This window comes from Asticcacaulis sp., assembly GCF_035497195.1.
Classification (GTDB): domain Bacteria; phylum Pseudomonadota; class Alphaproteobacteria; order Caulobacterales; family Caulobacteraceae; genus Asticcacaulis.
Window position 1 is genome coordinate 400,109 of record NZ_DATJDZ010000019.1, and the last position, 57,671, is coordinate 457,779.

Sequence of the window (57,671 nt, forward strand, 5' to 3'; positions counted from 1 at the left end):
ACAGGGGCTGGACGCCAAGCTGGGCACCATTACCTTCAACCGCGAAACCCTGCCGATGCCAACTGCGAAATAGGCTGTCCCGTTCGAGCCTGACTTGTGCCGCACCGATCACGGTGCGGCGCTTTTTTACAGACCAAGGCTGCGACGAAGATCATAAAGGGTATGCCCAGGATAATCAGTTGCAGGATAATTTGCCCCTGTGCCTTTAAGCTGTCGCGGTGCAATTCCCGCCGCTCGCTAACCGCCAGGTAGATCTATGTCATGCGAAGGGCTGTGAAAAAGGAGGGTGACGGAGGGGCGACGATTTTGCGGATACCGGTATTCTGTGGCCGCCTGAAATATGACTGGCGTTACATCGGTCCTGCGAAGATGGCGTCCAGCCAGCTAAGATTTCCAGCGGCGGGCAAAATAAATACAGCTCCAGATTAACAGAGCAAGGCCTATAGCCGAGGTTCCATAAGCCGAAGCCATCAGGAATTGCGCCCAGGGCAGGGTCAGGCCGCTGAAGTTCTTGAAGAGCAGCAGGGCGGTCGAGCCGAGATAACCGCTGGCGTCGGCGACGTAGATCAAAAATCCGGCTGTGCCCACCAACCCGGTCGCCGCAAAGAAACGATCGAACAACAGGCCGTTGAAGGGCGTATAGGCCAGATAAAGCCCGCCGCCGAGCAGCACCATCCAGGTGATCGGACCAAGCAGATGAGCTTGAAAGGCAAAGGTAGACGCGCCAGCCAGAACGAGGCCGATGCCGACGAGCGCCAGATTGGCCAGAAAAGCCAGGCGGTTGTCTTTGAACAGGGTCAGCAAGGCCATAGCGCTGAGCACCACGATGCCGATCGGCAGTTCCGAGACGGTGAATATCTCGGCATTGTCCCGGAAGCCCAGATCGGTCCAGATTTCGGCGGCGAAATTGTCGCGGAAATCGCGCAGGGCCGTCAGGCCGATATAGATGACGACGAGGGCTATCAGGCCGGGAGCGTATGCCGCGAAGGTGGCTTTGCGGGCGGCCTTGTTCATCGGGACACGCGCCACACGGGCGGCCTCGTCTTCGGGTGACGGCGGCGGTAGCTGGGATAACCCAAGCACGCAGATCAGCAGCAGCGGGGCGAAGATCAGGCCGGTTACGGCCGGCATCCAGAATTCATTGGCATAGTGCTCAAGCATGACCCATTTGCCGACCGACTTGACCACGCCGGACGAGACAATGAAGCTGGCGCACAGGATGGAGCCAAGGATTTCCGAGACGCGGCGGCCTTCGAGAAAACCAAACACCAGTCCCCAGATCAGGCCGAGCGACAGGCCGTTTAAGAACAGGCAGGCGATATTCCATGGCGCCGGAATGGCGGCGAAGGCGACCAGCGTGGCCTCGGCAAAAGCGATGAGCAGGAGTATGGCGATGGCGCGATAGCGGCCGGGCAGTTCGGAGATCACCTTTACGCCGATGACCTTGGAGAGCGCGTAACCGAAGACCTGCGAAATGACGAGGGCGATCTTGTAATCGACCACAAAGCCGGCCACGCCAGTGAAGCTGGCCACCGCGAACGGCTTGCGATAGGCGTACATGGCGAAATAGGCGCCGAACGCCACCAGCCCGCCATAGAGGGCGAAAACGACAGGCGGGGCCTTGGCGAGCCAGGCGGTGAAGCCGGTCAATTTTACCGGTATGGGCAGCGGGGCGTCGATCGTGCTCATGGGGCAGCCTTAAATCCGGATATCGGCAGGAATAATGCCGGGATAGATGCCTTTAGCGATGCGGGCTTCGAGTTCGGGCAGCAGGGCGGGGATATCGGCCACGCTGTTCACCACGAAATCGGCGCCGGCGTCGCGCAAGGCCTGGGCGGCAACCGCTACACGGGTTTTGCGATCCTCTGATGACAGGGCGGAGAACGCGGCGAGATCAAGCCCGGTGCCATTGCCACTTGCCGCCACGCCGATAGTCCAGACTCCGGCTTCGCGGCCTTCGGCAATGCCGACCGTGGCGTCATCGACCTTGACGCAGGCGCGCGCCGGCCAGACGCCCAACTCGACCATTGCCTTCCAGGTCATCAGCGGCGAGGGGCGGCCCTCGGCGGTTTCCCCGGCGCAAACAACGAGATCCGGCGCATAGCCCTGCGCCGCTGCATTGGGCAGGATTCCCGCCATCATCTCGCGGCTATAGCCAGTGCCGGAGCCGATACGGATACCTTTGGTACGCAGGTGGTTCGCCAGGTCAGCCGCGCCGGGGATCAGCACGGCGCATTCGGTGGCGGCGCGTTCCATCAGCGGGCCGATGGCGTCGAACAGGTGGTCGATATCGGCCGGACCGGCATCCGCGCCCTTGATCATGCGCCATTGGCTGCGCATGGGTTCGCGGCCAATGATGGCGGTAATGTGGGCGCGTTTGGCCATGCCCATATCGGCGCGGGCCTCCGCGGTGCTGAGGTCGATACCCTCCAGCGCGAAGACCGATTGCAGGGCACGCACGGGCGCCAGGCTACCGAAATCGACCATGGTGCCGGCCCAGTCGAATATGAAAGCTTTAATGGGAGAAGACGTCATGTATGGCCTCAGAAACTTTGGAAGGTGCGTTCGGCGATGCCGAAGGCGGTGGAAGCGCCGGCGCCGCAGGTGACGACGACCAGGCGAACATCGGGCACCGGGCGATCGATCAGGAAAAGCTGGTCGGGTGAGGTGGCGTAGGCGCCGCTCCAGCGTTCGATGACCGGCGGCGGCGCGCCCAGGACGGCGCGGTACTCATCGAGGATCAGTTGATCGACGGCTTCGGAGGTGAAGGGTTCCGGCGCGTCGTGGTAATGATGGCTGTCGCCGACGACGAGCGAGCCGTCAGCGCTCTGCACCACGATCAGGTGGACGCCATTGGCGAGGTGTTCGGCGTGTTCGGTCTGCAAGCGGGTCTTGAGGGCTTCGGCCTCGGGCAGGTCGGCATAACCGAGATAGCGTATGAGACTGAGATCGGACATCACCGCGCCGGGCAGGCGGAAGCCGGGATCGGTCAGGCGCAGCATCTGCAACTGGCAGCGTGAGACATTGTGGGCCTTGATGCGGTCGGCGAACAGGCCGCTCAGATCATCACCCGGACAGACGATAATGCGTTCGGCGCGGATGTCTCCCATAGACGTTTCCAGCCGACCGCTGTCCACGCCGGTGACCGATACGCCGTAAAACAGGTCGGCGCGCTCGGCGAGCCAGCCACTGAGCTTAGGAATGGCGGTGCGTGACTCGACCCGAATATCATACGGTGAATGCAGCACGGCGCGCTGGCCCTTCGCCAGAAAGGGCGCATCCGCTGGCCGCAGCAGACGGCAATCCTCGCCCATCTCGGTATAGAGAAAAGCCCGCAGCACATCTTCGGACTCGGCGTAGCGGGCGCTGATATAAAGGCCACGCTGCTCGATGGCGATACCGGCCTGTTCGGCGACCTCCAGCCAGATATTGCGCGTTCGCATAGCCAGGGCGTGAAAGTCGCCGCGTTGCTGACCGGTGACGGTTATGAAGCCGAAATTGCGGATCGAGGCGCCCGTGGCGCGGGCGTGACGCTCGAACAGCGCCACGGTCTGGCCGGCTTTTACGGCGCTCCAGGCGTGCGCCAGCCCGACAATGCCGCCGCCGACAATGGCTACATCATAGGATTTCGTCATCAGACAACCATCGCGCCGATGCCGGGATCGGTGCGGCTGGCGCGGCCGGTTTCGATATGTCCGGCGAAGCGACGCAGCCAGTGCTCATTGCCGGTGATCTTCAGCGTCAGGTCGTACCAGTGGTCGCTGGCGGCGAGATCGAGGCGGACCGTTTCCACGCCATTGGCCGGCAGGGAAAGGGTGCGGCCGGACTGGCTATAGCGCGGATCGCTGGCAAGGCTGACCTCTACCGCCGCACCGCTGGTATTTTGCAGGGCCAGGGTCAGTTCGCCATTTTGAGCGTTTTCGCTGGCGACGACCAGCACCGGATCGGCCAGCAGCTTGTCATCATCGCGCAGGCGGCCGGCGAAATGGCGATAGAAGCCATTCGGGCCATGCACGGCCAAGTCATAAACCTCACGCCCGCGGTGGTTCCAGTGTGCGGCCTGACAGGACTGCCCGGCATCCAGCGTATAGCGCCACGGACCGGTGACATTATAGGGGGCGTAATCGTGGGTGGTGAAGACCGCCGCCTTGGTGCCGGTATTGGTCAGGTCGATCAGGATGTCCTTGCCGGTCTGGCGTACATTGGCATTGAGGGCGTACGGCAGGGGACGCGCAGGGCGCTGTTCGGCCGGCTGGCCGCCGGGGCTTTGGATATTCGGGATTTTCAGCGACGGCTGGGCGGCGGCATGGGCCAGGCGGGCCTTGTAGTCATCGGTCGACGGCAGGTTTAGTTTGGTCAGGTCGGCGTTCGGTGTCCTGAAATCGAAGGCCGAGGTCAGGTCGCCGCTGATCGCGCGGCGCCAGTCGCTGATGTTCGGCTCCATGACACCGAAACGCTTTTCCATGAACTTGATCGTCGAGACGTGATCGAAGACTTCAGAGCAGACATAGCCGCCGCGGCTCCACGGCGAGATCACCATGGCCGGGACGCGGATGCCGAGGCCCAGCGGTTGCAGCCCTTTGTTGGGATTGCCGGGCTCGTTGCCATAGTCCATGAACTCGCCGGCGACACTGACGCCACTGTAGCCTTGCGTCTCATCGGCGGGCGGTGAGGGCGGCAGCATGTGGTCATAAAGACCGCCGGCTTCGTCATAGTTGATGATGAAGACCGTCTTGGCGAACACCTCCGGATGTTCAGTCAGGGCCTCGATCAGCTTGGCGCAGACATTTTCACCATCAGCCGGCGTCCAGCTCGGATGCTCTGAAAGCGCCGCGGCGGTGACGATCCACGAGACCTGCGGCAGCTTGCCGGCAGCGATATCGGCGCGGAAGGCCTCGACCAGTTGCTGGCCATCGGAGCGGGTGCGGTCCGGCGCCGGCTTGGTCTCGGACACCCATGAACGGCCGCGCTTGTACAGGCTGGAATTCTTGTCGCAAGGCCGGAAAGGCTTGAAGACCGACAGGATATTGTCGCCGAAATTGTCGTATTCCTGATAGACCTTCCAGTTGATGCCCGCCTTTTCCAGGCGTTCGGCATAGGTGGTCCATTCATAGGCCTTGATCGGGCGATCCTCGGCCATGTCGGCGCTGGGCGTTTCGTCTTCGCCGTAATTGGACATCACCGGCTCACCGCCGACATGGCCAGCGCCATTGCAGCCGGTCCACAGGTGCAGGCGGTTGGGATAGGTCTGGGTCAGGGTTGAGCAGTGGTAGGCGTCGCAGATGGTGAAGTTGGCCGCCAGGGCATGATAAAACGGCAGGTCCGACGCCTTGTAGTGCGTCATGCGGTTTTGCAGTTGTTTCGACACGCCCCACTGATCGTAATGGCCGCCATTGACGATGATTGTGGCGGCGTCATGACCCTGGTCGGCGCCATCGACGACATAGGCATTGGCGGTCTTGGAATCGGCCCAATAGGGCATGACAAAGCCATCCGGATGCTGGTCGCTCGGCTGGCGCCACACGCTGTGGCCGTTACGCAGACGAAGCGGACGCGGATCGCCCTGGCCGCGCACGCCCGGGAAGGTGCCGAAATAATGGTCGAAGGCGCGGTTTTCCTGCATGAAGATGACGATGTGCTCGACGTCGCGGATCGTGCCGGTCTTGTTGTTGGCGGGGGTGGCCATCGCCTTTTGCAGGGTGGCGAGGGTAGCGAGGCTGAGACCCGCTCCGGCCATTTGCAAGAGTTGGCGGCGATTAGCAGCGATATCGGGAGATTTGATCATGAGGCGGCCCCTGCGAAATACGATACGCTGGTATAGACCAGATGAATTTGGCCGTGCTTGAATTTTTCATGACAATTTCGTCGCGTAAGTTTCACAAAATGGCCGCGAAAATCATTTGTGACAGGGAGGGCTATTTGGTATAGACCAGATAATTATCCTTAAGAATCGAGATGTTGATGACTGCACCTGCCGACCGTATCCGTTCGACCGATGTTGATGCCGCCGCAAATTTTGCCGACCAGATAATGGAAATCTACGCCAGCCGGGGCGATGATCATTACGGCGAAGATGTCAGTCAGTGTGAGCATGCGGAGCAGTGCGCCCACCATGCCCGCGCAGACAACGCCAGCGATGAACTGATTATTGCCGCGCTCCTGCATGATATCGGGCATCTGCTGCACAAGTTCGGCGAGGATGCGGCCGATCGCGGCATCGACACCAAACATGAGCGGATCGGCTCCGGCTTCCTGGCGCGCGCTTTGCCGCCAGGCGTCACTGAACCGATCGCCCTGCATGTCCGCGCCAAGCGCTACCTCGCCACCACCCACCCGGACTATCTCGATTCCTTAAGCGCCGCCTCGATGCAGAGCTTCATTTTGCAGGGCGGGGTGATGAGCAGGGAGGAGGTTGAAGCCTTCCTGGCCGAGCCGCACCATGCCGGGGCCATGAAGCTGCGCGCCTATGATGAACTGGGCAAGGTCGTCGGTCTGGAGATCGCCGGTTTCGCCAGTTATTTGCCGCTGATCCGCGAACTGGCGACGGTACGGTAGAAAAAACGCGCGAACTGATCTAAGGGCGATTCATTGTCTTCTTGCGAAAGCTGCGCCCCATGACCTCCAAACGCTCGCTCGCCCGGCCCGACTGGTGGATGGACATGGCTGAGCCTGGGGCGGACATCGGCGATCTGCGTCACTATCTCGGCGTGCGTGACAGCATCGCGGCCCGTATCCACAGTGGTGATCTGGCGCAAGGGGCCTGCCTGCCATCCGAACGGCAACTGCAAACCGGCACCGGCGCGGCGCGCGGCACGGTGCGTTCAGCCCTGTTCCAATTGGAGGCCGAGGGACTGATTTACCGCAAGGAGCGCAGTGGCTGGTACGTGTCGCCACCGCCGGTCGTTTACGATCCGACGCGCTGGGAAGGCTTTATGTCCTATGTGTCGGCGCAGGGGCGCGTGCCTAAGACCGAATTGCTGGGCACGCGCGAAGTTGTAGCGACGCCGGAACTGGCGGAGGTTTTCAGTGTGGCTGTCGGTGCGACCTTGTTTGAGCTGCGCCGCCGCCGCTATATCGATGACCGCGCCGTGCTGGTCGAAACCATCCATGTCGATCCGCGCCTGGCGCCGTCATTGCTGGGGCATGATCTCGATGGTTCCCTGACCCAGGTTTTGCGCAGCCAGTACGATATCTCCGTGGCCCGCAACCGGATCGATATGCAGCCCTGCGCCCTGACGCAGGACGAGGCCGCCGCCCTGCGGATCAAGTCGGGCCTGCCGGGGTTGCTGGTCAGGCGCATCAGCTACGATGCGCAGGGCAGGGTTGTTGAATACGACCTCGAATACTGGCGACACGACGCGCTCAAGGTCAGCGTCGATATTCGCGTCACGAAATAAGCCGCAATCTGGAATGTATTGAAGTTTCGCATCTGTGACTGCGCGGAATCCTGCGTCTTGCGTGACACTATTGTGACGGTTGGGGTTGTATATTCAAACAGATTTTTGTGACACTATTATTAAATATATCACGTTTAAAATTATATTTATCAATCTAACAAAACTGGTTTACACCAGATTTATTTTGCGACATTAAGCAACGGCTTCTTATTAATATATCATGGCTTGGGCGTAACTTGTCCATTACGAATTCTGTCTTGTGTCAGAAGGTGCGCATCTGTGCGCGTCATCGGTCGCGGGGGGCAGGGGCGGGATGAGGCTCCGAAGGCCGGTAAAAGAAGCGTTGCAATTCGGGCTTATGCACACGTTTGGAGAAACACCATGTCGTCCACCTATAAATTATCGCTGATGGGGGCCAGTTTCGGCGCTCTGTTATGCGCCCTGGCGCCAGCCGCCGCTTCCGCCCAGGATCAGGCGCCGGCTCAGTCCGCCGACGTTGACGCAGCACCGACTGAGGTCGTCGTCACCGGCCAGCGCCTGTCCAGCGCCAGTTCGATCAACCAGCAAAAGCGCGCCACGGCCGTTACCAATGTCATCTCGTCGGATGACATGGGCAAACTGCCCGACGCCAACGCCGCCGATGCCCTGGCCCGCGTGCCGGGGGTCAATGTCGTCGTCAACCAGGAAACCGGCGAGGGCGAATATGTCGCCATCCGCGGCTTCGGCGGCACCTTCAACGCCTATTCGATCAACGGTGTGCGCGTGGCCCTGACCGACACCGACAGCCGCCGCATGTCGATGACCGTCCTGCCGCCTAACGGTTTGAAGTCGATCTCGGTGTCGAAGACCCTGACGCCGGACATGGACGGCGACGCCATCGGCGGCGCGGTCAACTTCGTCACGCCCAACGCCTTCGACTTCAGGAAGGATATTGTTCGCGTTTTCGCCAGCTACGGCGTCAATGACCGTGCCCAGGCGCAAGGCGAAAAGGCCGGCAACGCTCAGGTGCAGATCGACGCCGCTCACCGTTTCGATGGTGGCAAGTGGGGCGTCTTCGGATCTTTTAATTACGGCAAGAGCAACTATCACAACGAAGAAACCGAGAATGACGGCGAGTGGGAACCTTACCACTGGCGCAAGGATTCCGAAGAGGTGATCGACGGCAAGTCCCTTTACCTGCCAGGTATCGATCTCGATTACCGTAGTGGGTCGCAGGAGCGCTTCGGCGGCAATTTCTCGGTCGATTACCATGGCGACGACACGCAACTCTATGTGCGTGGCCAGTATTCCAAGCTGAAGCGCGTCGGCACCAACGACTATACCGACGAAAAGAGCAGCAAAACGGCGCGGCTTGCCCAGGTCAATATCGATGACACCAGCCTGGCCTCACCGGAAAGCATGATCACCGGTACGGGCAGCAAGGGGAATATCTACGGCTATACCACTTCTCAGATCGTCGATGCGGACGAAGACGGCTTTATCACCGATGCCGACGCCACCGAAAACTCCTACTGGTCGCTGGCTGGCCGGTCGGGTGTCTGGGCGCCCAAGGCATTCCAGTTCGCGCGCAGTTTCAACACCCAGGATCAGGAATCGAACCTGATGACCCTGAATGCCGGCGGTATTACCCATAAGGGGCCGCTGACCCTCGAATATGACCTGAGCTATTCCTATGGCGAAAAGGGTGATCCTGGCAGCTACGGCATTGGGTTCAATTGCGACGGCGGTGACGACGACATGCCGGCCGTCTGTGGCGATATTTTCAAGCGCACGGGCATCCTGTGGTCGTCTGCCGATCCGCGCTTCCCGCTGGCTCAATTCCCGGCCTTCGCGGCCGATGTCGATCACCGCGACGACCTGCTGGCCTTCAACGGCGCCGGCTACAGCAAAGACAAGCAGTCCGACGCCCGCACCGCCCTGCGTCTTGACGCTACCTATGATTTCGGCGGTCTTTTCGATCACATCAAGGCCGGCTTCAAGTATTCGAAGTCCGAGCGTAAATACGACAGCACACAAATCTGGGATGGCGACCTGTCCAACACGCCTTACAGCGGCGATACCCTGGCTACATCGGGTCTTGTCGATCGCCAGGTTGAGGGCATCGATCACGGCACCTATTATTACGGTTCGGTCCTGAACCGCACCCGCGTCATCAACGCCATCCAGGCCGCGATGAAAGATCATCCGGTTACCTATTCGGAAGCCGACCAGAACCAGGATGACAAGAACGGCTCTGAAACCATTACGGCGGCCTATGCGCTCGTTGATATGCGTTTCAATGACCTCCAGGTCGTCACAGGCGCGCGTATCGAGCACACGGCGGTTGAAAACACCGACTGGGCGGAAGATACAGACAATGGCGACAATTCTGGCTTCCAGACCAGCACGAAGGAATATACCAACATCCTGCCGTCGATCACGGCGGTGTGGCGCAAGGGCAGCAATCTCGTTTATCGCGGCGCCTTGTGGACCAGCTTTTCGCGTCCCGAATACGGTAACCTGACCCGCGGCCAGTCGATCGGCCGCGATCCGATCACCCACGAAATCCTGTCGATCAGCCGCGGCAATCCGGACCTGAAACCGGCCCAGTCGCTTAACCTCGACCTGTCGGCGGAATATTATCCTGACGCATCGAGCATGGTGTCGGCGACCTATTTCCAGAAGGTGATCCATGACTTCATCTTCACCAATGGTTCTTCGGTCGATGCGGATACCACCAGCGGCATCATCGAAATCAGCCAGCCGAAGAACGGCCAGAAGGCGACCATTTCGGGCGTCGAACTGAACCTGATCAAGTCGTTCGAGGGGCTGGCGGCGCCCTTCGATGGCTTCGGCGTCGAACTCAACGTCACCATCCAGAACTCGGAAGCCGAAACGGGCCTGGATTATCGTAAGGGTCATCCGATCCCGTTCGTGCAATCGCCGGACCTGAACTACAACGCGGCCCTGACCTACCAGAAGTACGGCTTTGAAGCGAAGCTGGCCTACCAGTACCAGGGCGCCTATATTGAAGACCTGCGCGACAACGCCATCGACAAGTGGGTGCAGCCGAACAAGTCGCTCGACCTGCACACGCGCTATAATTTCAGTCATAACCTGGCGCTTGATTTCGATGCCCAGAATATTCTGGATGGCCACCGCTACTACACCACCAAGGGCAAGAGTCCTTCCTATCAGAAGGACTATATGGAGCCAGGCCGCAATTTTGTGGTGCGGGTAGCGTACAGCTACTAACCCATTTTACCTCGTGTGAAACTAGCGCTCCGGAAACCATCCGGAGCGCTTTTTTTGGGTTGGCCTGTCGCAGAGGCCCAAATTCTCACATCTCTGAGAGATTTTTCAATCGTTCGGATGACTCTGGCAAATCGAGTCCCGTAACAATGAAGCAGATTACCAGTGCGCATCAGTGGCTTGTCAGTGTATTGAACCTGCCCGCCGAACGGGTTGAGCCGCCTGCCTTCGCGCTGTGCGTGTTCCACTGGTTTCGAGCGAGTGGTCCACCTGACGCCATAGAGTCCGGTGTTGGATATGCCCGTGAATTAGCGAACCGGCTCCCGACAATTTAAGCTGGATACGGGGCGGACGTCGGCGATGATCTGATTTAAGGAAAAGGTCACCGACGTGCGCCTTGATATTACCCGTTCAGCTTATCTTTCAGGGCCTTGGCAGGCTGAAAGGTCACTTTCCTGGAAGCGGCGACCTGGATGGTGGCGCCGGTGGAGGGATTGCGTGCTTCACGCGCCGGCACGTCTTTGGTTTTGAATTTGCCGAAGCCGGGGAAGTTCACTTCGTCGCCCGCGGCGGCGGCGTCCGCGATGGCCTTCAAAACGTCTTCGACGATGGCCTTGGCGGCGACCTTGGTCAGGCCTTGTGCGAGGGCAAGCTTTTCAACGAGATCAGTGGTGTTCATGGGAATGTCCTTTCGTTTGCGCGCCACATGGCGCGATCGCAGGGACTTTTACGCGAGTCGGCGTTTAAGCCAACTCTCCGTATTCAGGTGCATGACGGCCAACCCTATTCTGAGACGATGGACGGCGATGCGAATGCGAGATCAAGCCGTGGCTTGATCTCAGGAATACGCAGATTGCTTTTGCCGATGGTCCAAATCTCAACGGCATCGCCGCCACGCCCGACGGTAAGGCGCTGATCGTTATCCAGATGAACAAGGGGCTGCTATTTAACCGCAGATGAAGTCAGCCGCTGAAAGGTGACGACCAGAACGTCACGATGGCCGGGTTGGGCCGGGGAGAGGCGATGGATGGGCGTCACGCCATGCAGCACCCGATGATCATCGAGAAAGACTGCATCGAGCGGATCGGTCAGGGTGAAGGCGCCCAGGGGCTGGCGGCCCGGACCGCAGATGGCCGTGACGCCTTCGCCGACATTGAGCCGGTCGATCAGGATAACCGCCACCCAGTCAACGCCGTCGCGGTGCATACCCTCCGGCGTTGGCTGGCCGGTTTCGCCCGGCGCCGGTTCGATACGGAACTGATGGATTTCGACGCGCCAGTCGGCTGTCAGGTCGGCGCCATCCAGGAAGAGGTCGCGGCAGAGATCAAGCAGGGCCGTGAAGGCGGGGTTTGCGGCGGTTTCCGGCGTCACCGGATCGAACCAGCGCTGCACGCCGCCATTCAGCAGATTGTAGTCGCGGCTCTGGTAGTGCGGTTGGTGGGCCTCACGCGTGAAGACGCCTCTGGACAGTGAGAAGACGGCATGTCGGCGTTTACGGTAGCGGCCGCCATCGGCCATGAAGCGGTCAGGGCCGAGATCATTCCACGCGGCGGCAAGGGCTGGCCAGCCGCCCGCGAAGGTTTTGGGAAGATGGGCTTTCATCACGGCGCGCGGCGCAAAGATATGGCCGTCCGCATCAAGCCGGCGGCGCAGGTCGGGAAGGGCGTGGTCCGTCATGTCGCAATCCTTTGGTGCCGTCTCTCTGAACCGCTTTAATCGGAAAAGCAATGTGATCAGGTGTCGCGGGCCTTCGGTTCCCATCTTCGGGTGGTTTGTGCTAGGACGGCGCGCATATTCACGAGGCGCGTATCATGTCTGTCCGGAAAATTTTGTTTGGTGTGCTGACCGTTGCGGCCATCGCCATGTTCCTGGCGCTGGGTATCTGGCAGGTACAACGACTGGTGTGGAAAACCGACCTGATCGCCCGGGTCAATGCGCGGGTCGCCGCGCCGCCGATGGCTGCGCCGGGCGTCACGGAGTGGGGGCGGGTCAACACGGCGGCCGATGAGTACCGGCACGTCACATTGCGCGGGCGGTTCCTCAATGACGCCGAAGCGCAGGTCTATACGCTTTCGGATTATGGCGCGGGTTATTGGGTGATGACACCGCTCCGGCGCGACGACGGCACGGTTGTCTATGTCAATCGCGGTTTCGTGCCGATGGATAAACGTGCGCCGGCAACGCGACCAGAAGCGCAGCCGCAAGAGCAGGTGACCGTCACCGGTCTATTGCGTATGCCTGAGGTCAAGGGCTGGCTGTTATCGCAGGCCAATGATCCGGCGCGTGACGCCTGGTATCGCCGGGATATCGCGGCGATGGCGCAAAGCCGGCATATCGGTACGGTCGCGCCTTATTTTGTCGATGCCGACGCCACGCCAAATTTCGGCGGCTGGCCGAAGGGTGGACTGACGGTGGTGAAGTTCCCCAACAGCCACCTGGCCTATGCCCTGACCTGGTTCTCGATGGCGGCGATGCTGGCAGGCGTGTCGGTCTGGCTGGTGTGGTTCCGCAAGCCCGAAGACAACGACCGGACATGAAAATGGCCGCCGGATGATCCGGCGGCCATTTGATAAGCTTGTTTGAATGGCTTAGATGCGAACCTTGACCGGTTCGGCGTGGGGCAGGCCGTTGACCCAGCGCATGATCGCATCATCCATATGGCCAAGCACGGCGAGGTGCAGGCGCTTGAAGGGATGGCCGGCCAGGGTCAGGAAAATCTGGAACATGCCGTATTGCGGAGCCGGTGTCAGGGCGTCGATGATGTCCGACTTGCGGATCACGGCATCCATGACCAGACCGTTATATTCCAGACGGTCTTCATAAAGGGACAGCTTGCAGCGCCATACCATAGGCGCACCGAAAAGGGCGGCCGCGATCGGAATTAGGCTCAGCAGGATGCCGCCGAACTGGGCGACTACGCCGTGCATATGCGTATAGGATTGCATCGCACCGGTAACGCCGATGGCGATCAGGGCGAGGGCGCCCGCAATAACGAGGGATTTGAAAACCGGTCCAAACTGGTAGACACGCGGATAGGCTTTACTCACGTCCATACTTTATTCCTTCACGTCAATTAATTTTAACGCCTGCGTCAATTTAACTCACGCTATCGGAAAAGTGGGAGATTGCAACGCTTTTTTCAATTTTTTGAATGGTGAAATGATATCGATTTTCAGCGCGGCATTATTAGCGGTAACGGCGATTTGACTTTTTTGTCGGTTATAACGGCGTTAGATAGCGATGTTTTTTAACGCATCTGCGAAAAAATAAATGCGGCGGTGCGACAATGTGCCCCTTGCGACCACAGTGAAATTCCTGTTTACGCCTCACCAAAGCTTCGCGGACAATACGCGAAGAGTGTGCCAACTCCTTTGTGTGGTTTGAGTTTACTCCTGTGAATCCTTTGGATCATCATTCGACGCGCCCATTTCAGGCCGTGTTTTCCAAGCGGAGCGTATCCTTGTCTTCTTTATTGCGGCGCACAATTAAGCGCGCCATCATCGCGGGCGGCCTTGTCGCCGGCGCGGCCCTGTTGTCCGGCTGTCAAATGGTCGTGATGGACCCCAAGGGGCCTATCGGGATGCAGGAAAAAGACCTGATCATCCTGGCTGTTCTGCTGATGCTGATCCCTGTCGTGCCGGTCATCTTCATGACCTTCTGGTTCGCCTGGCGGTATCGCGCCTCCAATACCAAGTCGACCTATGCGCCTGATTTCGAACATTCCAATCGTATCGAAGCCGTTGTCTGGGCGATCCCGACCCTGATCATCATCGCGCTCGGCGCCGTGACGTGGATTTCGACCCACGAACTCGATCCGCGCGCCCCGCTGGCGCCGCACGAGAGCATGCCGCACGTCAAGCCGATCGAGGTCGAGGTCGTGTCGCTCGACTGGAAATGGCTGTTCATCTATCCCGAATACAATATCGCCACGGTCAACGAGATGGCCCTGCCGGTCGGCACACCCGTCCATTTCAAGCTGACCTCGGCCACGGTGATGAACTCCTTCTTCATCCCGCAACTCGGTTCGCAGATCTACACCATGACCGGCATGGAAACGCAGCTCTCCCTGCGCGCCGATCATGCGGGCACCTATGACGGTATCTCGGCCAATTACAGCGGCCACGGGTTCGCCGGCATGAAGTTCCAGGCCCTGGCGCTCGATGACGCCGGTTTCAAGGCCTGGGTGGCGAAGGCGCAGAGTTCGCAGGCCGCGCTCGATGGCGCCGCCTATGCCGAGCTGGAAAAGCCGGGCATGGAGTTCAAGCCGACCTATTACGCCACGGTCGCGCCGGACCTCTTCCACAAGGTGCTCAACAATTGCGTCAATGGTGGTCTGTGCACTGACGATTCGCACAACATGGCGATGATGAAGAATCTGGCCCCCGGCGCGGCGCAATGCAAGCCAGGCGAAGAACCCAAACTGAAAGCCGCGAAGCCGGCGGTCGCGGAAGCGGCCATTACTTTTAAACCTGTCGCGCACAAGAGCTAGTATCATATGTTAACGCACGCAGAACCCGTCGCTCACGCGGCCGCCACGGCCGACGCCTCGCCGCTTGTCAACTTCCTGTTCGGCAAGCTGCGCCTCGATTCGATTCCGTGGCACGAACCGATCATCATGGTGGCGGGGGCCGGCATGGTCGGCGCCGCCGTCCTGGTGCTCGGCCTGATCACCTATTTCAAGCAGTGGAAATACCTCTGGACCGAATGGCTCACCAGTGTGGACCATAAGAAAATCGGCGCGATGTACATCATTCTGGCGCTCATCATGCTGCTGCGCGGTTTCGCCGACGCCCTGATGATGCGCACCCAGCAGGCCCTGGCCTCCAATGGTGGCGCGGGTTACCTGCCGCCCGACCACTTCGATCAGATATTCTCGGCGCACGGCGTCATCATGATCTTCTTCATGGCCATGCCCTTCGTCATCGGCCTGATGAACGTGGTCATGCCGTTGCAGATCGGCGCGCGCGACGTCGCTTTCCCGTACCTCAACAGCATGAGCTTTTGGCTGACCGCCGCGGGCGCTATTCTCGTCAACATATCGCTGGTGGTTGGTGAGTTTGCCCACACCGGCTGGCTGGCCTATCCGCCACTGTCGGAACTGGCCTATTCGCCCGGCGTCGGTCAGGATTACTATATCTGGGCCTTGCAGATTTCCGGCCTGGGGACGCTGCTGTCGGGCGTCAACCTGATCACCACCATCTTCAAGATGCGCGCGCCGGGCATGACCCTGATGCGGATGCCGATCTTCACCTGGACGACGCTCGTCGCCAACATGCTGATCGTCGCTGCCTTCCCGATCCTGACCGTCACCCTGGCCATGCTGGGCGCCGACCGTTACCTGGGGATGCACTTCTTCACCAATGAAGCCGGCGGCAATCCGATGATGTACGTCAACCTCATCTGGGCCTGGGGGCACCCCGAAGTCTATATTCTCGTCCTGCCGGCCTTCGGTGTCTTCTCGGAAGTCGTCGCCACCTTCTCGCGCAAGCGTTTGTTCGGTTATGACGGCATGGTCTACGCCACCTTCGCCATCGGCATCCTGTCGTTCCTCGTCTGGTTGCACCACTTCTTCACGATGGGCGCGGGTGCGAATGTCAACGCCTTCTTCGGCATCACCACCATGATCATCTCCATCCCGACAGGCGTGAAGATCTTCAACTGGCTATTCACGATGTACCGCGGACGGGTGCGCCTGGAACTGCCGATGCTGTGGACGCTCGGCTTCATCATCACCTTCGTCATCGGCGGCATGACCGGCGTTCTGCTGGCCGTGCCGGGGGCTGACTTCGTGCTGCACAACTCGGTCTTCCTGATCGCCCACTTCCATAATGTCATCATCGGCGGCGTGGTCTTCGGCTGTATCGCCGGCATGAACTACTGGTTCCCCAAGGCGTTCGGCTTCAAGCTGCACGTCGGCATCGGCAAGGTGTCGTTCTGGTGCTGGATCATCGGCTTCTGGGTCGCCTTCCTGCCGCTTTATGCGCTGGGCCTGATGGGCATGACGCGCCGTCTCGATTTCGTCAACAATCCGGTGTGGCACGCCTACCTGATCGTGGCCCTGTGCGGTGCGCTGCTGATCTTCGTCGGCATCATCGCCCAGGTCGTCCAGATCGTTTACTCCATCTGGAAGCGCGACGCGTTGCGTGACCTGACGGGGGATCCGTGGGATGGCCGCACCCTGGAATGGGCCACGTCTTCGCCGCCGCCCTTCTATAACTTCGCCGTCCTGCCGAAGATCGGCAACCATGACGCCTTCTGGGACGCCAAGCAGACCGGCACCGCCTATGTACAGCCGAAACGCTATGAGCCGATCCATATGCCGCACAACACCTATACCGGCTTCCTGATCGGTATCGTCAGTGTCGGCCTGGGCTTCGGCCTGGTGTGGCATATCTGGTGGATGGCGGGCGGCGCGCTGCTGGTCATGATTGGCCTCGGCATCGCCCACACCTTCAACGAAAACCGCGACTATTATGTGCCGGCCGAAGAGGTCAAGGCCATCGAAGACGCACACTTCGCCAATCTCAAGAAGGCGGGCCAATAAAATGAGCAAGACCATGAACCCGGTCGCCGGTTACGAGAACCAGATCGACTCCGCCTACGACCACAATCCGAACGACGCCCACCACGCCGGCGATCATCATGACGAAGGCCCGAAAGTCACGCTTGGCTTCTGGATCTACCTGATGAGCGACTGCATCCTGTTCGCGTCGATTTTCGCCGGTTATGCCGTCCTGAAAGACGCGACTGCCGGTGGCCCCAACGGCCGCGAACTGTTCGACCTGCCATACGTGGCGATCGAAACGGCCCTGCTGCTGATTTCCTCTCTGACCTATGGCCTGGCCATGATCAGCATGGAGGCCAACAAACTGAAGCCGGTCATCGGCTGGCTTGCCGTCACTGCCCTGTGCGGCCTCGGCTTCATGGGCATGGAAATCCATGAGTTCATCAAGCTGATCGAAGAGGGCGCCGGCCCGGACCGCTCGGCCTTCCTGTCGGCCTTCTTCACCCTGGTCGGCACCCACGGCCTGCACGTCACCTCCGGCCTGATCTGGATGGGCGCCATGTTCGTTCACCTGTTCAAGCGTGGCCTGACCCCCGCCAACCGCATCCGTTTGATGACCTTAAGCCTATTCTGGCACTTCCTCGACATCATCTGGATCGGTGTCTTCACGATCGTATACCTGATGGGAGCCGCCTGATGAGCACGCCCAATACTGCCAAGCCGAAAAAGGCGAAAACACCGCACGCCAGGCCGGTCGATACCGACCAGACCCAGGCCGAAGCGGCGCACCATGACAATCACCACGACGGCGCCGGTCACGGCACGGTCAAGTCCTATGTCACCGGCTTCATCCTGTCGGTCATTCTGACGGCGATTCCATTCGGCCTGACCATGGCGCACATGCTGCCGGCTTCAAGCCTGATCCCGGTTGTCGTCGCCATCGGCGTGGTCCAGATCCTGGTGCACCTCTATTTCTTCCTGCACATGAATGCGTCTTCCAGCCAGGTGTGGAATAACGCCGCCTTCATCTTCACCGTGCTGATCGTCGGCATCCTCGTGATCGGGTCGTTGTGGGTCATGTACCACCTCAACGCCAATATGATGCCGGGCATGATGCCGGTCGAATAAGCGGATCGTATTTGCCGTTTTTTAAGCTCGCCAGTTTCCCTGCTGGCGGGCTTTTTCGATTTTGTTAGGATTTGCCGGTCAGGCTGAAGAATATCGATTCTTTAATCTCTCGCCTGTTCCTGTTTCCGTAAGAGGAAGACGCCAGACGTGACGCGCAAACCGGTCCCAGAACAGATGCCCGCCGGCGAATACGCTTTCGCGCCGCATGAGCGCCCGACTTTGCCAGGATCGCCCTATGCGCCAAACCACCCGGTCAGCCGCAAGCTGGGCTATGTGGGGGTGGCGATCATCATGGCCCTGGCGGCCAGCCTCAGCAATGCCATTGTCAGCGTCAACAGCCAGCCGTTGGCAGGCAGCCTGGGCGTGACCACAACCGAAGTGACCTGGTTGCTGGCGGTTTATGTCGCCTTCAACGCTTCAGCCAATCTGCTGCTGATCAAGGCACGGATGCGGTTCGGCATTCCGCCGGTCATGCGGGCGCTGTTGTGGCCCTATATGCTGCTGGTTTTTGCTGAACTGCTGTGGCCGAGTTTCTCGCTGGCGATTGTGGCGCGCGCCGCCGGCGGCTTCCTGGCGGCGGGAATGTCGTCGCTCGTCATCTATAATCTGATGCAGGTCTTCCCCGCCAAATACCGGCCGCTGGCGATCGTGTTCGCCGTCGGCCTGCCGCAACTGGCGATCCCGATCGCTCGCCTGCTGCCGGTGGAGCCTCTGATGGTCAACGGCCAGCAGACCATCCACCTGATCGAACTGGGCCTGGCTTTGGCGGCTTCGGCGGGCGCCAATCTGGTACGTCTGCCGCCGACCGACAAGATCCCGGCCTTCGATCCGCTCGATGCCCTGACGGTGGCGCTGTTCCTGCCGGCCATGCTGCTGCTGTCGGTCGTTCTGGTCATGGGACGGAGCCTGTGGTGGACGGACACGCCGTGGCTCGGTTGGGCGCTGGCCGTGTCGGTCGGGCTGTTTTACCTCGTCGGGCTGGTTGAGCATCTGCGCGCCAATCCGCTGCTGCACCTGCGCTGGATCGGCAGCAGGGATATCCTGCGCTTTTGCGCCGTGGCTATGCTGGTGCGGCTGGCGCTCAGCGAACAGACCTACGGTACGCTCGGTTTGCTGACCGTGGGCGGGCTGAACAATGATCAACTTCACGGCCTGTTCATCGTCATCCTGTTCGCCATGATCGGCGGCACGGTCATGAGCGCCGTTCTGTTGAAAGCGCCGCGTATCCCCTACATGATTATCGTCGCCGCCCTGATTATCGCGCTGGGCGCCGGGCTGGACAGTTTCGCCTCCAGCCTGACGCGGCCGCCGCAGCTTTATCTGTCGCAGGCGTTGCTGGCCTTTGGTTCGACCTTCTTCATCGGGCCTGCGCTTTTGTTTGGCTTCGGCAAGGTGCTGGAGCAGGGCAAGGGCTTTATCGTCAGTTTCAGCGTCATGTTCGGCCTGTCGCAGAATATCGGCGGCCTGGCCGGTTCGGCGCTTCTCAGCACCTATCAGGTTATTCAGGCGCGGGCGCATACGCAGTCGATATATAGCCATTTGCTGGCAGGCGATCCGGCCGTGGCGGCGCGGGCACAAGGCGGCGTCACGTCTCTGGCGCAGATCGTTTCGCGCGAGGCCAATGTCGCGGCTTTCAATGATGTGGCGCGGCTGGTCATGGTTATCGCCATCCTGACGGCGCTTTATATTGGCTATCTTATTGTCCTCAAACGGCTGGCCGATCGCAAACTGGCCCTGGCCGATCCTTCCTCATCCACTGCAAAGGCGGCCGCATGACCGACGCTGTAAACCCCGCTCAAACCCCGGCATCGGATGAGGCGCCGCGCCACTGGCACCCGCCATCACGGCCGAATATCGTCGTGGTGTTCTTCGCCGTGCTGGCAGTGGTCGCCGTGCTGCTGATCCTGTGGGCGTGGAATCTGCCGCCCTTTACCGGTGGCGATGAGGTGACGCAGAACGCCTATGTGCGCGGCCGCACCACGGTGATCGCGCCGCAGGTCAGCGGCTATGTGACCGCGGTGGCGGTCAAGGACTATGAAACGGTTCAGGCGGGGCAGGTGCTGGCGCGCATCGACGATCGTATCTACCAGCAGCGCGTGGCGGCGGCCCGGGCCAATGTTGCGGCGGCCGAGGCCAGCCTGGCCAATTCGGAACAGGCGCGGGCCTCGCGCACGGCGGCTTCGGAAGGGCAGGCGGCGGCACTTGGCAGCGCGCAGGCGCAGCTTTTGCGGGCGCAGGCCGATATGAGGCGCGTCGATGAACTGGTGGGTGATGGTTCGGTATCCTTGAGGGAGCGGGATTCGACATTGGCGGCTTTGCGGGCCGCCGAGGCGCAGGTTAACCAGGCCAAGGCCGCCGGTGAAATTTCGCAGCAGGATATCCGCACCGTCGAGGTCGGGCGCGGTGGCCTGGAAGCCCAGGTCGAGGCGGCGCGGGCGCAACTGAAACTGGCGGAGATCGATCTGTCCAATACGGTTATCCGCGCGCCGGAAGCCGGGCAACTGGGGGAAATCGGTGTGCGGCAAGGGCAGTACGTCACCAACGGCACGCAACTGCTGTCGCTGGTGCCGCCGGACCGTTGGGTCATCGCCAATTACAAGGAAGCTCAGACAGCACACATGGTAGTGGGGCAACCGGTTGTCATGAAGGTGGACGCCCTCGGCGGTGCTGAGATCCACGGGCATGTTGAGCGCCTGTCGCCGGCGGCGGGATCGGAGTTTTCGGTCATCCGCACCGATAATGGCACCGGCAATTTCGTCAAGATACCCCAGCGGATTGGCGTCCGCATCCGCATCGATCCGAACCAGAAACTCGCTGATCGCCTGCGACCGGGCATGTCGGTCGAAACCCATGTCGCCAGCCACGTCAAAGTAATGGCCAAGGTGAAGGCGCAATGAGGCGGGCATTCCTCCTGACCACGGTTTGTCTGCTGGCGGGTTGCGCCGGGCCGCGCCCGGATGTGCCGGTGAGCGCCACGGTGACGCCGCCTGCCGGGTGGCGGGAACCGGTGACGGCTATGGCATCTGTCAACATTGACTGGTGGCGCCATTTCAATGATCCGGTGCTGACGCAATTGGTCGAAACCGCGTTGGCCAACAATACCGATATCACTATCGCCGCCGCACGTGTCGAAGAGGCGCGCTACGGTTATCAGGGGGCTGAGGGCGCGCTGTTGCCATCGCTCAATGCCACGGCAGGTGGCGCATATTCGCGCTCGATTTCGCAGGTTTCAGGCCGGCCGGTAACGCAAACGGCGGGGGAGGCGGATTTGCCGCTCAGCTATGAGGTCGACCTGTTCGGCCGCCTGCGCAACACATCGCAAGCCGCCCGCGCCACGCTTTTGGCTTCGCAATATGCCCGTGACGCCACGCGCCTCAGCGTCGCCGGGGCGGTGGCCAGTGGCTATATAACCCTGCGGGCGCTCGATGCGCGGCTGGTGCTGCTGAATGACACGCTGACCACCCGCGCGCAGGCGCTTTCCACCGCCCGTCACCGCGCCGAGACCGGCTATAGCCCCAAGCTCGAATTGCAACAGGCGCAGGCGGAATATAACGCCGCGCAACAGTTGATTCCGGCCGTTGAACTGGCCATCCGCCGTCAGGAAGATGCGCTCAGTCTGCTGCTCGGCGAGACTCCGCGCACAATCGAACGCGGTGTGGCCTTAAGCGCTTTGGCCGTGCCGGTTGTGCCCGCATCCTTGCCGTCGGATTTGCTGCGCAATCGTCCGGATATCGCGGCGGCGGAAGCGCAGATCGTCGCCGCCGACCGCTCGCTTGATGCCGCGCGCGCCGCCTTCATGCCGGCGATCCGCCTGACGGCTTCCGGCGGCTATGCGACGTCGGACCTGCTGCCGCATGGCTATGATGTGTTTTCGCTCGGTGGCAATATCGTGGCGCCGCTGTTCCAGGGCGGACGCTTGCAGGCGCAGGCCGGTGCGGCGGCGTCACGACGCGATCAGGCGGCCTTCGCTTACAGGAAGGCGGCGCTCAATGCTTTCCGCGAGGTCGAGGATTCGCTGGAGGCGGTCGATAAGATCAATGCGCAACAGTTGATTTTGACCGACCAGACGGCGGCGCTGGCCGAGGCTTACCGGCTGGCGGGCAATCGTTATCGGGCAGGCTATTCGCCCTATCTCGAACAGATCGACGCCCAACGGGCATTGCTCGGTGCGCAACTGAACCTGATCCAGGCGCAGGCCGATCACCTCAACGCCGAGGTCAGCCTGTTTCAGGTGCTTGGCGGCGGGTTTACAGGAATTGACGGAAAATAAAGTAGAGCGCGCCAGCCAGAACCACGGTGGCCGGCAGGGTCAGGACCCAGGCCAGCGCAATGCCCCGGATGGTCGACCATTGCAGGCCGGAGCGGTTGGCCGTCATGGTGCCGGCCACGCCGCCGGAAAGGATATGCGTGGTCGAAACCGGCAGGCCGAAGCGCTCGGCGGCGAAGATGGTGACAGCGGCGACCAGCCCGGCGGCCGCGCCCTGGCCATAGGTCATCTTTGAATTGCCGATCTTTTCGCCGACGGTGACGACAATGCGCCGCCAGCCGACCATCGTGCCGAGGCCGAGCGCCAGCGCCGTCGCCACCTTGACCCAATCGGGGATATAGCGGGTCATGCTGTTCAGGGTGTCTTGCAGGCCCTTCAAGGCTCTGGTCTCACTTTCCGGCCGGGCAGTTTTCGTGCCGTTGAGCAGGCTGACAGCGCCATTGACGAGGTACATATCTTTGCGCAATTGCGGCATGTCGGCGGCGGGGACATTGCGCAGGGCGCCGTGGGCCTGGATCTCGCTTTCGATATGGCCGGTCATCACGGCCAGGGCGCCATAAAGGGCGGGGGTATCGATCTTCCGGGCGCGGACAGCGGTATTGACGGCGCTGCGGGCGATATCGATCGTAGGGGCAGCTCTATCGGCACGGGCGGCGAAGGCCTGTTCGCCGGCGTCGAAGCTGGCGATATAGGCCGGTTGGGCGGTATCGGGCAGGGCGCGATTGAGCGCGTAGGTGGCCGGGGCGACGCCGATCAGGATAATCATGATCAGGCCCATGCCCTTCTGGCCGTCATTGCCGCCGTGGGCGAAGGAGACGCCGGTACAGGCGGCGATCAGGGTGGCGCGAATCCAGAATGGCGGCGGGGCCTTATCCTTGGGCGCTTCGTAAAGCTTCGGGTTGCGGATCAGGGTTTTCATCGCCAGCAGCAACAGGGCGGCGGCGATGAAGCCGACCAGGGGCGAGAAGATAAGCGCCTTGCCGACCTTGGTCGCCTGCGTCCAGTCGATGCCCGATGTCGCATTGACTGCCGCCGACATAAGCTGGTTGGCGATGCCGACCCCCATGATCGAGCCGATCAGGGCGTGGGACGACGAGTTGGGGATGCCGAGCATCCAGGTGCCGAGGTTCCAGATGATGGCGGAAATCAGCAGGGCGAAGATCATGGCGTAGCCGGCGCCGGTGCCGACCTGGAGAATCAGTTCGACCGGCAGCAGCAGAACGATGCCGTAAGCGACCGCGCCGGTGGAGGCCATGACGCCGAGGAAGTTGAACAGGCCGGACCAGATGACGGCGAACAGGGGCGGCATGGAGTGGGTGTAGATGACGGTCGCCACGGCGTTGGCCGTGTCGTGGAAGCCGTTGACGAACTCGAAACCGAAGGCGATCAAAAGCGCCAGGCCGAGGAACAGGAACGCGCCAATGGCGAGCGGTTCGCCCATAGCGGCGGCGTCGCTGTGGACGCTCCAGCCGACAAAAAGGAGGCCGAGACAGATCGGAATGAGGAACAGAAGGTTCGCGGACAGGCGAAAGGCTTTGGGAGGAACGGGCGGTGGAGTCACGGCTTCTGTCTGCGTAGACTCAAATGACGCGTCGAACATGACGGCTCCTGCCGTTACCGGAAACTATGGCGTCTCTTTGGCAGGTGAGTGGTCGGGAGTCGATTCGTTTTTGTGACAGTTTCGTGACGATCTGGTGGCGGTAGAGCATTGAAAACAAAGCCTTCCCGCTGATTTTGAATCGCATGTTTGGCTATCGCCCGTAATTCAATGACTTTTTCGCAGGCGTATACACCGAACACGGACAAAACAGGCCGGGACAATGCCCGGCCTGTGGAAGTGAACAAATTCATCGTTACCGCATAATGGCTCAGGCGTAGGCGTAAACCCGCTCCGGTTTGAGCCGCAGTTCGTCACCGACGGCGAAGCCTTGCGCCTCGCTGCCGTGTGGGTGTTGCGTCTCGAACAGGCTGCCATCGGTCCCCTTGAGTTCAAGGCGCAGATTGCTGCCGGCGGGCAGGACGGCGGTGACCGTGACCGGAATACCGGCGCCATCGCGTGACAACTGCGCTTCGTAGGGGCGAAAACGGACGACGTATTCGCCGTCGTTTGCCGCTCCGGCCACTGGTGCGCTGAAGCCGTCGAAATGAGCGACGCCATCCTTGATGCGGCCACTGGCTTTGTTGGCTGAGCCGAGGAAATCGAACACAAAGGCCGAGGACGGGTTGCTGTGGATTTCAAGCGGCGTACCGATCTGTTCGACCTTGCCGGCCTTGAGCACGACAACGCGGTCGGCGAGATCGAGCGCTTCTTCCTGATCGTGCGTCACGAAGATGGTGGTGACGCCGGTTTCATGGTGGATGCGCTTGAGCCAGCGGCGCAGGTCCTTGCGCACCAGGGCGTCGAGCGCGCCGAACGGTTCATCGAGCAGCAACAGGCGCGGGTTGATGGCCAATGCCCGCGCCAGCGCAACACGTTGGCGCTGGCCGCCGGAAAGCTGGCTGGGGTAGCGCTTGCCGAGGTCTTCCATCTGGATCAGCTTGAGCAGGCGCTCAACGGTTGATTTGATTTCGGCTTTCGGCGGGCGTTCCTTACCCGGACGGACATCGAGACCAAAGGCGATGTTCTGCGCCACGGTCATGTGACGGAACAGGGCATAGGACTGGAAGACCATGCCGACGCGGCGATCACGCGGATTGAGCTTGAGGTAGTTCTCGCCCTCGAAGCTGATCTCGCCGCCATTGGGCGTATCCAGGCCGGCCAGCAGGCGCAGAAGCGTCGTCTTGCCGGAGCCGGACGGACCGAGCAGGGCGATGAACTCCCCGGATTTCGCCTCGAAGGTGACGTCCTTGAGGGCGGGGAAGTTGGTAAAAGTCTTGTTTACGGCGTTGATTTTGAGAGACATCTGGTCTGTTCCTTAATGTCTGCGAGAGGCGGCGAGCTCACCCGCGAAGCGCCATTCCAGAAGGGTTTTGAGCACGAGCGTGACGATGGCTAGGCCAGCCAGGATCGAGGCGGCGGCGAAGGCGCCAATCGTGTCGTACTGGTTATAGGTGATCTCGATATAGAGCGGCAGGGTGTCGGTCAGGCCGCGAATGTGGCCGGAAACGACCGACACGGCGCCGAATTCGCCCATCGCCCGCGCCGTACACAGCAGCACGCCGTAAAGCAGCGCCCATTTGATATTGGGCAGGGTGACGCGGAAGAAGATATCCCAGCCGCGCGCGCCAAGCGTGCGGGCGGCGACCTCTTCGTCGGTGCCCTGGTCTTCCATCAGCGGGATCAGTTCTCGGGCGATGAAGGGCAGGGTGACGAGTACAGTGGCCAGCACCAGCCCGGGCAGGGCGAAGACGATCTTGATGTCGTGATCGCGCAGCAGGAAGCCGAACCAGCCCTGCGCGCCGAACAGCAGAATCCACACCAGGCCGGAAATGACGGGCGAGATGGAAAACGGCAGGTCGAGGATGCTGAGCAGCAAGCTCTTGCCTTTAAATTCGAAGCGCGTGATGCACCAGGCGGCGCAGATGCCGAAAATGGCGTTGAGCGGCACGGCGATGGCGGCGACCAGCAGGGTCAGCAGAATCGCGGCCTTGGCGTCTTCGGTATGGAGGGCGGCGAGATAGGGCGGCAGGCCTTGCGAGAAGGCGGTGACCAGCACATTAACCAACGGGAGCAGGACGATGAAGCCCAGCCACAGCAGGCTGAAAAGCAGAAGAAGGACAGCCCCGGTCGTTTTGGGGGCGCGGGCGGCTTTGGCGGTCATTTGGCGCTCCCGACATTGGCGAAGAACCTTTGCGCGACATTGAGAAACAGGAGGATAACCAGCGACATGGCCAGCATGATCACGCCGACGGCGGCAGCGCCGGCATAGTCATATTCCTGAAGCTTGATGACGATCAGCAGCGGGGCGATTTCGGAGATATAGGGCATGTTGCCGGCGATGAAGATGACCGAGCCATATTCACCGACGCCGCGCGCCAGGGCCAGCGAAAAACCGGTGACGAGCGCCGGCATCAACGCGGGCAGGATGACGCGCAGGGTGGTTTGCAGGGCGGTGGCGCCCAGGGTTTCTGCGGCTTCTTCGATCTCGGCCTCGAACTCGGCCAGCACCGGCTGGACGCTGCGCACCACGAACGGCAGGCCAATAAAGGTCAGGGCCAGGAAAATGCCGATCGGCGTGTAGGCGATCTTGAAGCCGAGTGGTTCGATCAGGCTGCCGACCCAGCCATTGGCGGCGTAAAGGCTCGACAGGGCGATGCCGGCCACGGCGGTCGGCAGGGCGAAGGGCAGGTCGATCAGGGCATCGAGCAGCTTGCGGCCGGGGAAGCTGTAACGGGTCAGTGCCCAGGCGACGGCAAGGCCAGCTACAACGTTGACCACGGCGGCGGCCAGGGCGGTTAAGAAGCTCAAGGCGAGGGCGTGAAGAACGCGCTCGTCGGTGAGCACGAACAGGAAGCCTGACAGGCCATGTTCCCACGGACGCGCAATCAGCGCCGCCAACGGAATGATGACGATGACGCTGAGGAAGAAGATGGTGATGCCAAGGGTGACCTTGAAACCGGGCAGCACATGAGTGGTGCCGGTCGCCGGGTGCGGCGCCTTGAAGTGATCCGGAATGGCCGGTTCGGGTACGGCGGTGTCGGGTTGTCCCGTCATGGAAGTTACCTGTCAGGTTGGAGGTGGGCCTGGCAATCAAGTATTGATTAGGAAGGGCTGAACACTCGGAAATAGACGCTGCCGGTAACAAACCGCGGCAGCGTCTCACTATCCTTGATCACTGTGAAATTACGTCTTGGTGATCGCTATTTCCGGGTGATCTGGTCGAAGACGCCGCCGTAATCGAACTGTTCCTTCTGAACCTTCTTCCAGCCACCGAAATCATTGATGGTGACCAGCGGTATTTTCGGGAACTGGCTGCTGTATTTGGCCAGGATCGCCGGATTGCTAGGGCGATAATAGTTCTTGGCGATGATATCCTGCGCTTCGTCGCTGTACAGGTAGTTCAGGTATTCCTTGGCAGCCGCCAGATTGCCCTTCTTGGCGGCATTCTTATCGACGACGGCGACCGGCGGTTCGGCCAGGATCGAGATCGATGGATAGACGATTTCGTACTTGCCCTTGCCGAGTTGGTTCAGGGCCAGCCAGGCTTCGTTTTCCCACGCGATCAGCACGTCGCCAACACCGCGTTCCACGAAGGTCACGGTCGAGCCGCGGGCGCCGGTATCGAGCACCGGCACGCGACGGAACAGGTTTGTCAGGAATTCCTTGGCCAAGGCGTCGGTGCCCCAGCGCTTTTTGGCGTAGGCGTAGGCGGCCAGATAGTTCCAACGCGCGCCGCCGGAGGTCTTTGGGTTCGGCGTGATGACCGAGACATCGAGACGGATCAGATCGTCCCAATCCTTGATCTTCTTCGGATTACCCTTGCGGACCAGGAAGACGATGGTCGAGGCGTAGGGCGTCGAGTTTTTCGGGAATCGGCCCTGCCAGTTGGCGGGAAGAAGCCCGGCTTTTTGCGAAATTGAGTCGATATCGGCGGCGAGCGCGAGGGTCACGACATCGGCGGGAACGCCGTCGATGACGGAGCGCGCCTGCCCTCCGGAACCGCCGTGGCTTTGGCGGATGGTAATGTCTTCACCGGTCGTGGCCTTCCAGTGCTTTGCGAAAGCGGTGTTATAGGCGGCGTAAAGCTCGCGGGTCGGGTCGTAGGAGACGTTGAGCAGTTCGCGCGTCTTGGCGCTGGCGGGGGCGGCCAGGGTGAGCGCGCCGGAAGCCAGAAGGCTGGCGCCGCCGAGCAGGCCGGTCAGAAAGGTTCTGCGTTGGGGGGTCTTGAAAGACATGTCTGCATTCCTTCTATGGGCGCTGACCGAACTTCAGTCCGGTCAGCCTGCCTCGAATTTAATAAAAAAGCGATCAGTAGCGGAACTGGATGCGGCCGGAGGCGAACGCTTCCTTGCGGCGGTCAGCGCCAGCAGCGGCGCCGCCGTCGAACTCGGTCGAGTCGTAGTCGGCAACCAGCTTCAGGTTTTCGCTCCAGTACCAGCCAAGGCCGAGGCCGGTTGAGGTGGCTTTCTGGGCAGCGGAGGCCGCCGAGGCGAAGCCGCTGGTGAAGGCGTTCTTGTCGATTTCGGTGTAACCGTAGCGGGCGGTCAGTTCGAAAGCGCCCAAGGTGCCGTTCTTCGGATTGAAAGGTTTGGCCGGCTTGACGCCGCCCTTGTAGCTGACGCTCTCGCCGGTCAGCACCCACGAGGCCGAGACGTCGAGCGCCTTGTTCTCGAGTTCCGCCGCGGCGGTGGCCGAGGCGACGTTCTGCTTGACGGTTACGTAATCGGCCAGGATGCCGATGTTATTCAGATAGAACCAGGCCTGCGGGTTGGAACGGGTTTCCTTGCCATTCGAATAGACGCCGGCGCCATATTTAAAGAAGGTCTGCTGGCCGGGCGTCTTGTAGCTGCCGAGCTGGGTATCCGTGGCATTGCCGAGGTGCTTGCCATCAGAACCGGCATAGCCGATGCCGAAGCCCTGCAGGAAGACGACGCTGGAATTGAGGAAGGGCTGGGCGAAGACGCGATAGACAACATCCTTTTGGTTGTCGAGGTCGTTGTTCAGGTTGACGCCATCGGTGGCGCCGTTGAATAGGCCGACCTGGTATTCGACGACGCTGTCAAACAGGGTGCCGAAGACCTGATAGCCGACATCGCGGTTAGGCACGAGGTTGGTCGAGTGGCCGCGCTCGGTCCAGATGACATCGGCGTCGGATTGCAGGCGTTCGAGGCCGAGCGGCGACTTGAACTTGCCGCCGCGGAACTGCACGGCGTCGGAGACCTTGTATTCGATATAGGCGTCAACGATGGACGCGGCGGCCGATGAGGAACCGCCCAGTTCCGGGGTGAAACGGAAAGAGGCATTGCCGGCCTTGCCGGAGAAGGTCGGACGGATCAGACGGCCGACAACTTCGTCACGCAGCGTGCCGCCGTCGTTGCTGAAGCTATGGACGTCAACATTGACCTGGGCATTGATGCCGAAGGCATACTTGCCGTCGGCCGAGGTGAAGGACAGGCCCTTCTTGTCGAGCGTGGCGACCGGTGTTTTAGCGGCCGTGGCAGTGGTGATTTCCTGATCCAGTTCGCGCTGGCGCTTCAGGGTGTCGAGTTCCTGTTCGAGGCGGGCGATGCGCTCTTCATAGGTGAGGGCGGTGTCGCCGGTGGCGGCTGGTGCGGCGTCCTGGGCGAAGGCTGGTGTAAAGGTGAGGGCCGCGGCAATGGCGCCGAGGCTGACGGTCAGGTGAGAGATTCGCATTGGATGACTCCGTGTGGGGTGCATCACTTCCGGTGGTCCGGTCAGCGAGATTTATGTTTTTAATTGGGAGGTTAAGCGGGTGACTTCAGGAAAGGCTTTCGTTGAGCGCCTTCCCCTTAGCGTCAAAACGCAGTTTTTCGCTGCGTTCGATCTGCACGACCCGTGAGTCGTGGATCACGATTTCCAGCGAGCCGAAGCGGATTTGCTGGAGGCTGGCGAGTATCTGGCGCTCAATCTCTGTGAGATTGGACGCGTTAAATGGCACGTTTGATTCTGGGCGCAGGGATGCGCTGGACGGTACACTCATGGTGGTCCTCGTCAGAAAAAAGAATTTATGGAAGGGCTTAAGAGGGTGTCTTAGAGCGAAGGATTAGCGACTAGATCCTGCAAACATCGTTTGTCGAGCACGCCGGACATGGCGTTTCGGACGTCGAGCATCAGGTGTCGCAACTGGCAGGCGGCCTCATCACGACAGTCCTCGCATTTTTGGTAGGCGGTCAGGCTGGCGCAGCGTATAGGCGCCAGCGGGCCGTCGATAATGCGGATAATGTCCCCCAAAAAGATCTCACTGGCCTTCTTGGCCAGGAAGTAACCCCCGAAGATGCCACGCTTTGAATCGACGATGCCGTTCTGGCGCAGTTCCTGAAGTATGTTGTCGAGGAACTTCTGCGGAATATCCGCTGCCTCGGCGATCTGTTTGCTGGGCAACATGGGTTTGTCCATTTGTGCCATGTGAATAAGCGCCTTTAGTGCGTATTTGGCTTTCATGGATAGCATGCGTTGCCTCTCCTGTAGCGCCGTTTAAATCTACACTTAATGAGTATGATTTAAATAAAAGCGCGTCAATGGTATTTAAAGCGTATTATTCTAATGTAGATTGATTAGCCGGGCTAAACTCAAAAGGCCAGATGAAATTACAGGCATCCGCCTAGAAGCGCAGGAACAGGTTCTTTAGCCATAGCGGGCCGCTGCGCGCGACCTGCTGCCAGTCGGCGTCGTCGCCTGTCTCTTCTTCGGGTGTGTAACCCCAGGGATTGAACAGCTTGACGCGGGTTGTCTTGAAGGCGGCCACGTTGCGCGTGACCAGCACCAGGCCGTGAAGCTGCGCGGTGGCGACGACCAGGGCGTCACGTTCGCTTTTCGATTCGGCATGGCTCAGCGCGGCGCGCTTCTTTACCACACCGGCATCGACGGGCAGGATGCGGCCGTCGAAGGCCTTCATCACCTGATCGTCGAGCCAGGATCGCAAGGGGGCGGCCTGAACACGGTCCTTGCGCTCGGCTTTCGCCACGCTGTTCTCCAGTTCGAGCAGGCTGATCGCCGACATATAGAGATTTTGCCGCGCCACGCCGGACGCCCAGCGAACGACGCCGGCATCGCAGCGGCCGGTCTTGGCCTTGCGCAGTTCGCTGATAACGGGGGTGTCGAGGAGATACATGATCAGTTCTCGTCTTCCAGAGTCTCGGTGCGGTCCCAGGTAAGGCCATTATCAGTCTGAGCAGGTTCTGCCCCTGTGTCGCTCATTTCCGGCATCGCCAACAGGTCGATGATGCTCTCGGTCTGGCCGCTGATCTGACGGAAGGCCTCAAAGCTCATGAGGACATGCGACGGCCGGCCGCGATCAGTTATAAAGACCGGTTCCTGCCGCGCCAGGCGCTTGGCCTTGCCGACATCCTGATTGAAATCGCGGCTGCTGATCGTTGTCATGCGGCTTCCCCGTAACGGCTTTACAGCACATTAGGATAAGCCGGCAGATGCGGCAACATGAATCCACATTGCTACAGGTGGCTTGATTAATATGTAGTTACATTGCTACAGTGTGGCGAATGGGTGACACGAAATTTTTCAATGAATTAAAAGGCTTGTGAGTTTCAATTTCTGTTTGACGGAGGAAGAATATCTGCGAACCCTAGCGATGGGCGGCACAAGCACCGCTGCAAAATTATTCCAGGGAAACCCAATGATCCTCGATCTTCTGTCCACGGACATTTGGCAAAGCGTCGTCCACGAAGTGACAAACATCCTGTCGCCGCATGGCGCGGCCGGCGCTGATGGCGCTACCCGTGCCTACGCGCCCAGCGACTTTTCCATCCACTTCTTCCTGCAACTGGCCGTCATCATCGTAACCTGCCGGATCGTTGGCTGGCTTGGCCAAAAGGTGGGGCAGCCCCAGGTCGTGGGCGAGATGATTGCCGGCGTTATTCTGGGGCCATCGCTGCTCGGCCTGTTTTTCCCCGAAATCCAGGGCGCTATCTTCCCCAAGGAAATGAAGAACGTGCTCTATACCGGCGCGCAGTTCGGCGTTGGTCTCTACATGTTCATGGTCGGCACCGGCTTCCGCGCCGATCACTTCAAGAGCAAGGGTAAGAGCGCCATGTTCGTGTCGCTGGCGGGGATCACCGCGCCGGCGCTGCTGGCCATCCTGATCACGCCGTGGCTGATGACGGTGCCCGGTCTGTTCGCTGAGGGTATATCACGGGGCAACGCCACCCTGTTCATGGCGGCTTGTATCGCCCTGACAGCCTTCCCGATGCTCGCCCGTATCATCCATGAACGCGGCCTGAGCAACTCGGCCCTCGGCACGCTCACCCTGACGGCGGGCGCTTTCGACGACGCGGTGTCGTGGTGCGTGCTCGCCATCGTGCTGGCCACGTTCGGGGCCGGCGCCGGTGTCGCGGTTCTGGCCATTGCCGGTGGTCTTGCCTTCACCGTCTTCATGATCTTCGTCGGCCGCAAACTGCTGGCGCCGCTTGGCCGCTTGGTCGAGGAAAAAGGAGAAATGTCCTACACGGTCCTGGCTGTCGTCATGATCTGTTTCTTCCTCTCGGCATTTATCATGGACGCCGTAGGCATCCACGCCATCTTCGGCGGCTTCATCCTGGGCACCGCCATGCCGCGCGGCAAACTGGTCGAAGAACTGAAGAAGAAGGTAGAGCCGTTCGCCGTCATCGTGCTCCTGCCGATGTTCTTCACCTATTCGGGCCTCAATACCCGCATGGATATGGTCAGTTCGGCCTCCATGCTGATGGTGGCCGGCGTGGTTCTCGTCGCCTCGGTGCTCGCCAAGTTCGGCGCCTGTTGGGGGGCGGCGCGCCTGAGTGGTGAAGACAACCGCACGGCGCTCGGCATCGGCGCCCTGATGAACTCACGCGGGCTGATGGAACTGATCATCATCAACATCGGTTTGCAGAAGGGCATTATCGGCCTGCCGCTGTTTGCCATGCTGGTCATGATGGCGATCATCACCACGGTCATGGCGTCACCGATCTTTGAATGGGTCTACGGGAGGAAGGCGCGCGAAAGCGGTGAACTCGGCGCGGTCGGCCTGGACAAGGCGACCAGCTAAAAATCCCCTTTTGAGTGCTCGTCCTTGACCTCAGGCCCACTGAAGTCCCTGTTCCAGACCCGGAACAGGGACTTTTTTGGTTAACGCCGTTCTTGCCTCACAAGGCGAGGCGTGACTATAGTCCCGGCGGTTTTTTGGGGGCAGGTGATGCAGAAGGCGTTCACGACAGTTTTGTTGGCGGTGGGGGTGTGCCTTCTGGCGGGGCCGGCCTTAAGCGGCGTCACCCTGATGCCCGAAACACCGGCGGCGATCGAATATGACCCGAAGACCGGCTTCCCTGATCACAACGGCGATTTCTCCGCCATGGTGATCGTCATCCCGCAACAGCAACTGGCCGAATTCGACAAGACGGACGGTGGTGCCCGCCAGATCAGCCGGGTCAATCGCGCCGAGCCGGGTGCGCAACTGGCGATTAAACTGGTCTTCACCGGCCTCAGCGCCGACAGCAACGGCAATGGCGAGGCGACCTACGACCTGAAGGTATTGACGCCCGACGGTCAGGTCTATGCCGCCAGCGATTACCGTCATCTGGCGGCGGTACGCGGGCCGGTGGGTGATGGCCGCCGTGTTTTCGACAATCGCACCAAGGTGGTGCTGATGTCGTTCGATCCGCAGGACAAGCCGGGCGTCTATACCATCAAGGCGGTGGCGCGCGATGAAGTGTCCGAACGCGAAGTGCCGCTGGTGACGACGATTGAACTGCTGCCGGCGACCGCAGCGAAAGTCGAAACGCCGCCGGTCGCGGTAGTCCCGCCTGCGTCTGCGCCGGTGAAGGCCAAAAAGACGCACCGGAAAAAGAGGGCGCGGCGATGATCCTGTTTGTCGCCCAGACCTTCCTGCCCGAAGCCGGGGCTGCCCCGGCCCTGATGACCGGGCTGGTCCATGCCCTGACCCTGCGCGGATATCCCGCCGAAGTCTATTGCCGCGAAAGCCATCTGGCGGCGGTGAAGGCGTTCGACGCCTCGCGCCGCTATGCTGTTCATCGTTTTGGCGGTCCCAAATTCTGGCGTCGCCTGCGAATGACCGGCGCTATACGTCAGCGGATCGCGCAGGGTGGGGTGACGACTCTTGTCACCGATAGCTGGAAAAGCCTCGAAAGCCTGCCGCCGAAAGCCTTGAAAAATGTGCGCGTCGTCTGTCTGGCGCATGGCAACGAATATACCGGCATGGCGGCGCATAAAGGGCGGGTCAGGTCGGTGCTGGCCAGGGCCAATGTGGTCGTGGCCAATTCAAACTTCACCGCCGGTCTTGTGCGTCCGTTTGCCGGACAGGGGCCGGTGGAAGTGGTTTTACCCGGCGTAACACCCCCGCAGGGTGCGCTTCCAGGGCAGACAGCGAGGGCGCCGGAAGACAGGCTGCTCTGTATCGCCCGGCTGGAGCCGCGCAAGGGGATCGACCAGGTGATTGGCGCCCTGGCGGCGTTGAAACCGCAATATCCCCGATTGACGCTGGATATCGTTGGGCACGGCGAGGACGGGGCGCGTTTGGCCGAACTTGCCACGGCGCTCGGCGTCTCCGGGCGGGTGAATTTTCACAGCTACGTCTCGGATACGGCGCGGGCGGAGCTATTCCGGCAGGCGCGGGCATTTGTGCTGCCGAACCGGGCCGATAGTTCGGGCGTCGATGGGTTCACGCCCGCCTTTCTCGAAGCCGCCGCCTTTGGTGTGCCGGGTGTGGCGGGGCAGGCCGGCGGGGCTCCTGATGCCGTATTGGCGGACAAAACCGGCCTGATTGTCAATGGCGAGGACATTGACAGCTTGACCGATGCCCTGCGACGTCTGCTAAATGACGAGGCCTTGCGCCGCCGTCTGGGTGAAGCCGCGCAGAAACGGTTCTGGGCGGAGTTCGCCTGGAGCCTGGCGGTAACCCGGTATGAGTTCATCCTCGGCCTGACAGGAGACAAAACATGAGCGATACCCTTCCCAATGCCGTCAGCCTGATCATTCCGGCGCGCGAAAAAGACCTTGGCGGTTTCCAGGTGCGGCGCGTGCTGCCCTTCGCCAAACACCGCATGGTCGGGCCGTGGATTTTCTTCGATCATATGGGACCGGCCGATTTCGCGCCGGGCATCGGCATAAATGTCCGGCCGCATCCGCATATCAACCTGGCGACGGTCACCTACCTGTTCAGCGGGGCGATCCTCCACCGCGATTCCCTGGGGACGCGCTCGGTCATCGTGCCGGGCGATATCAACCTGATGGTGGCGGGGAAGGGTATCACCCATTCCGAACGCGAGGAAGAAGCGGTGCAGGCCAAAACGCGCCACCTCGACGGCTTGCAACTGTGGCTGGCCCTGCCGGAAGCCGATGAGGAAATCGACCCGGCCTTTTTCCACTATGATGCTGATGAAATCCCCGGCCTTAATGAGGATGGCGTATCGATCCGCGTGATGATGGGCGAGGCGTTCGGGCTGGTATCGCCGGTGAAAACCTATGCCAAGACCTTCTATGCCGAGTTCCGGCTGGCGGCGGGCAAGGCGATCGATGCGCCGATGACCGCCGAGGACCGCGCCGTCTATGCCTGCGCCGGCGCGCTGGAGATCGACGGTCAGCGGCTGGAACAATATGAAATGGCCATCCTGACCACGGGCGCCGAGGCGAAGATCACGGCGCTGGATGAGGCGCATTTCGTCATCATCGGTGGTGAACCGCTGACAGAGCGTCATATCTACTGGAATTTCGTGTCGTCTCGGCCGGAGCGCATCGAGCAGGCCAAGGCCGACTGGCAGGCGCAGGCCTTCCCGAAAGTGCCAGGCGACGAGTTGGAATTCATTCCGCTGCCGGAATAAAATTGCGGCGATGTCTTTACAAGTGAAACAACTTAGGTTTGGTTGATCGCCCTCCGGGGTGCTCCAGTATAAGTGGCGTTTTATGAAAAAATACGGTTTGAGTTTGGTCAGCGCCATTGCGCTGGCGTCCGCGGTTTTGGTTCCTGCCGCGTTTTCCCAAGAAATGGCGCCCGCCGCGGCGCCGGTCGCGCCGCCGCAAAACATCGCCTATCCCGGCACGCTCAAGGTCACGGTGGATGCCACCGACCTCGAGCACCGCATCTTCCAGGTTACAGAATCGATCCCGGTGACGGGCGAGGGCGATCTGGTGCTGATGTTGCCGAAATGGCTGCCGGGACACCATTCGCCCGGCACGGAAATCAGCCGCATCGCCGATATCGAATTCACCGCCAATGGTGAACGCCTGCACTGGCTGCGCGATTCGCTCGATATGAACGCCTTCCATCTGGTGGTGCCGAAGGGCGCGACAACGGTTGAAGCGGCGTTCAAGTATCTGGCGCCGGTGACCGCGGCGGCGGGACGCATCACCATGACGGCCGACATGATCGACCTGCAATGGAACTTCGCGTCTCTGTATCCGGCCGGCTACTACGCCAACAAGATTCCGGTTCAGGCGACGCTGAAAAAGCCGGCGGGCTGGGGCTATGCCACCGGTCTTGAAACCGAGAGCAAGACGGAAGACACGGTCGTCTTCAAGACCACCGATTACGACACCCTGATCGACTCGCCGGTCTTTTCCGGCCGCTATTTCAAGACCTGGGACATCACGCCTAAAGGCAGCGATGCGCCGGTGCGGCTAAACGTCATGGCGGACAACGCGGATAATCTCGAAGCGCCGGATGATGTCATTACCATCCACAAGACCCTGATTGAACAAGCCTATAAGCTTTATGGCGCACATCATTATAATCATTACGATTTTCTGGTGGCGGCCTCCGATACGATCGGCGGCATCGGCCTGGAACATCATCGGTCGTCGGAAAACAGCGTTGACGAAAAGTACCTGACCGACTGGAAGACCGCCTATGTCGGCCGCGACCTGTTGGCCCATGAATATACCCATTCGTGGAACGGCAAGTTCCGCCGTGGCGCCGACCTGTGGACGCCGAACTTCCAGGTGCCGATGCGCGACAGCCTGATGTGGGTCTATGAAGGCCAGACGCAATATTGGGGCAATGTGCTGGCCACCCGTTCGGGCCTTTATACGAAGGACCAGCAAATGGGCGCGCTGGCCATGACGGTGGCGAGCTACGACAACATTCCGGGCCGCAAATGGCGTCCGCTGATTGACACCACCAATGACCCGATTATTTCGTCGCGCCGGCCGCAAAACTGGACGTCGATGCAGCGTTCCGAGGACTATTACAGCGAAGGTCAATTGATCTGGCTCGACGCCGATACCCTGATCCGCGAAAAGACTGGGGGCAAGAAGTCGCTCGATGATTTCGCCAGGGCCTTCTTCGGCATCAAGAATGGTGACTGGGGCGAGACGACCTACACCTTCGACGATGTGGTCAAGACCCTGAATGGCATCTATCCCTATGACTGGGATGCTTTCCTGAAAGCGCGCGTCTATGATTTCGGCGCCGATGGCAAGGGCACGGCGCCGCTCGACGGCATTACGCGTGGCGGCTACAAACTGGTCTATGAGGAAAAGCCAACCGATTATTTCAAGTCGCTGGAATCCTTGCGCAAATATTCGAACCTCAACTATTCGATCGGTTTCGCGGTGGCGGGCAAGGACAATACCATTATGTCCGAACTGTGGGATGGACCGTCTTTCAAGGCAGGCCTGACGCCGGGCATGACCCTGATCGCCGTCAATGGCAAGGCGTTCGATATCGACCTTCTGAAAACGGCGATTACCAAGGCCAAGACCAGCCAGGAGCCGATCGAGCTGATCGTCAAGAGCGACGATAACATCAAGACGGTGAAGATCGATTACCACGGCGGCCTGCGTTATCCGGTCCTGCAACGGATAGACGGCAAGCCGGCTTTGCTGGATGATATCCTCGCCGAGAAGAAGTAAGGAGAAATGGCGGGCAGCAATGTCCGCCATTTTTTTACGACAGCCGCAGAACATCCAGCAGTGCCGGTCCCTTGACCAGCCACAGGGTATAGCCGGCATAGACCAGCAGGAACAGCAGGCCGGTCAGCCGGCCTATCGGCTTGCCGCGCAGAATGAGCAGGGTCAGGCCAACCGCTGCGGCGATCATCAGCGGCAGGTCCACCTGAAGAAAGCGTGGGGCGATTGTCAGGGGATGCAGGGCGGCGGTGATCCCCAGTATACCGAGGATATTGAAAATATTGCTGCCGAGCACATTACCGAGCGCTACCTCGTTCTGACGGCGGATTGAACTGAGGATGGTCACGGTCAGTTCCGGCAGAGAGGTGCCGACGGCTATCAGGGTCAGGCCGATGACGGCGTCGGAAATCCCGAAATCGCGGGCGATAGCGGTGGCGCCCCGCACCAGGCAATCGGCGCCGATGATGAGGGCGGCCAGGCCGGCGATGATCCAGATGATGGCCACCCAGGGCGACAGGCTGGATTTCGGCAAGGCGGCATCAGCGGTCTTGGGGCCTTCGAGCAGATAGATCAGCAGCAAATAGGCCAGGAGCGCCCCGGCCATGATCAGGCCCGCCTGTTGTGAAATTGCGCCTGACCACGCCAGCCAGACCAGGCCGCCACTGACGGCCAGCATGACCAGAACCTCGCGGCGGATATTGCGGGCGGAGGTGGCGATAGGATTCAGGAGTGCGCCGAAACCGAGAATAAGCAGAATATTGGCGATATTTGAGCCGACGACATTACCGATGGCGACATCGGGTACGCCTTGCTGCACGGATTGAAGGGACACCAGGAGTTCGGGCATGGAGGTGCCGAACCCGATAATGGTCAGGCCGATGATCAGCTTGGGTATCTTCAGGCTTTCGGCCACGGCGACGGCGCCGCGTATAAGCGCTTCGCCGCCGAGAAACAGCCCCATCAGGCCCCCAATGACCAATATATGGTTGATATGACTATTGATGAAGTCCATCCCGCCCTCCGTAACCTCACCTGTTTACCATGTCCGGAAGACCGGGATAAGCAAAACCGGACTTGAGCCGGACAATTTCGCGGCCTAGAACAAGGCATGATCCGACTCTACATTTCCGAACCGACGCCTGCATTCAGTGCGGGGCTGATCTTGCCGCTCAATACGGACCAGGGCCGTTACCTGACTTCAGTCATGCGTAAGGGGGCGGGCGATGTCGTGTCCATATTCAACGGCCGCGATGGCGAATGGACGGCTGAGATCAGCGAAGCCGGCAAGCGGCTCGTTACGCTCAAACTGATCGAACAAACACGGACGCAGCCGACAGGGCAGGGGCCGGTCCTGGCCGTGGCGCTGATCAAGCGAGGGCCGCTCGAATATATTATAGAAAAGGCGACCGAACTGGGGGCATCACGGATTCAACTGTTGACGACCCGGCGCACGCAATCGGATCACGTCAAGCTGGAGCGCCTCAAAATTATCGCTCAGGAAGCCGCTGAACAGACCGAGCGGCTGGATGTGCCGGAGATTGTGGCACCGATTAAGCTTGAGGCTTTTCTGGCGGCGCCGGGTGTCGAGGTGATCGTTTTCGGCGATGAGGACAGTACGCATGAGGGCGATGCGCGCCAAACGCAGCCTTTGCTGGAGGTTCTGTCAACATTGACGAACAGGCGCGCCGCGATCCTGATCGGTCCGGAAGGCGGTTTCGATGATCACGAACGCCAGACCCTGCGCGGCATGGAAAACGTCTATCCGGTCAATCTCGGTCCGCGCATCCTGCGTGCGGATACCGCAGCCATTTCAGCCTTGACCCTCTATCAGGCGGCGCTTGGCGACTGGAAGTAATTTTAACTGTAGCCTTGTCAGTGGCGAAAGCGCGGCCCATATAGGCCACTCTTGCAGACATTGAGAGGGCAGGGCGCGTGGCTAATACTTCCGAGGCGGAACCTGTCCGCACAATGGCCGATCTGGTCAGCTATTTCGAATCCGGCAACAAGCCGCGCAGCGCGTGGCGCATCGGCGCCGAGCATGAGAAATTCGCCTTCCATCTTGATACCCTGCGCCGCCCGACCTATGAAGGGCCTGATGGCATTGAGGCCATGCTGATCGGGCTGGAGCGCTTCGGCTGGAAGCCTTACCTCGAAAACGGCAAGATCATCGCCCTGCTGAAGGATGGCGCTTCGGTGACGCTGGAGCCGGGCGGGCAGTTCGAGCTTTCCGGCGCGCCGCTCGAAACCATCCACGACATCTGCGACGAGACCGGCAAGCACCTGGAAGAGGTCAAGGCGGTCGCGTCCGAACTCGGTCTTGGCTTTGTCGGCGTTGGCTTCTCGCCCTTGTGGACGCGTGAGGAAACGCCGGTCATGCCCAAGGGGCGTTACAAGATCATGCGGTCTTACATGCCGAAGAAGGGCAAGCTCGGCCTCGATATGATGTTGCGTACCTGCACGGTGCAGGCCAATCTCGATTACGAATCCGAAGCCGATATGGTGCTGAAATTCCGCACCTCGCTGGCCTTGCAGCCGATCGCCACGGCGTTGTTCGCCAATTCGCCGTTTGTCGAAGGCAAGGTTAGCGGCTTCCTGTCGGCGCGCGCCAATGTGTGGACGGATACCGATCCCGACCGCACGGGTATGCTGGGCTTTGTCTTTGAAGACGGGTTCGGTTTCGAGCGCTACGCGAAATACGCGCTTGATGTGCCGATGTATTTCGTCGGCGGCAAGCGTTTGAATCGCGAGGATTATATCGATGTCTCCGGCCAGGACTTCAAGGCCTTCCTTAAGGGGGAACTGCCGGGATTGCCGGGGGTATTGCCGACCATGGACGATTGGGCCGATCACCTGACGACCCTGTTCCCCGAAGTGCGCCTTAAAAAATATCTCGAAATGCGCGGCGCCGACGCCGGACCGTGGGGCCGCCTGTGCGCTTTGCCGGCGTTATGGGGCGGTTTGCTCTATGATCAGCCGGCGCTGGAAGCGGCCTGGGAACTGGTCAAGGGCTGGAGCAATGACGATCACAATACCCTGCGCGGCATGGCGGCCAGAACCGGCCTCAAGGGCGAGATCGCCGGCCGTCCGGTCAAGGACTGGGCGATGGACGTGCTTGAAATCGCCAAAATGGGCCTGAAAAACCGCAACAGACTGTCCGGCGGTCTGGTCGACGAAACAGGTTATCTGGGTGAACTGTTCGAGATCGCCGAGTCGGGCCTGACCCCGGCCGATCGTCTGCTGGAAAAGTACAACGGCGTTTGGCAGGGCGATATCCGCAAGCTCTACGAAGAAGAAGCTTATTAAGACTGGATCGACATTCCGCGCCAGTACCGCCCCACGAGTGGGGCGGCACAAGGGAGCGAAAATCGTATACTGTTCGCATGTGCAGCGACTCTTATCCTTGCCAAGGGCTTAATTTGCTGGTCTTGTCGTAAAAAAGGCAACGATCTCGCAATTGGGGGGATCTGCGCCAAGCCCCTTTGCGAGTCATAACACATGATCAATATCGTCATTGTCGCCGGGATTGTGGTCACAATCCTGACGGCCATCCCCGTTCTTTTGCAGATGCGCAACCACCCGAAAGGGCTGTTCGTCTGCTTCTTCGCCGAGATGTGGGAACGCTTTTCCTATTACGGCATGCGCGCCCTGCTGATCTATTATCTGGTCCGCCACTTTCTCTTCACAGACGACCATGCCAACGAGCAATATGGTTCCTACACCACGCTCATCTATCTGCTGCCACTGCTGGGTGGCCTGATCGCTGACCGCTGGCTGGGCACGCGCAAGGCCATCGTTTTTGGCGCCATCCTGCTGGTGCTCGGTCACTTTGGCATGGCGTTCGAAGGCAAGGCGAATGTCGATACCATCGCCTATCAGGGCCATACCTACGAGTTCGTCGTTGAAGGCAAGGGGCAGGACCGCGACGTCAAGCTCCAGGTCGGCGACCATCGCTATGACTGGCAAGGCAGCGCGGGCGGCGGTTATGTGATCGAAGGCCTGCCGGCGGATGCGCCGATTCCGGCTGTTCTGCCGGCTGGCTCGTTCACCAAGGGGATGAAGGTCTCCACGCCGTGGGCCGAAAGCGCCTTCTATCTGTCCATTTCGCTGATCATTATGGGCGTCGGTTTCATGAAGCCGAATATCTCCTCGATCGTCGGCCAGCTTTATCCGGATAAAGATCCGCGCCGCGACGCCGGTTTTCAGTTCTATTATTACGGTATCAATCTCGGTTCTTTCTGGGCGGCGGCTTTGTGCGGCTATCTTGGTGAGAATGTCGGCTGGTGGGCAGGCTTCGGCCTGGCCGGGATAGGCATGCTGGCGGGCTTGATCATGTTCATACTTGGCAAAAAATGGCTGGAAGGCAAGGGCGAGCCGCCGAAGCCGGAAGTGCTCAAGGAAAAAGTCGTCGGCGTTTCCAAGGAAAATCTGATCTATTTGTTCGGCCTGCTATGCGTGCCGGTGATCTATTTCCTCGTCCAGAAGAACCAGATTGTCGGTACGGCCCTGATCGGCGGCTCGCTGCTGATCGTCGGCTATGTCTTCTTCCAGATGTTTACCAAATACGATGTGCAGGAACGCTTCCGGCTGGGACTGGCGATGATTCTGTCGTTCGCCTCGGCGATCTTCTTCGCCCTGTTCGAGCAGGCGGGGTCATCGCTGTCACTGTTCGCCGAGCGCAATACCGATCTGAACATCATGAAGGCGCCGATGGTGATCGGCAAGTTCGTGCTGGCCTCGCAGGATCAACTGGCGGCCATGACGGTGCCGGCTGGCTCGATCTGGATCGACATGGGCATGACGGCCTCGCAGACCCAGACCTTTAACGCCGGCTTTATCCTGATTTTCGCACCGGTTTTCGCCGCCATCTTCACCTTCCTCGGTAATCGCCAGATGGACCCCGATCCGGTCAAGAAGTTCGCTTTCGGCCTGCTGAACGTTGGTTTGGGCTTCCTGGTGCTGGTATGGGCCGCGCCTCTTGCCGACGCCAATTTCCGCTTGCCGGTGTTCTTCCTGCTGCTGACCTACCTCTTTCATACGATCGGCGAACTGAGCCTGTCGCCGGTGGGGCTGTCGCAACAGACCAAGCTGTCGCCGCCGACCATCGTGGCCACTATGATGGCCATCTGGTTCCTGGGGGCGTCGAATGGCCAGTATATCGCCGCCTTTATCTCCAAGTTCGCCTCGACAGAAACGGTCGGCGGCAAGGTTCTGGATAACAAATCGGCGCTGATATCGTCGCTCGATACCTTCCAGTTTATCGGCTGGCTGGGCATCGGTATCGCTATCGCCTTCTTCCTGTTGAGTTTCGTGCTGAAGAAGTGGTCGTATGGCGCTAATGACACGGCGCCGGTCGATCCGGGCACGACAGAAGTGATCTGACTTATGGGGTTTGGGGCCTGTGGCCCCAAGTCTTCTCTCCTTCCAAAGAAAAACCCGGCCTCAAAGGGGCCGGGTTTTTCTTTGGAATAAGCCAAGGTTTGTGGGGGCACAGACCCCACGCGGCATAAGTCAGAAGTCCTTCTTCAGCCGCAGTTCCAGGATCGGCGGGATTTTGGTGATGGTATGCTGGGTATAGGCGATCGGCGACAGGCCGCGCAGGCCTTCAAAGACCGTGCGGTCCTGGGTAAAGCGCAGGTTGAGCGGGTTCTTTAGCATGGCCTTGAAGGTCAGCTTGCCCGGCGTCTTGTACTGAAACCAGACCTGCGTCCACGGATCGAAATGCGCATCCGTCAGCTCATTGGCCAGATAGTTGCGATCCTTGCCGGAACTTTCAAGATCGATACCCCAGCTTGTGCCGGATTTCGGGAATTCCTGGCTGAAACTGGCGGAATAGATGTGCGGCTCCATGCCGGAAACACGACGGTCCTGGCCGGTGATCGGGTCTTTCACCCGGGACTGACGATAGAGCCAATCAAGGCTGAGCGTGCCATGCGGGATATGGAAGCGATCAAGCGGCGTATCGAGCTTGAGGTGTACGAAATCCCATTGTGAGGCGCCGATATTACCGCTGGCCGTATAGATGTCGCCGTTATCGACCACGGCGATAAAGTCGGCGGTATCGTCGTAATCATAATGCTCCAGCGCCAAACTGATCGCGCCCTTGCCCCAGAAGGACTGCTCCAGGATGATTGTATTCAGCCAATCCTTCTGCGGCACCAGATCGCTGTTGCCGAGCGTCACGTGGCTGGTTTGTAGCTGGACGGACGAGGCAAAGCCGTTGAAACTGAGCTGATCGACCTGGCGGATGGTTTTCCAACTCAGCTTTGTCTTGTCAGAGAACGCATAGACCGCCTGGAAGCGCGGCTTGTAATAGGTGAAGGAATCCGACCGGTTGGCCGCCGGCACGGAAATGGTCGAGACCTCGACCTTTAGTTCGCCTTCGAAGCTTAGTTTGGTGGTCGCTTTCCAATTGACCGAGACGAAGGATTCCGTGCGGTCTTCCTGCACACGCACATGATCGGTCGGCACATTGGGGCTGGTGGCGTTCATGACGAATGATGAGTCGCGGTCCATGCTGTTGAACACGCTTTCCGTGCCGATGGCGAGGGTCAGGCCATCGCGCTTTTCCCAACTCAGGCGGCCATTGAGGATGCGCTCATCGGTCAGGCTGAGGGCGCGGTAATCAGCCGTGCCGTCGGCGTCGGTATAGATGTCGATATCATGGATGCGCTCATGACGGGCCAGCACATTGAGGTTCAGGGCAAGGCCGTGGCCAAGCTTGCGCTCGTACTGGCTGCCCAGTTCGCTGGGCATGTCCTTTTCGATGAAGCTCTCATAGCCCATGTCGCCGTCTTCATTATAGGCGGTCGTCTGGCGGTAGATCGACGGGTTATAGGTGCCGTTGAAGGTGATCTTGCCGCCCCACAGCGGGCGGGAATGCGAGGCCTGGGATTCGACGCCTTGGCCGCCTGCATGCTGGAAGATGTTGAGGATATGGTCGCCGACGTTGTCCGAGGTTACGCGCCGGGCGTTTTGCGCGCCATTGTCGAAGAAGTTGAAAATATCCGCTGTAATATCCGTGCTTTTTCCGTTGCGGTTATCATTATAGGTGAAGAGCAGGACGCCGGAATTGGTGTTGCCGTCGATATTGCGATAGATGCCTAGCACCGAAAAGTTCGGCTTGGCGTCGGTCTTGCGCACCACATTGACGATCTGGCGATGGCCGTGCATGTCGATGCCCGGTGCGCCGCCCGTAATCAGTTCGAGATGATCGACCTGGGCGGCGTTGATGTTGGACAGGGTGTTGCCGAGATCGGATTTGGTCGTCGGGCGCTGACCGTCGATCAGCACATTTCCGGCCGTGCCGGAAAAGCCGCGGGCGCTATCGCCGCCGTTGAAGACGAAACCGGGCACATGCAGCACCATGTCGAAGGCGGTCGAGACCTGATATTCGGTGAAATAGACGGGCTGGTAGGTCTGGACAGGTCCGGCGGCGCTGATCGCGGCTGCGGGGGGCGGTGCGTCCTGCGCCAATGCGGCGGTGCCGGCGGTGAGCGCCAGCAGGATGGCGGCAAGAGCGGTGGTGGTGTGCAGGCGCATGAAATGTGTTCTTCCCCGGTGGGACGCCGTATTGGCGCGGCGTCCGCTGGGGCATGGGATACCTGCGGGCAGGCCAGTGACAAGTTAAATGGCCGTAACAATTTCAAACGAAACGAGTTGGGTGTGCGAGGCTAAATTGCTTTTAAGTTAAATAAGTTCAGTGTGTTGAATCCTAAATAAACGATATTTTACGTATGAATTTGCGGCCGCATTGTGACAGAGATTTAATGTAAAACCCTGCATCCGAAGACGATAGATCACCTTCGGATGCTTTCAGGTTCTAGCTTGTACCGCCGACTGTCAGGCCACGAATGCGCAGGCTCGGCTGGCCGATTCCGACTGGCAGGCTCTGGCCGGCCTTGCCGCAGGTGCCGACACCGGGATCGAACTTGAAGTCGTCGCCAATCATATCGACCTGGCGCATGGCCGCCGGACCGTCACCGATCAGTGTGGCGCCTTTCACGGGCGAGGTCACCTTGCCGTCCTCGATGAGATAGGCCTCGGTGCACTGGAAGACGAACTTGCCATTGGTGATATCGACCTGGCCACCGCCGAAATTGACGGCGTAGAGACCCTTTTTTGTATTGGCGATCATATCATCCAGCTTGTCCTGGCCGGGCCGCATGAAGGTGTTGGTCATGCGGGGCAGGGGCTGGTGAGCGTAGGACTGGCGGCGGCCATTGCCGGTCGCTTTCGTGCCCATCTGGCGGGCGGAGAGGCGGTCGTGCATGTAGCCGACCAGGGTGCCGTCCTCGATCAGCGTGGTGCAGGCGGTCGCCGTGCCCTCATCGTCAATATTGAGCGAACCGCGCGCATCGGGCACCGTGCCGTCATCGACGATGGTGACGCCGTGCGCCGCCACCTGCTTGCCCATCTTGCCGGAGAAGGCCGAGGTGCCCTTGCGGTTGAAGTCGCCTTCCAGGCCGTGGCCTACCGCTTCATGCAGCAGGACGCCTGGCCAGCCTGGCCCCAATACGATATCCATCTCACCGGCCGGAGCGGCCACGGCGTCAATATTGACGAGCGCCTGACGGATGGCCTCATCAACCTGCGCCTGCCACTTTTCCGGCGCGGTGATGTCGAACCACGAGATGCGTCCGCCGCCGCCGGAAGAGGCGGTTTCGCGGCGGCCATTGCGCTCGACGGAAACGCTGACGTTCAGGCGGACGAGGGGGCGGTAATCATGATAAAGTTCGCCATCTGAGCGCAGGATGGTGATGGCGCGCTTGTCGCAGGCCAGAGAGGCCGACACCTGCACGACGCCGGAATGGGCCTGGCGGGCATAGGCGTCCATAGCCTGGAGGAGGGCGATCTTGTCGGCGAAGGCCATTTCGCCCAGCGGATCGTGGGCTTTATAATAGGACTGGTTGGAGCGGACCGGATTGGCGGTGGACATAGTAATATCGATGGTCTTGCCGGTCTTGGCCAATACGGCGGCTTCGGCGGCGCGATTGACAGCATCGAGCGACAGTTCGGCGCTGTTGGCGAAACCGATGGTCTCGCCGGCGACGACGCGGAAGCCGAAGCCCTGGTCGGCGCCATAGGCCGAGGCTTTCAGGCGGCCGTCATCGAACATCAGCGATTCGGATTCGCGTTTTTCGATGAAGATTTCACCGTCGTCAGCCCCTTTTAGCGCCTGTTCCAGCACATTATGCGCGCCAGCGAGGTCGAAATCGCCCCAATCTTGTCCCGAAGGATTGGCTTGCCCGAAAGCAGCGGGGGAAGTGTCGAGGGAATCGGCCATGGAAAATCGTCTCTGAGTAAGCACTATACTGTCTATTTAGGCACGACCGGCGACCTTGGCTATGGGGTAAGTCATCAAATCGAAAATGAGTCTGCGAATGACTGTCAGAAAAGCGACGAAAGATGCGACAAAAGACCGCACTGACTGAACGGTTATGGTACTTTCGGGCCTAAAAAAGGCAAATCCCTTTTTTGACCCTTTGCATTTCGCCGTGAAGGCATTATGGAACCCAGTTGGATAGGCCGGATACAGGTCTGAAAGTGCGCCAGATTCGCCGGTGAAGATTCGTTAGTGAATACGGTCGCCGCGAATATGGTCGCGTTATAAGTTTCAGGGATAGGCAGCTACGAATGCTTTTCGCATCGGCAGCCGTGAAAATGAGGGTTTTGCGAATGGGCAATAAAGGGCTTTTCGGCAAAGGGCTTTCCGGAAGGGGGCTGTTCAGGGCCGCCTCCGGTGCGGTCGCCACGCTGGCTTTGTCAGCCGCCATATCAGCCACCCTGTCGGTTTCGGCCTTCGCCGAGGACACGATGGGCCTGCCGACGGACAAGGCAATGGGCTGGCAACCGGCCGGTTCGGCGCTGAAGCGTCAGGCGGAATGGTTCTACGACGACCTCCTGTTGCCGATTATTGTCGCCATCTGCGTGCTCGTGGCCGGTCTGATCATCTGGATCATGATCCGTTACAACAAGAAGACCAATCCGGTTCCGGCCAAGTTCTCGCACAATACCTTAATCGAGATCGTCTGGACGGTCGTGCCCGTGCTGATTCTTGTCGTCATCGCCGTTTTCTCGCTCGGCCTGCTGCGCGATTTTAACGACATGCCGAAGCCTGATGTCGTCGTAAAGGCCACCGGCAACCAGTGGTTCTGGAGTTACGACTATCCCGAACTGGGGGTCACAGATATCGAATCGCGCCTGCGCGAAGACGCCAAGGACATCAAGACCGCCCACGCCGCCGGCATCCCGTACCTGCTGGAAGTCGATAATGTGCTGGTCGTTCCGGTCAACAAGGTCGTCCACGTCCAGGTCACCGGCGCCGATGTCATTCACTCCTTCACGATTCCGGCCTTTGGTTTCAAGATCGACGCCGTTCCCGGCCGCCTGAACAACACCTGGTTCAAGGCCGAGAAGATCGGCACCTATTACGGCCAGTGCTCGGAACTGTGCGGCAAGGATCACGCCTACATGCCGATCGAGGTCAAGGTGGTTAGCAACGCCGACTTCGATGCCTTCATCGTCAAGAACGGCGGCAAGACCCGCGCCATGATCGCTTCGGATGCCGCCGCATCAGCGGCGGCCGCCGAACAGGCCGCTGAGACCGCCAGCGCTTCCGCCGCCGTGACAGACGCTGCTTCCGCTGCCGCCACATCCGCCACAACCTCCGCTTCTGCGGCACCGGTTTCCGGTGCGGCCGCCGCGCACTAAGTTCAGTTCAGAGAGATATCCATCATGTCTTCAACTGCCGTCACTCATGAACGCGATACCCACGCGGATAGCCATGCGCACGACGCTCACGAACACAAGCCGGGCTTCTTCGCCCGTTGGGTGTTCACGACCAACCACAAGGACATCGGCACCCTCTATCTGATCTTCGCCATTCTGTTTGGCCTGGTCGGCGGCGCCTTTTCGGGCCTGATCCGCTGGGAACTGGCCGAGCCGGGCCTCCAGGTCTTCATGAAGGGATCGATGCTCGACTCGATGGGGCTGTTCAACCTGTCGAACCCCGACCATGCCAAGCACGCCTTTAATTCGGTCGTCACGGCCCACGCCGTCATCATGATCTTCTTCATGGTCATGCCGGCCACTATGGGCGGTTTCGCCAACTGGTTCGTACCGATCATGATCGGTTCGCCCGACATGGCTTTCCCACGCCTGAACAACATCTCGTTCTGGCTGCTGGTGGCGGCGGCGGTGTTGCTCGTCACCTCGATCTTCACGCCTTCGGGGCCGGGGGGAGAACACGGTTTCGCCGGTGGCTGGACCATGTATCCACCCATGTCGACGCACACGGGGTCGCCCGGACCGGCTATGGATCTGGTTATCCTGGCGCTCCATATCGCTGGCGCCTCGTCGATCCTGGGGTCGATCAACTTCATCACCACCATCTTCAACATGCGCGCGCCCGGCATGACCCTGCACCGTATGCCGCTGTTCGCCTGGGCGATCCTGGTCACCGCCTTCATGCTGCTGCTGTCCCTGCCTGTTCTGGCCGGCGCTATCACCATGCTGCTGACCGACCGCAACTTCGGCACATCGTTCTTTGACCCGACCGGCGGCGGCGACCCGATCATGTTCCAGCATCTGTTCTGGTTCTTCGGTCACCCGGAAGTCTACATCCTCATCCTGCCGGGCTTCGGCATCGTGTCGCACATCGTTTCGACCTTCTCGCGCAAGCCCGTTTTTGGCTACCTGGCCATGGCCTACGCCATGATGGCTATCGGCTTCGTCGGCTTCATCGTGTGGGCGCACCACATGTTCACGGTCGGCATGTCATTTGACCTGCGCGCCTATTTCACCCTGGCTACGATGGTTATCGCCGTGCCTACCGGCGTGAAGGTGTTCTCGTGGATCGCCACCATGTGGGGCGGTTCGGTGTGGTTCACCGTGCCGATGCAGTGGGCGATCGGTTTCATCTTCCTGTTCACGGTCGGCGGCGTCACAGGCGTCGTTCTGTCCAACGCCGCGGTCGATTACAGCCTGCAAGACACCTATTACGTTGTCGCCCACTTCCACTATGTGCTGTCGCTTGGCGCCGTCTTCTCGATCTTCGCCGGTTTCTACTACTGGTTCGAGAAGATGTTCGGCGTGAAGTATAACAAGTGGCTCGGCGGCGCGCACTTCTGGATCATGTTCGTCGGCGTCAACCTGGTGTTCTTCCCGCAGCACTTCCTCGGCCTGCAAGGGATGCCGCGCCGGTATGTCGACTATCCGGAAGGCTTCGCCTACTGGAACATGGTCTCCTCGATCGGTTACGCCATCACCGCCGTCGGTGTTGTGGTCTTCCTGATCATGTGCCTGGAAGCCGCCATCGTCCGCCGCAAGGGCGAGGCCAATCCGTGGGGCGAGGGCGCTACGACCCTGGAATGGACCCTGTCGTCGCCGCCGCCGTATCACCAGTTCTCCGAACTTCCCGTCATCAAAGAGGACGACGAGCACCACTAGCCCAACTGTAATGGGCTGCAAATAGCCGTCTTTCTGCGATACGATGCTCACGTACTTGAGTAAGCTCCGCTTCGTTTCTCGAAAGCCAGCCATTTTCGCCACACCACAGCGGGCCAGGTCTAGTTGCTAAAAAATCGGGGGGTGAGGTCCGAGAGGTCTTCACCCCCTTTGTTCTTAGAGGTCAGTTTGAGTTCCGAACCGAAAACCAAGGCGAAAAAATCGCAACCGGCTTTGACCCGTGAGGACGTCGAGGCGAACCTGCGCGCGGCCTATGCGTCGAAAGCCATGCGCGGATCGCCGCGTGACTATTTCGACCTGCTCAAGCCACGCGTCATGTCGTTGGTCGTTTTCACCGGTTTCACAGGTTTGATCATCGCCAATGGCCACATGAACCCCTTGTTGGCGGCGGTCGCGGTTTTCTGCATCGCCATCGGGGCAGGGGCCGCCGGCGCGCTCAACATGGCCATCGAAGGCGATACCGACGCCCTGATGCGCCGCACCCGGATGCGCCCTGTCGCTGCCGGTCGGATCACCAAAAATGACGCCTATGCCTTTGGCGGCGTGCTGGCCTTCCTGTCAGTGGCCCTGATGTGGCTGGCTTTTCCGGATGGCCTGGCCGCTGGCCTGCTGGCCCTGACCATTGTCTATTATGTTGTCTTCTACACCCTGATCCTCAAGCGCCGGACGCCGCAGAATATTGTTATCGGCGGCGCGGCCGGGGCCTTTCCGCCCGTCATCGGCTGGGCGGCAGCCACTGGTCATGCGCCGGTCGAGGCCTGGATATTGTTCGCCATCATCTTCCTGTGGACGCCGCCGCATAGCTGGGCGCTGGCGCTCTATACCACCGAAGACTACGCCAATGCCGGTATCCCGATGATGCCGGTCGCCAGGGGCGCCAAATCGACGCGTCTTCAGATCCTGCTCTATTCACTGGTGATGGCGCCGGTCGCCTGTTTGCCGATCGCCTTCAAAATGGGCGGCTTGGTTTATGCCGCTGTTTCCGTGCTTGGCGGCGCCTTTTTCATCTATCTGGCGGTGCGCGTCTTTTTGTCGCGTGCCGGCGACCACCCCGAAGGTGGTGAGGAAAGCCTCTATGATGTTAAGAAGGAATCTCTGGCCGCGCGTAACCTCTTTGCCTTTTCCATTCTTTATCTGACGGCGCTGTTCGCCACGCTCCTGGTCGAACACGTCATTACGGGATTGATGTCATGACCGCCGGCCCTGAAAACACATCGCCTGAAAAATTGCCTGAAAGCACGTTAGCGGAAGGCAAGGCCGCTTACGTCAAGGCGCAGAAAAAACGCAACCTGTTCATCGGCCTGGCGCTCGGCGCCTTCGTCATTCTGGTCTTCTTCATTGCGATGATACGCATGTCGCAGGGGATCAAGGCCGATGCGATGAGAGCGGCGGAAGCGCGGGCTTCCCAGTCCGCCTCTGCAGCAAACCCAGTGAGCCGTTAGGCGTGAAACTCAGCAAGAACAGTCGTGTGGTTTTAACCTTGCTGGGCGCGCTCGTCGTCATGGGCGGGCTGACGGCGGCGTCCGTGCCGCTCTATCGCGCCTTCTGCAACGCCACCGGCTTCGCTGGCACGGCGCGCAAGGCGAGCGCGACCCTGGCCGCTATCCAGACACCGGGCAAAAAGATCGTCCGTGTCCGTTTCGACACCAATACCAATGGCGTGCCGTGGAGTTTCAAGTCGGAAAAGGCTTATGTGGATACCCGCGTCGGCAAGTCGGCGATGGTGTGGTTCGATGTGAAGAACAACGCCGACCACCCGGTGACGGCCCGCGCCACCTACAATGTCCTGCCCGATACGATGGGCGCTTATTTCATGAAAACGCAGTGCTTCTGCTTCAATGATGTAACGCTCCAGCCGGGTGAGTCGCAGCGTTTCCCGGTCGTCTATTTTCTCGATCCGAAGCTGATGGAGAACGGCGACACCAATAATGTACCGGATGTAACGCTCTCCTATACGTTTTTTGAGTCGAAACAACCGCAAGAGGCGACGAAAACCGCGTCCTGAGCGCGGTCTTTACATTGTGTTTAAAGAGGAATTGGCATAAACGAAACTCTAGGTTATGCCTGACAGATAATATCAGCCGCGCTACGAGATGCGGTACAAAAAGGTGAGTTGAACGAAATGGCCCATCCCGGCGTAAAACACGATTATCACATCATCAATCCGAGTCCGTGGCCCCTGATGGGATCGGCGTCGGCGGTTGTCTGGGCGTTCGGCATGGTTGTCGGGATGCGCGGCTTGTTTGGCATTGCCAAAGGCGAATGGTGGCTCATGCTGACCGGCCTGGCGCTGATCATGCTCACTATGGTCTTCTGGTGGCGTGACGTCATCCGGGAGTCGAAGGCGGGCGATCATACGCCGGTCGTGCAGCTTGGCCTGCGCTACGGCATGATCATGTTCATCGCTTCCGAAGTCATGTTCTTCGTCGCCTGGTTCTGGGTATTCTTCGAAATGGCCCTGTTCCACGGCCAACGCGCGGGCGACATGTCGGCGATCGAGGAAGTCCGCACCGCCTGGTCGACCTGGCCGCCGCAAGGCGTCGAGACGCTCGACCCCTGGCACCTGCCGCTGGTCAATACGCTGCTGCTGCTGACATCGGGCACCACGGTCACATGGGCGCACCACGCCCTTCAGAAAAATGACCGCAAGGGCGCTATCCAGGGCCTGTTGCTGACCGTCATTCTCGGCGCGCTGTTCACCTGTGTTCAGGCTTTCGAATATATGGAAGTCCTGCACGAGCATAACTTCCACTTCTTCCTGTTCAAGGACGCGGCAGACGCCACCGGCGCCGCCAACCTTTACGGTTCGGCCTTCTTCATGGCCACCGGCTTCCACGGTTTCCACGTCCTGATCGGCACCATCTTCCTGATCGTCTGCCTGATCCGTGCGATCAAGGGCGATTTCACGCCGCAGAAGCACTTCGGCTTTGAAGCCGCCGCCTGGTACTGGCACTTCGTTGACGTGGTGTGGCTGTTCCTGTTCGCCTTCATCTATGTCATCTTCGGCGGTCCGCATTGACGCACGGCCATCCGATTTTTTGACTTGCTTTCGGGGCGTCGGCTATGAAGCCGGCGCCCTCACTTTTTCAGCGGAACGCCATGACCCTGCGCGAATATTTTAAAGCTGTGCCGCCCGGATTAGCGATGGCCGCCGGCATCGCCTTTGTGATCCTCAATGGCTTGGGGATCTGGCAGCTTGAGCGCCTGAAATGGAAAGAAGGTCTGATTGCCGATATGGCGCGCGCCGAAGCGGCCGCGCCCCTGCCGGCGGAAAAGCTTCTGGCGCAGGCGAAGCCCGACTGGCGGTCTGTTGCGCTGCCGGTCTGCAAGATCGATGCAAGCCGCGTGATCAATATGCACACGGAAGTCGATGGGGTGCCGGGCTATCGCGTTCTGACGGCTTGTCCTGTGGGGAATAAGGCCATACTGGTCGATCTGGGGTTTGCAAAAGACAAACTGGCGGCCATGCCGGCGACGATTATGCCTGTCGGGCGATTGAGGCCGTTTGAAAAATCCGGCCCTTTTACACTCGTCAACCGCATCGCCGAAAATGACTGGTACTGGCGTTCGGCCAGCGAAATGGGACCGCGCCTGAACGCCCAACTGCGCTCTGATTATTTCCTGGTCCTTGACCTTAAGGCCAGTCACGCCGATATACCAGGCTTGTCGCAGGGGCCGCTGACCGCAACTCTGTCTAATCGTCATTTTGAATACGCTCTGACCTGGTTCGGTCTGGGCTGGGCGCTGCTCGGTGTTTTCGGCAGTGTGGTTTACCAGAGATACCGAAAGGCCAAATCCGTTTCATGACCATCCTTGCCAGTCAAAAGCTCTACACCTTCGATAACGGCCTGCGCTTGCTGGTCGATCCGATGCCAGGGCTAAAGACTTTTGCCCTCAGCGCCCTGATCTACGGTGGCGCGCGGTTCGAGACCGAGGCGCAGTCGGGCTGGGCGCATCTGCTGGAGCATATGGTCTTCAAGGGCGCTGGCGGCCGCAATGCCCGCGATCTGGCCGAAGCCATCGAACACAAGGGTGGCTCGATCAATGCCTCCACCGGCTATGAGCATACCCGTTTTGAGGTGCGTGGTCTCAACAGCCTGATGCCGCTGGCGCTGGAAATCGTCACCGACCTGATGTTCCGCCCGGCGATAGATGCTGAGGAACTTGGGCGTGAAAAGAAGGTGGTTGAGCAGGAAATCCTCGAAGCCTATGATACGCCGGACGACCATGTGTTCGACCTGCTGCAATCGGCCATGTTCGCCGGGCAACCGCTGGGACGACCGATCCTGGGCACGAAGCAAAGCCTGAAACCCGTGACGCCGGACGCCTTGCGCGCTTTCGCCGAGACCCTGTACGCGCCGCACCAGATTGTTATCTGTGTGTCGGGTGGCGTCGTGCCGGAAGAGGTCTATGCCGCATTGAAACCGCGCGTGGAAAATGTCGCGCCTCATGCTGGTTTCGGCAAGCCGGTGCAGATGCGCTTCACCACGGAACGCCATGTCCAGAAACGCAAGATCGAACAGGCCAACCTGACGATCGGTTTCAACGCGGTCAGCCGGCTGAGCCATGATATCATTCCGCTGCGCCTGTTTAGCGAAATCCTCGGCGGCGGCATGGCCTCGCGCCTGTTCCAGGAAGCCCGTGAGGCGAGGGGGCTGGCCTACAGCATCGACGCCTTCACCACGCCGTATCGTGATGGCGGCATTTTCGGTGTCTATGCCGGTTGTGCGGCCAAGGATGTGGAACCGCTTATCGAGCTAATTCAAAAGGTTCTGGGTGAGCTTTCCTCCAGTCCATTAGAGGCGGAACTGGAACGCGCCAAGGCGCAGTTCATGACCTCGTTGTTCCTTAATCACGAGGGTGCGGCCTCGCGCTGCGGCACCTTCGCCAGCCAGTTATCGACCTTTGGCAAGGTGTTCACGCTTGATGAGGTGGCCGCCGATATCGAGGCCGTCAGCCGTGAAGACCTGGTGCGCGTCGGCTCGGCAGTGGCGGTGCAAAAGGCCTGCGCCAGTGCGCTTCTGGGGCCTAAATCGATGGGCGATGCGGCGGGCCTTCTGGCCGCCTGAATTTGAAGGTAAGTCACCTCATCTTATCGGAACGTAAACCTGTTAAGGTTAATCGATACCTTTATGGTTTGGCGCGCGCCGGTGGGTTATGTCTGATAACAATTTTTTCGACATGAAGGATGAGGGCGGGATACGCGCGCTGTTCGATAATCCGCAGATGACATGGGACGCCTTGCGGAGCGCCGACAGCCTGCTTTGGGCCTATGATCTGTCGCATGGCCGTTTTGAATTCAAAGGCGATGCGGCCGCGCTCGGTTTGCCGCTGCTGCACGGTCAATTAAGCCTGAATGAATTGGCGCGGCTGTTCGACAAGGGCGAAACCGGCCGGCTGGATACGGTTCTGCGGACACTGGAAGTCCATACGGCCGCCGGTTTGCCGGGCGAAGATCATGTGCAGTGCCTGATGCGCCTCAAGGATCAGCGCCTGTTGTATTTCAAGGGCCGCAAAGTGGCGCGAAATCTGGTGCTCGGCACGGTGACCGAGATGAGCCGGGACATGCGTCAGCCCCGCAGGGCAGATGATGCCGGGCTGAATTTGCAGGACGTTCATATCGATGCCCTGACCGGCCTGTACAATCGCCAGGGCTTTCTGAGCGCCAGCGGCATCCTGCTGGCGCGCGAAGGTGATTACGATCTGGTGGTCGGTGATCTCAACCGCTTCCGCCGTCTGAATGAAGCATTGGGCCATGAGCGCGCCGACCTGGTTCTGGGTATCCTGGCGCATCGCCTGCGTGAGGCTTTTGGTGAGGCTTCGGTGCTGGCCCGACTGGGCGAGGACGAATTCGCCGTCCTGACCCTGCGCGGGTTTCCGCGGGTTTCCGAACGGATGCGCAATGCGATGGAACGCACCATCGTCATCGCCGGTTTCGATATTCACCCGACCTTTTCGATGGGCGCGGTCTCGGTAGAAGGCGGCGACGCGGCGCTTGAAAGCGCCGAATTGTTGCGCCGGGCCGAAATGGCGGTCGAGGCCGCCAAGTCCAAGGGGGCGGGCGGCGTGGCGGCCTACAAACGCGACCTCGAAAGCGATGGCCTGACTCGCCTGGCGCTGGAAGCCGAACTGCGCAAGGCCTTCATCAGCGGGGAAATTCACGCCTGGTATCAGCCGATCGTCGATCTGAAAACAGGCGTGATCGCCGGCTTCGAGGCGTTGGCGCGTTGGGTGCATCCGAAGCGCGGCGTCATTCCGCCCGATCATTTCCTGACGGCGACGCGCGACCTCGGCATGATGACCGACCTGGGCGCCATCATCCTGAATTCGACCGTCAAGTGCCTGTCGAAATGGCGTGCGGCCTACAATCTGCCGGCTGGTTTCTTCGTCAGCGTCAACCTGTCGGCGCCGGAAATCGAGCGCCTGCATCTGGTCGAGGATGTGTCGCGGCTGATTCATGAGGCCGGATTGCCGCCTAAATGCCTCAAACTGGAGGTGACGGAAAGCGACGTCATGCGCGACCCGGACGCTACGGCGCGGGTGCTGGAAGCCCTGCGTGACGCCGGCGCCGGTATCGCGCTCGATGATTTCGGCACCGGATTTTCGTCGTTGTCATATCTCGCCAAGCTGCCTTTCGATACCCTGAAGATCGACCGCTCATTTATCAGCACGCTCCAGACAGATGAAGCATCGGAAAAGATCGTCCGCGCCATCCTGACCCTGGGGCGTGATTTCGGACTGGATGTCGTGGCCGAAGGCGTCGAGGATATTGTGCTGGCCGAACAGCTCAACGCATTGGGGTGCCATCTGGGGCAGGGCTACGGATTCGCCAAGGCGCTGAAACCGAGCGAGGCCGAGGCATTCCTGGCGGCATCGCTGGGATATGAAGTGAAGCCGGCTTAAGCCGTACCTGCCGTGCCGGACAGATGTCCCGGTTCAATCCCCATGCTGGCTAACGCGCGGCTCCACAGATGTTCCGGATCGCCGCCAAAGATCAGTTCCTGGCTGGCGGGGACAATCAGCCAGGCGTTCTGGCTCAGTTCGCTTTCCAATTGGCCCGGTCCCCAGCCGGCATAGCCGAGGGCGATCAGGCTGCGGGCCGGACCAGATCCCGCCGATAGATCCACCAAAATGTCGCGCGAGGCGGTCAGGCCAACACCCTGTTCCTCGCCATCGGGACGGCTGATGAACGGGCCGCCGAGATCGAGCGTGATATCGTCGATC

The 57,671-nt window shown here is 60.2% G+C and carries 50 protein-coding genes (2 of these 50 running past the window's edge); 29 read left to right on the forward strand and 21 right to left on the reverse strand.

The window, feature by feature from the left end; genetic code table 11:
- A protein-coding gene (locus tag VL130_RS12755; protein ID WP_325363301.1) for an OmpH family outer membrane protein crosses the window boundary here: on the forward strand, window positions 1-73 show its 3' end. 518 nt of this gene lie to the left of the window's left edge; the window shows 73 of its 591 coding nt (coding positions 519-591); the start codon falls outside the window, past its left edge; it ends in the stop codon at window positions 71-73.
- Between the two features lie 311 nt (window positions 74-384).
- On the opposite strand, the gene VL130_RS12760 is transcribed toward VL130_RS12755, so the two are convergent.
- The 4 genes from VL130_RS12760 to VL130_RS12775 are packed head-to-tail and all read right to left on the reverse strand — an operon-like array spanning window position 385 to window position 5,785.
- A complete protein-coding gene (locus VL130_RS12760; protein WP_325363302.1) occupies window positions 385-1,689 on the reverse strand; it encodes a DUF5690 family protein in 1,305 nt (434 codons plus the stop codon).
- A gap of 9 nt (window positions 1,690-1,698) precedes the next feature.
- Window positions 1,699-2,535 carry a phosphonoacetaldehyde hydrolase gene (phnX, locus tag VL130_RS12765; RefSeq protein ID WP_325363303.1) on the reverse strand — a complete coding sequence of 279 codons (837 nt, stop codon included), beginning with the start codon at window positions 2,533-2,535 and terminating at the stop codon, window positions 1,699-1,701.
- 8 nt (window positions 2,536-2,543) lie between these two features.
- The gene (locus tag VL130_RS12770; protein ID WP_325363304.1) at window positions 2,544-3,635 is read right to left on the reverse strand and encodes a TIGR03364 family FAD-dependent oxidoreductase; all 1,092 of its coding nucleotides are present in this window, start codon (window positions 3,633-3,635) and stop codon (window positions 2,544-2,546) included.
- Window positions 3,635-5,785 carry a phosphocholine-specific phospholipase C gene (locus VL130_RS12775; protein WP_325363305.1) on the reverse strand — a complete coding sequence of 717 codons (2,151 nt, stop codon included), beginning with the start codon at window positions 5,783-5,785 and terminating at the stop codon, window positions 3,635-3,637. The genes VL130_RS12770 and VL130_RS12775 overlap by 1 nt, the downstream gene beginning before the upstream one ends.
- A 176-nt stretch (window positions 5,786-5,961) precedes the next feature.
- Here VL130_RS12775 and VL130_RS12780 point away from each other — a divergent pair, with 176 nt between their 5' ends.
- The 3 genes from VL130_RS12780 to VL130_RS12790 all read left to right on the forward strand — a co-directional run bounded on the left by VL130_RS12780 (window position 5,962) and on the right by VL130_RS12790 (window position 10,631).
- Complete coding sequence (locus VL130_RS12780) at window positions 5,962-6,555, forward strand: HD domain-containing protein (protein ID WP_325363306.1); 594 nt, start codon at window positions 5,962-5,964, stop codon at window positions 6,553-6,555.
- Between the two features lie 59 nt (window positions 6,556-6,614).
- Window positions 6,615-7,397 (forward strand): UTRA domain-containing protein, encoded by a 783-nt coding sequence (locus tag VL130_RS12785; RefSeq protein ID WP_325363307.1) that lies wholly within the window; start codon window positions 6,615-6,617, stop codon window positions 7,395-7,397.
- Between the two features lie 381 nt (window positions 7,398-7,778).
- Window positions 7,779-10,631 carry a TonB-dependent receptor gene (locus VL130_RS12790; RefSeq protein ID WP_325363308.1) on the forward strand — a complete coding sequence of 951 codons (2,853 nt, stop codon included), beginning with the start codon at window positions 7,779-7,781 and terminating at the stop codon, window positions 10,629-10,631.
- Between the two features lie 400 nt (window positions 10,632-11,031).
- On the opposite strand, the gene VL130_RS12795 is transcribed toward VL130_RS12790, so the two are convergent.
- The gene (locus VL130_RS12795; protein WP_325363309.1) at window positions 11,032-11,334 is read right to left on the reverse strand and encodes an HU family DNA-binding protein; all 303 of its coding nucleotides are present in this window, start codon (window positions 11,332-11,334) and stop codon (window positions 11,032-11,034) included.
- 236 nt (window positions 11,335-11,570) lie between these two features.
- Window positions 11,571-12,305, reverse strand: coding sequence for a 2OG-Fe dioxygenase family protein (locus tag VL130_RS12800; RefSeq protein ID WP_325363310.1), 735 nt, complete (start codon window positions 12,303-12,305; stop codon window positions 11,571-11,573).
- Window positions 12,306-12,439: 134 nt separating this feature from the next.
- Here VL130_RS12800 and VL130_RS12805 point away from each other — a divergent pair, with 134 nt between their 5' ends.
- A complete protein-coding gene (locus VL130_RS12805; protein WP_325363311.1) occupies window positions 12,440-13,165 on the forward strand; it encodes an SURF1 family protein in 726 nt (241 codons plus the stop codon).
- A 51-nt stretch (window positions 13,166-13,216) separates the two neighbouring features.
- Here VL130_RS12805 and VL130_RS12810 read toward each other — a convergent pair whose 3' ends face one another.
- Window positions 13,217-13,681: a hypothetical protein gene (locus tag VL130_RS12810; protein ID WP_325363312.1), complete on the reverse strand. Its 465-nt coding sequence runs from the start codon at window positions 13,679-13,681 to the stop codon at window positions 13,217-13,219.
- A gap of 407 nt (window positions 13,682-14,088) precedes the next feature.
- On the opposite strand from VL130_RS12810, the gene cyoA reads away from it, so the two are divergent.
- From cyoA to VL130_RS12845, 7 genes are all read left to right on the forward strand, one after another.
- Window positions 14,089-15,117: a ubiquinol oxidase subunit II gene (gene cyoA, locus VL130_RS12815; protein ID WP_325363313.1), complete on the forward strand. Its 1,029-nt coding sequence runs from the start codon at window positions 14,089-14,091 to the stop codon at window positions 15,115-15,117.
- A gap of 6 nt (window positions 15,118-15,123) precedes the next feature.
- The gene (gene cyoB / locus VL130_RS12820; RefSeq protein ID WP_325363314.1) at window positions 15,124-17,172 is read left to right on the forward strand and encodes a cytochrome o ubiquinol oxidase subunit I; all 2,049 of its coding nucleotides are present in this window, start codon (window positions 15,124-15,126) and stop codon (window positions 17,170-17,172) included.
- Between the two features lies 1 nt (window position 17,173).
- Window positions 17,174-17,830, forward strand: a complete 657-nt coding sequence (cyoC, locus tag VL130_RS12825) for a cytochrome o ubiquinol oxidase subunit III (RefSeq protein WP_325363315.1) — start codon at window positions 17,174-17,176, stop codon at window positions 17,828-17,830.
- A complete protein-coding gene (gene cyoD, locus VL130_RS12830) occupies window positions 17,830-18,261 on the forward strand; it encodes a cytochrome o ubiquinol oxidase subunit IV (RefSeq protein WP_325363316.1) in 432 nt (143 codons plus the stop codon). Before cyoC ends, cyoD begins: the two co-directional genes overlap by 1 nt.
- 147 nt (window positions 18,262-18,408) lie before the next feature.
- A complete protein-coding gene (locus VL130_RS12835) occupies window positions 18,409-20,037 on the forward strand; it encodes an MFS transporter (protein ID WP_325363317.1) in 1,629 nt (542 codons plus the stop codon).
- Entirely contained in the window at window positions 20,034-21,158 is a 1,125-nt protein-coding gene (locus tag VL130_RS12840; protein ID WP_325363318.1) for an HlyD family secretion protein, read from the forward strand. The genes VL130_RS12835 and VL130_RS12840 overlap by 4 nt, the downstream gene beginning before the upstream one ends.
- Window positions 21,155-22,531, forward strand: a complete 1,377-nt coding sequence (locus VL130_RS12845; protein WP_325363319.1) for an efflux transporter outer membrane subunit — start codon at window positions 21,155-21,157, stop codon at window positions 22,529-22,531. The genes VL130_RS12840 and VL130_RS12845 overlap by 4 nt, the downstream gene beginning before the upstream one ends.
- On the opposite strand, the gene VL130_RS12850 is transcribed toward VL130_RS12845, so the two are convergent.
- From VL130_RS12850 to VL130_RS12895, 10 genes are all read right to left on the reverse strand, one after another.
- Window positions 22,509-24,128 (reverse strand): inorganic phosphate transporter, encoded by a 1,620-nt coding sequence (locus VL130_RS12850; RefSeq protein WP_325363320.1) that lies wholly within the window; start codon window positions 24,126-24,128, stop codon window positions 22,509-22,511. The genes VL130_RS12845 and VL130_RS12850 overlap by 23 nt on opposite strands.
- A 268-nt stretch (window positions 24,129-24,396) precedes the next feature.
- Window positions 24,397-25,431 (reverse strand): sulfate/molybdate ABC transporter ATP-binding protein, encoded by a 1,035-nt coding sequence (locus VL130_RS12855; protein ID WP_325363321.1) that lies wholly within the window; start codon window positions 25,429-25,431, stop codon window positions 24,397-24,399.
- A gap of 12 nt (window positions 25,432-25,443) precedes the next feature.
- Window positions 25,444-26,289, reverse strand: coding sequence for a sulfate ABC transporter permease subunit CysW (cysW, locus tag VL130_RS12860; protein ID WP_325363322.1), 846 nt, complete (start codon window positions 26,287-26,289; stop codon window positions 25,444-25,446).
- Window positions 26,286-27,182, reverse strand: coding sequence for a sulfate ABC transporter permease subunit CysT (cysT, locus tag VL130_RS12865; RefSeq protein ID WP_325363323.1), 897 nt, complete (start codon window positions 27,180-27,182; stop codon window positions 26,286-26,288). The genes cysW and cysT overlap by 4 nt, the downstream gene beginning before the upstream one ends.
- Before the next feature lie 146 nt (window positions 27,183-27,328).
- On the reverse strand, window positions 27,329-28,363 hold the full coding sequence (locus tag VL130_RS12870; RefSeq protein WP_325363324.1) for a sulfate ABC transporter substrate-binding protein: 1,035 nt from the start codon (window positions 28,361-28,363) through the stop codon (window positions 27,329-27,331).
- Between the two features lie 73 nt (window positions 28,364-28,436).
- A complete protein-coding gene (locus VL130_RS12875) occupies window positions 28,437-29,822 on the reverse strand; it encodes an OprO/OprP family phosphate-selective porin (RefSeq protein ID WP_325363325.1) in 1,386 nt (461 codons plus the stop codon).
- Between the two features lie 85 nt (window positions 29,823-29,907).
- Complete coding sequence (locus VL130_RS12880; RefSeq protein ID WP_325363326.1) at window positions 29,908-30,087, reverse strand: YezD family protein; 180 nt, start codon at window positions 30,085-30,087, stop codon at window positions 29,908-29,910.
- Window positions 30,088-30,179: 92 nt separating this feature from the next.
- Window positions 30,180-30,599, reverse strand: coding sequence for an Rrf2 family transcriptional regulator (locus VL130_RS12885; RefSeq protein WP_325363327.1), 420 nt, complete (start codon window positions 30,597-30,599; stop codon window positions 30,180-30,182).
- A gap of 151 nt (window positions 30,600-30,750) precedes the next feature.
- Window positions 30,751-31,260 (reverse strand): type II toxin-antitoxin system VapC family toxin, encoded by a 510-nt coding sequence (locus tag VL130_RS12890; RefSeq protein WP_325363328.1) that lies wholly within the window; start codon window positions 31,258-31,260, stop codon window positions 30,751-30,753.
- A 2-nt stretch (window positions 31,261-31,262) separates the two neighbouring features.
- Window positions 31,263-31,529: a type II toxin-antitoxin system Phd/YefM family antitoxin gene (locus tag VL130_RS12895; RefSeq protein WP_325363329.1), complete on the reverse strand. Its 267-nt coding sequence runs from the start codon at window positions 31,527-31,529 to the stop codon at window positions 31,263-31,265.
- Between the two features lie 253 nt (window positions 31,530-31,782).
- On the opposite strand from VL130_RS12895, the gene VL130_RS12900 reads away from it, so the two are divergent.
- From VL130_RS12900 to VL130_RS12920, 5 genes are all read left to right on the forward strand, one after another.
- Window positions 31,783-33,168 carry a cation:proton antiporter gene (locus VL130_RS12900; protein ID WP_325363330.1) on the forward strand — a complete coding sequence of 462 codons (1,386 nt, stop codon included), beginning with the start codon at window positions 31,783-31,785 and terminating at the stop codon, window positions 33,166-33,168.
- 147 nt (window positions 33,169-33,315) lie between these two features.
- The gene (locus tag VL130_RS12905; protein WP_325363331.1) at window positions 33,316-33,981 is read left to right on the forward strand and encodes a hypothetical protein; all 666 of its coding nucleotides are present in this window, start codon (window positions 33,316-33,318) and stop codon (window positions 33,979-33,981) included.
- Window positions 33,978-35,078, forward strand: coding sequence for a glycosyltransferase family 4 protein (locus VL130_RS12910; protein WP_325363332.1), 1,101 nt, complete (start codon window positions 33,978-33,980; stop codon window positions 35,076-35,078). Before VL130_RS12905 ends, VL130_RS12910 begins: the two co-directional genes overlap by 4 nt.
- Window positions 35,075-35,956, forward strand: a complete 882-nt coding sequence (locus tag VL130_RS12915; RefSeq protein WP_325363333.1) for a pirin family protein — start codon at window positions 35,075-35,077, stop codon at window positions 35,954-35,956. The genes VL130_RS12910 and VL130_RS12915 overlap by 4 nt, the downstream gene beginning before the upstream one ends.
- 82 nt (window positions 35,957-36,038) lie before the next feature.
- On the forward strand, window positions 36,039-37,985 hold the full coding sequence (locus VL130_RS12920; RefSeq protein ID WP_414636272.1) for a M61 family metallopeptidase: 1,947 nt from the start codon (window positions 36,039-36,041) through the stop codon (window positions 37,983-37,985).
- 34 nt (window positions 37,986-38,019) lie between these two features.
- Here the strand turns inward: VL130_RS12920 and VL130_RS12925 are convergent, their stop codons facing one another.
- Complete coding sequence (locus VL130_RS12925) at window positions 38,020-38,994, reverse strand: calcium/sodium antiporter (protein WP_325363335.1); 975 nt, start codon at window positions 38,992-38,994, stop codon at window positions 38,020-38,022.
- 96 nt (window positions 38,995-39,090) lie between these two features.
- On the opposite strand from VL130_RS12925, the gene VL130_RS12930 reads away from it, so the two are divergent.
- The 3 genes from VL130_RS12930 to VL130_RS12940 all read left to right on the forward strand — a co-directional run bounded on the left by VL130_RS12930 (window position 39,091) and on the right by VL130_RS12940 (window position 43,361).
- Window positions 39,091-39,837, forward strand: a complete 747-nt coding sequence (locus VL130_RS12930) for a 16S rRNA (uracil(1498)-N(3))-methyltransferase (RefSeq protein ID WP_325363336.1) — start codon at window positions 39,091-39,093, stop codon at window positions 39,835-39,837.
- Between the two features lie 113 nt (window positions 39,838-39,950).
- Window positions 39,951-41,285, forward strand: coding sequence for a glutamate--cysteine ligase (locus VL130_RS12935; protein ID WP_325363418.1), 1,335 nt, complete (start codon window positions 39,951-39,953; stop codon window positions 41,283-41,285).
- Between the two features lie 192 nt (window positions 41,286-41,477).
- Window positions 41,478-43,361 carry an oligopeptide:H+ symporter gene (locus tag VL130_RS12940; protein WP_325363337.1) on the forward strand — a complete coding sequence of 628 codons (1,884 nt, stop codon included), beginning with the start codon at window positions 41,478-41,480 and terminating at the stop codon, window positions 43,359-43,361.
- Between the two features lie 129 nt (window positions 43,362-43,490).
- Here VL130_RS12940 and VL130_RS12945 read toward each other — a convergent pair whose 3' ends face one another.
- Window positions 43,491-45,521, reverse strand: a complete 2,031-nt coding sequence (locus VL130_RS12945) for a hypothetical protein (RefSeq protein ID WP_325363338.1) — start codon at window positions 45,519-45,521, stop codon at window positions 43,491-43,493.
- A gap of 280 nt (window positions 45,522-45,801) precedes the next feature.
- Window positions 45,802-47,265, reverse strand: a complete 1,464-nt coding sequence (tldD, locus tag VL130_RS12950; RefSeq protein ID WP_325363339.1) for a metalloprotease TldD — start codon at window positions 47,263-47,265, stop codon at window positions 45,802-45,804.
- 392 nt (window positions 47,266-47,657) lie between these two features.
- Here tldD and coxB point away from each other — a divergent pair, with 392 nt between their 5' ends.
- The 9 genes from coxB to VL130_RS12995 all read left to right on the forward strand — a co-directional run bounded on the left by coxB (window position 47,658) and on the right by VL130_RS12995 (window position 57,350).
- Entirely contained in the window at window positions 47,658-48,692 is a 1,035-nt protein-coding gene (coxB, locus tag VL130_RS12955; RefSeq protein ID WP_414636273.1) for a cytochrome c oxidase subunit II, read from the forward strand.
- A 24-nt stretch (window positions 48,693-48,716) separates the two neighbouring features.
- Window positions 48,717-50,429, forward strand: a complete 1,713-nt coding sequence (ctaD, locus tag VL130_RS12960; RefSeq protein WP_325363340.1) for a cytochrome c oxidase subunit I — start codon at window positions 48,717-48,719, stop codon at window positions 50,427-50,429.
- Window positions 50,430-50,714: 285 nt separating this feature from the next.
- Window positions 50,715-51,641, forward strand: a complete 927-nt coding sequence (gene cyoE / locus VL130_RS12965) for a heme o synthase (protein WP_325363420.1) — start codon at window positions 50,715-50,717, stop codon at window positions 51,639-51,641.
- Window positions 51,638-51,889, forward strand: coding sequence for a hypothetical protein (locus VL130_RS12970; protein ID WP_325363341.1), 252 nt, complete (start codon window positions 51,638-51,640; stop codon window positions 51,887-51,889). The genes cyoE and VL130_RS12970 overlap by 4 nt, the downstream gene beginning before the upstream one ends.
- Before the next feature lie 2 nt (window positions 51,890-51,891).
- Window positions 51,892-52,452: a cytochrome c oxidase assembly protein gene (locus VL130_RS12975; protein WP_325363342.1), complete on the forward strand. Its 561-nt coding sequence runs from the start codon at window positions 51,892-51,894 to the stop codon at window positions 52,450-52,452.
- Between the two features lie 117 nt (window positions 52,453-52,569).
- The gene (locus VL130_RS12980) at window positions 52,570-53,466 is read left to right on the forward strand and encodes a cytochrome c oxidase subunit 3 (RefSeq protein ID WP_325363343.1); all 897 of its coding nucleotides are present in this window, start codon (window positions 52,570-52,572) and stop codon (window positions 53,464-53,466) included.
- An 80-nt stretch (window positions 53,467-53,546) separates the two neighbouring features.
- Window positions 53,547-54,254 (forward strand): SURF1 family protein, encoded by a 708-nt coding sequence (locus VL130_RS12985; protein ID WP_325363344.1) that lies wholly within the window; start codon window positions 53,547-53,549, stop codon window positions 54,252-54,254.
- Window positions 54,251-55,516 (forward strand): pitrilysin family protein, encoded by a 1,266-nt coding sequence (locus tag VL130_RS12990; RefSeq protein ID WP_325363345.1) that lies wholly within the window; start codon window positions 54,251-54,253, stop codon window positions 55,514-55,516. Before VL130_RS12985 ends, VL130_RS12990 begins: the two co-directional genes overlap by 4 nt.
- An 88-nt stretch (window positions 55,517-55,604) precedes the next feature.
- Window positions 55,605-57,350, forward strand: a complete 1,746-nt coding sequence (locus tag VL130_RS12995; RefSeq protein ID WP_325363346.1) for a putative bifunctional diguanylate cyclase/phosphodiesterase — start codon at window positions 55,605-55,607, stop codon at window positions 57,348-57,350.
- Here the strand turns inward: VL130_RS12995 and VL130_RS13000 are convergent.
- Window positions 57,347-57,671 carry the 3' portion of a YqgE/AlgH family protein gene (locus VL130_RS13000; protein WP_325363421.1) on the reverse strand. 278 nt of this gene lie beyond the right edge of the window, so only the last 325 of its 603 coding nucleotides appear in the window; its start codon lies off the right edge, out of view; it ends in the stop codon at window positions 57,347-57,349. The two genes, VL130_RS12995 and VL130_RS13000, sit on opposite strands and share 4 nt — an antisense overlap.

Bases quoted from the DNA above. Each gene is read 5' to 3' on its own strand.
- cyoE (WP_325363420.1), top strand. From the start codon at position 50,715: ATGCGCGGATCGCCGCGTGACTATTTCGACCTGCTCAAGCCACGCGTC.
- cysW (WP_325363322.1), bottom strand. From the start codon at position 26,289: ATGACCGCCAAAGCCGCCCGCGCCCCCAAAACGACCGGGGCTGTCCTT.
- VL130_RS12805 (WP_325363311.1), top strand. From the start codon at position 12,440: ATGTCTGTCCGGAAAATTTTGTTTGGTGTGCTGACCGTTGCGGCCATC.
- VL130_RS12925 (WP_325363335.1), bottom strand. From the start codon at position 38,994: ATGGACTTCATCAATAGTCATATCAACCATATATTGGTCATTGGGGGC.
- VL130_RS12885 (WP_325363327.1), bottom strand. From the start codon at position 30,599: ATGCTATCCATGAAAGCCAAATACGCACTAAAGGCGCTTATTCACATG.
- VL130_RS12940 (WP_325363337.1), top strand. From the start codon at position 41,478: ATGATCAATATCGTCATTGTCGCCGGGATTGTGGTCACAATCCTGACG.
- VL130_RS12770 (WP_325363304.1), bottom strand. From the start codon at position 3,635: ATGACGAAATCCTATGATGTAGCCATTGTCGGCGGCGGCATTGTCGGG.
- cyoB (WP_325363314.1), top strand. From the start codon at position 15,124: ATGTTAACGCACGCAGAACCCGTCGCTCACGCGGCCGCCACGGCCGAC.
- VL130_RS12935 (WP_325363418.1), top strand. From the start codon at position 39,951: ATGGCCGATCTGGTCAGCTATTTCGAATCCGGCAACAAGCCGCGCAGC.
- VL130_RS12790 (WP_325363308.1), top strand. From the start codon at position 7,779: ATGTCGTCCACCTATAAATTATCGCTGATGGGGGCCAGTTTCGGCGCT.
- VL130_RS12840 (WP_325363318.1), top strand. From the start codon at position 20,034: ATGACCGACGCTGTAAACCCCGCTCAAACCCCGGCATCGGATGAGGCG.
- VL130_RS12930 (WP_325363336.1), top strand. From the start codon at position 39,091: ATGATCCGACTCTACATTTCCGAACCGACGCCTGCATTCAGTGCGGGG.
- VL130_RS12870 (WP_325363324.1), bottom strand. From the start codon at position 28,363: ATGTCTTTCAAGACCCCCCAACGCAGAACCTTTCTGACCGGCCTGCTC.
- VL130_RS12920 (WP_414636272.1), top strand. From the start codon at position 36,039: ATGAAAAAATACGGTTTGAGTTTGGTCAGCGCCATTGCGCTGGCGTCC.
- VL130_RS12875 (WP_325363325.1), bottom strand. From the start codon at position 29,822: ATGCGAATCTCTCACCTGACCGTCAGCCTCGGCGCCATTGCCGCGGCC.
- VL130_RS12855 (WP_325363321.1), bottom strand. From the start codon at position 25,431: ATGTCTCTCAAAATCAACGCCGTAAACAAGACTTTTACCAACTTCCCC.
- VL130_RS12915 (WP_325363333.1), top strand. From the start codon at position 35,075: ATGAGCGATACCCTTCCCAATGCCGTCAGCCTGATCATTCCGGCGCGC.
- phnX (WP_325363303.1), bottom strand. From the start codon at position 2,535: ATGACGTCTTCTCCCATTAAAGCTTTCATATTCGACTGGGCCGGCACC.
- cysT (WP_325363323.1), bottom strand. From the start codon at position 27,182: ATGACGGGACAACCCGACACCGCCGTACCCGAACCGGCCATTCCGGAT.
- VL130_RS12970 (WP_325363341.1), top strand. From the start codon at position 51,638: ATGACCGCCGGCCCTGAAAACACATCGCCTGAAAAATTGCCTGAAAGC.
- VL130_RS12900 (WP_325363330.1), top strand. From the start codon at position 31,783: ATGATCCTCGATCTTCTGTCCACGGACATTTGGCAAAGCGTCGTCCAC.
- VL130_RS12785 (WP_325363307.1), top strand. From the start codon at position 6,615: ATGACCTCCAAACGCTCGCTCGCCCGGCCCGACTGGTGGATGGACATG.
- VL130_RS12760 (WP_325363302.1), bottom strand. From the start codon at position 1,689: ATGAGCACGATCGACGCCCCGCTGCCCATACCGGTAAAATTGACCGGC.
- cyoC (WP_325363315.1), top strand. From the start codon at position 17,174: ATGAGCAAGACCATGAACCCGGTCGCCGGTTACGAGAACCAGATCGAC.
- VL130_RS12890 (WP_325363328.1), bottom strand. From the start codon at position 31,260: ATGTATCTCCTCGACACCCCCGTTATCAGCGAACTGCGCAAGGCCAAG.
- VL130_RS12905 (WP_325363331.1), top strand. From the start codon at position 33,316: ATGCAGAAGGCGTTCACGACAGTTTTGTTGGCGGTGGGGGTGTGCCTT.
- VL130_RS12845 (WP_325363319.1), top strand. From the start codon at position 21,155: ATGAGGCGGGCATTCCTCCTGACCACGGTTTGTCTGCTGGCGGGTTGC.
- VL130_RS12810 (WP_325363312.1), bottom strand. From the start codon at position 13,681: ATGGACGTGAGTAAAGCCTATCCGCGTGTCTACCAGTTTGGACCGGTT.
- VL130_RS12800 (WP_325363310.1), bottom strand. From the start codon at position 12,305: ATGACGGACCACGCCCTTCCCGACCTGCGCCGCCGGCTTGATGCGGAC.
- VL130_RS12985 (WP_325363344.1), top strand. From the start codon at position 53,547: ATGACCCTGCGCGAATATTTTAAAGCTGTGCCGCCCGGATTAGCGATG.
- VL130_RS12980 (WP_325363343.1), top strand. From the start codon at position 52,570: ATGGCCCATCCCGGCGTAAAACACGATTATCACATCATCAATCCGAGT.
- tldD (WP_325363339.1), bottom strand. From the start codon at position 47,265: ATGGCCGATTCCCTCGACACTTCCCCCGCTGCTTTCGGGCAAGCCAAT.
- VL130_RS12895 (WP_325363329.1), bottom strand. From the start codon at position 31,529: ATGACAACGATCAGCAGCCGCGATTTCAATCAGGATGTCGGCAAGGCC.
- VL130_RS12850 (WP_325363320.1), bottom strand. From the start codon at position 24,128: ATGTTCGACGCGTCATTTGAGTCTACGCAGACAGAAGCCGTGACTCCA.
- VL130_RS12945 (WP_325363338.1), bottom strand. From the start codon at position 45,521: ATGCGCCTGCACACCACCACCGCTCTTGCCGCCATCCTGCTGGCGCTC.
- VL130_RS12995 (WP_325363346.1), top strand. From the start codon at position 55,605: ATGTCTGATAACAATTTTTTCGACATGAAGGATGAGGGCGGGATACGC.
- VL130_RS12780 (WP_325363306.1), top strand. From the start codon at position 5,962: ATGACTGCACCTGCCGACCGTATCCGTTCGACCGATGTTGATGCCGCC.
- coxB (WP_414636273.1), top strand. From the start codon at position 47,658: ATGGGCAATAAAGGGCTTTTCGGCAAAGGGCTTTCCGGAAGGGGGCTG.
- ctaD (WP_325363340.1), top strand. From the start codon at position 48,717: ATGTCTTCAACTGCCGTCACTCATGAACGCGATACCCACGCGGATAGC.
- VL130_RS12990 (WP_325363345.1), top strand. From the start codon at position 54,251: ATGACCATCCTTGCCAGTCAAAAGCTCTACACCTTCGATAACGGCCTG.
- VL130_RS12775 (WP_325363305.1), bottom strand. From the start codon at position 5,785: ATGATCAAATCTCCCGATATCGCTGCTAATCGCCGCCAACTCTTGCAA.
- cyoD (WP_325363316.1), top strand. From the start codon at position 17,830: ATGAGCACGCCCAATACTGCCAAGCCGAAAAAGGCGAAAACACCGCAC.
- VL130_RS12910 (WP_325363332.1), top strand. From the start codon at position 33,978: ATGATCCTGTTTGTCGCCCAGACCTTCCTGCCCGAAGCCGGGGCTGCC.